The sequence below is a fragment of the Paenibacillus sp. FSL R5-0407 genome, assembly GCF_038009185.1.
Lineage (GTDB): Bacteria > Bacillota > Bacilli > Paenibacillales > Paenibacillaceae > Fontibacillus > Fontibacillus vini.
On the sequence record NZ_JBBPAX010000002.1, the window covers coordinates 1,386,994 to 1,444,664 of the forward strand.

Annotated in this window: 54 protein-coding genes (2 of these 54 only partly in view); 11 read left to right on the plus strand and 43 right to left on the minus strand. The window is 47.5% G+C overall.

The features are described from left to right. Together NYE70_RS25185 and NYE70_RS25190 are read left to right on the plus strand one after the other, a co-directional pair. Positions 1-581, plus strand: the end of a protein-coding gene (locus NYE70_RS25185) for an EndoU domain-containing protein (RefSeq protein WP_341048821.1). 1,462 nt of this gene lie to the left of the window's left edge; only the last 581 of its 2,043 coding nucleotides appear in the window; the start codon falls outside the window, past its left edge; its stop codon occupies positions 579-581. After that, entirely contained in the window at positions 547-1,056 is a 510-nt protein-coding gene (locus NYE70_RS25190) for a hypothetical protein (protein WP_341048823.1), read from the plus strand. The genes NYE70_RS25185 and NYE70_RS25190 overlap by 35 nt, the downstream gene beginning before the upstream one ends. Positions 1,057-1,359: 303 nt before the next feature. Here the strand turns inward: NYE70_RS25190 and NYE70_RS25195 are convergent, their stop codons facing one another. The 12 genes from NYE70_RS25195 to NYE70_RS25250 all read right to left on the minus strand — a co-directional run bounded on the left by NYE70_RS25195 (position 1,360) and on the right by NYE70_RS25250 (position 14,427). Next, positions 1,360-5,067, minus strand: a complete 3,708-nt coding sequence (locus NYE70_RS25195; protein ID WP_341048824.1) for a cellulase family glycosylhydrolase — start codon at positions 5,065-5,067, stop codon at positions 1,360-1,362. Positions 5,068-5,686: 619 nt separating this feature from the next. Continuing rightward, on the minus strand, positions 5,687-6,814 hold the full coding sequence (locus NYE70_RS25200) for a response regulator (protein WP_341048826.1): 1,128 nt from the start codon (positions 6,812-6,814) through the stop codon (positions 5,687-5,689). A gap of 249 nt (positions 6,815-7,063) precedes the next feature. After that, positions 7,064-7,714 (minus strand): hypothetical protein, encoded by a 651-nt coding sequence (locus NYE70_RS25205; RefSeq protein WP_341048828.1) that lies wholly within the window; start codon positions 7,712-7,714, stop codon positions 7,064-7,066. 34 nt (positions 7,715-7,748) lie between these two features. Next, positions 7,749-7,958: a helix-turn-helix domain-containing protein gene (locus NYE70_RS25210; RefSeq protein ID WP_213654347.1), complete on the minus strand. Its 210-nt coding sequence runs from the start codon at positions 7,956-7,958 to the stop codon at positions 7,749-7,751. 10 nt (positions 7,959-7,968) lie between these two features. Continuing rightward, the gene (locus NYE70_RS25215) at positions 7,969-8,463 is read right to left on the minus strand and encodes a DUF2975 domain-containing protein (protein ID WP_341048829.1); all 495 of its coding nucleotides are present in this window, start codon (positions 8,461-8,463) and stop codon (positions 7,969-7,971) included. Between the two features lie 160 nt (positions 8,464-8,623). Then, positions 8,624-9,043 carry a Na+/H+ antiporter subunit G gene (locus NYE70_RS25220; protein ID WP_211022435.1) on the minus strand — a complete coding sequence of 140 codons (420 nt, stop codon included), beginning with the start codon at positions 9,041-9,043 and terminating at the stop codon, positions 8,624-8,626. Beyond that, on the minus strand, positions 9,027-9,308 hold the full coding sequence (locus NYE70_RS25225; protein ID WP_211022436.1) for a Na(+)/H(+) antiporter subunit F1: 282 nt from the start codon (positions 9,306-9,308) through the stop codon (positions 9,027-9,029). The genes NYE70_RS25220 and NYE70_RS25225 overlap by 17 nt, the downstream gene beginning before the upstream one ends. Continuing rightward, positions 9,305-9,784: a Na+/H+ antiporter subunit E gene (locus NYE70_RS25230; RefSeq protein ID WP_341048831.1), complete on the minus strand. Its 480-nt coding sequence runs from the start codon at positions 9,782-9,784 to the stop codon at positions 9,305-9,307. The genes NYE70_RS25225 and NYE70_RS25230 overlap by 4 nt, the downstream gene beginning before the upstream one ends. A 14-nt stretch (positions 9,785-9,798) precedes the next feature. Beyond that, entirely contained in the window at positions 9,799-11,274 is a 1,476-nt protein-coding gene (locus tag NYE70_RS25235) for a Na+/H+ antiporter subunit D (RefSeq protein ID WP_341048832.1), read from the minus strand. Continuing rightward, positions 11,267-11,605 carry a Na(+)/H(+) antiporter subunit C gene (locus NYE70_RS25240; protein WP_211022439.1) on the minus strand — a complete coding sequence of 113 codons (339 nt, stop codon included), beginning with the start codon at positions 11,603-11,605 and terminating at the stop codon, positions 11,267-11,269. The genes NYE70_RS25235 and NYE70_RS25240 overlap by 8 nt, the downstream gene beginning before the upstream one ends. A 1-nt stretch (position 11,606) precedes the next feature. Beyond that, entirely contained in the window at positions 11,607-12,029 is a 423-nt protein-coding gene (locus NYE70_RS25245; RefSeq protein WP_211022440.1) for a Na(+)/H(+) antiporter subunit B, read from the minus strand. Continuing rightward, positions 12,016-14,427 carry a Na+/H+ antiporter subunit A gene (locus NYE70_RS25250; RefSeq protein ID WP_341048834.1) on the minus strand — a complete coding sequence of 804 codons (2,412 nt, stop codon included), beginning with the start codon at positions 14,425-14,427 and terminating at the stop codon, positions 12,016-12,018. The genes NYE70_RS25245 and NYE70_RS25250 overlap by 14 nt, the downstream gene beginning before the upstream one ends. Positions 14,428-14,551: 124 nt before the next feature. Between NYE70_RS25250 and NYE70_RS25255 the strand changes: the two genes are divergently transcribed. Then, positions 14,552-15,235 (plus strand): universal stress protein, encoded by a 684-nt coding sequence (locus tag NYE70_RS25255; protein ID WP_211022442.1) that lies wholly within the window; start codon positions 14,552-14,554, stop codon positions 15,233-15,235. 98 nt (positions 15,236-15,333) lie between these two features. On the opposite strand, the gene NYE70_RS25260 is transcribed toward NYE70_RS25255, so the two are convergent. The 3 genes from NYE70_RS25260 to NYE70_RS25270 all read right to left on the minus strand — a co-directional run bounded on the left by NYE70_RS25260 (position 15,334) and on the right by NYE70_RS25270 (position 20,558). Next, positions 15,334-15,897 (minus strand): tyrosine-type recombinase/integrase, encoded by a 564-nt coding sequence (locus NYE70_RS25260; protein ID WP_211022443.1) that lies wholly within the window; start codon positions 15,895-15,897, stop codon positions 15,334-15,336. Between the two features lie 150 nt (positions 15,898-16,047). Further along, positions 16,048-17,166: a response regulator gene (locus NYE70_RS25265; RefSeq protein ID WP_290407275.1), complete on the minus strand. Its 1,119-nt coding sequence runs from the start codon at positions 17,164-17,166 to the stop codon at positions 16,048-16,050. Positions 17,167-17,441: 275 nt separating this feature from the next. After that, complete coding sequence (locus NYE70_RS25270; RefSeq protein ID WP_290408259.1) at positions 17,442-20,558, minus strand: S-layer homology domain-containing protein; 3,117 nt, start codon at positions 20,556-20,558, stop codon at positions 17,442-17,444. A gap of 292 nt (positions 20,559-20,850) precedes the next feature. Between NYE70_RS25270 and NYE70_RS25275 the strand changes: the two genes are divergently transcribed. Beyond that, the gene (locus NYE70_RS25275; RefSeq protein ID WP_213654340.1) at positions 20,851-21,249 is read left to right on the plus strand and encodes a hypothetical protein; all 399 of its coding nucleotides are present in this window, start codon (positions 20,851-20,853) and stop codon (positions 21,247-21,249) included. A 76-nt stretch (positions 21,250-21,325) separates the two neighbouring features. Here the strand turns inward: NYE70_RS25275 and NYE70_RS25280 are convergent, their stop codons facing one another. The 6 genes from NYE70_RS25280 to NYE70_RS26070 form a co-directional block, all read right to left on the minus strand. Next, positions 21,326-23,134 (minus strand): sugar-binding protein, encoded by a 1,809-nt coding sequence (locus NYE70_RS25280; protein ID WP_290408258.1) that lies wholly within the window; start codon positions 23,132-23,134, stop codon positions 21,326-21,328. Positions 23,135-23,323: 189 nt separating this feature from the next. Next, positions 23,324-23,611 (minus strand): DUF6809 family protein, encoded by a 288-nt coding sequence (locus NYE70_RS25285; RefSeq protein ID WP_290408257.1) that lies wholly within the window; start codon positions 23,609-23,611, stop codon positions 23,324-23,326. 83 nt (positions 23,612-23,694) lie between these two features. Further along, positions 23,695-24,027 (minus strand): type II toxin-antitoxin system HicA family toxin, encoded by a 333-nt coding sequence (locus tag NYE70_RS25290; protein ID WP_341048842.1) that lies wholly within the window; start codon positions 24,025-24,027, stop codon positions 23,695-23,697. After that, positions 23,909-24,325, minus strand: a complete 417-nt coding sequence (locus NYE70_RS25295) for a hypothetical protein (RefSeq protein ID WP_211022450.1) — start codon at positions 24,323-24,325, stop codon at positions 23,909-23,911. The genes NYE70_RS25290 and NYE70_RS25295 overlap by 119 nt, the downstream gene beginning before the upstream one ends. 375 nt (positions 24,326-24,700) lie before the next feature. Beyond that, on the minus strand, positions 24,701-25,258 hold the full coding sequence (locus NYE70_RS25300) for a hypothetical protein (protein ID WP_290408256.1): 558 nt from the start codon (positions 25,256-25,258) through the stop codon (positions 24,701-24,703). Positions 25,259-25,410: 152 nt separating this feature from the next. Beyond that, positions 25,411-25,572, minus strand: coding sequence for a cold-inducible protein YdjO-related protein (locus tag NYE70_RS26070; protein ID WP_354006029.1), 162 nt, complete (start codon positions 25,570-25,572; stop codon positions 25,411-25,413). Positions 25,573-25,711: 139 nt separating this feature from the next. Here NYE70_RS26070 and bglX (NYE70_RS25305) point away from each other — a divergent pair, with 139 nt between their 5' ends. The 6 genes from bglX (NYE70_RS25305) (at position 25,712) to NYE70_RS25330 (ending at position 34,857) form a co-directional block, all read left to right on the plus strand. Further along, positions 25,712-27,907, plus strand: coding sequence for a beta-glucosidase BglX (gene bglX / locus NYE70_RS25305; protein ID WP_290408255.1), 2,196 nt, complete (start codon positions 25,712-25,714; stop codon positions 27,905-27,907). A 114-nt stretch (positions 27,908-28,021) separates the two neighbouring features. Beyond that, positions 28,022-29,515 carry an ABC transporter substrate-binding protein gene (locus NYE70_RS25310; RefSeq protein ID WP_341048845.1) on the plus strand — a complete coding sequence of 498 codons (1,494 nt, stop codon included), beginning with the start codon at positions 28,022-28,024 and terminating at the stop codon, positions 29,513-29,515. Between the two features lie 103 nt (positions 29,516-29,618). Continuing rightward, on the plus strand, positions 29,619-30,497 hold the full coding sequence (locus NYE70_RS25315) for an ABC transporter permease (RefSeq protein WP_445323892.1): 879 nt from the start codon (positions 29,619-29,621) through the stop codon (positions 30,495-30,497). A gap of 16 nt (positions 30,498-30,513) precedes the next feature. Beyond that, positions 30,514-31,413, plus strand: coding sequence for a carbohydrate ABC transporter permease (locus tag NYE70_RS25320; protein ID WP_290408253.1), 900 nt, complete (start codon positions 30,514-30,516; stop codon positions 31,411-31,413). 88 nt (positions 31,414-31,501) lie between these two features. Continuing rightward, positions 31,502-33,262 (plus strand): sensor histidine kinase, encoded by a 1,761-nt coding sequence (locus NYE70_RS25325; protein ID WP_341048851.1) that lies wholly within the window; start codon positions 31,502-31,504, stop codon positions 33,260-33,262. Continuing rightward, positions 33,259-34,857 carry a response regulator transcription factor gene (locus NYE70_RS25330; RefSeq protein WP_290408251.1) on the plus strand — a complete coding sequence of 533 codons (1,599 nt, stop codon included), beginning with the start codon at positions 33,259-33,261 and terminating at the stop codon, positions 34,855-34,857. The genes NYE70_RS25325 and NYE70_RS25330 overlap by 4 nt, the downstream gene beginning before the upstream one ends. A gap of 43 nt (positions 34,858-34,900) precedes the next feature. Here the strand turns inward: NYE70_RS25330 and NYE70_RS25335 are convergent, their stop codons facing one another. The 12 genes from NYE70_RS25335 to NYE70_RS25390 form a co-directional block, all read right to left on the minus strand. Next, positions 34,901-35,692 (minus strand): sensor domain-containing protein, encoded by a 792-nt coding sequence (locus tag NYE70_RS25335; RefSeq protein ID WP_290408250.1) that lies wholly within the window; start codon positions 35,690-35,692, stop codon positions 34,901-34,903. A gap of 143 nt (positions 35,693-35,835) precedes the next feature. After that, positions 35,836-36,735 (minus strand): alpha/beta fold hydrolase, encoded by a 900-nt coding sequence (locus tag NYE70_RS25340; protein ID WP_341048856.1) that lies wholly within the window; start codon positions 36,733-36,735, stop codon positions 35,836-35,838. Then, positions 36,732-37,355: a TetR family transcriptional regulator gene (locus NYE70_RS25345; protein WP_341048858.1), complete on the minus strand. Its 624-nt coding sequence runs from the start codon at positions 37,353-37,355 to the stop codon at positions 36,732-36,734. The genes NYE70_RS25340 and NYE70_RS25345 overlap by 4 nt, the downstream gene beginning before the upstream one ends. Positions 37,356-37,458: 103 nt before the next feature. Beyond that, on the minus strand, positions 37,459-38,529 hold the full coding sequence (locus tag NYE70_RS25350) for an SGNH/GDSL hydrolase family protein (RefSeq protein WP_341048860.1): 1,071 nt from the start codon (positions 38,527-38,529) through the stop codon (positions 37,459-37,461). Positions 38,530-38,653: 124 nt separating this feature from the next. Continuing rightward, the gene (locus NYE70_RS25355; protein WP_341048863.1) at positions 38,654-39,352 is read right to left on the minus strand and encodes an ABC transporter permease; all 699 of its coding nucleotides are present in this window, start codon (positions 39,350-39,352) and stop codon (positions 38,654-38,656) included. Further along, on the minus strand, positions 39,345-40,268 hold the full coding sequence (locus NYE70_RS25360; RefSeq protein WP_341048865.1) for an ATP-binding cassette domain-containing protein: 924 nt from the start codon (positions 40,266-40,268) through the stop codon (positions 39,345-39,347). The genes NYE70_RS25355 and NYE70_RS25360 overlap by 8 nt, the downstream gene beginning before the upstream one ends. A gap of 150 nt (positions 40,269-40,418) precedes the next feature. Beyond that, complete coding sequence (locus NYE70_RS25365) at positions 40,419-41,354, minus strand: sensor histidine kinase (protein WP_341048867.1); 936 nt, start codon at positions 41,352-41,354, stop codon at positions 40,419-40,421. 3 nt (positions 41,355-41,357) lie between these two features. Continuing rightward, the gene (locus NYE70_RS25370) at positions 41,358-42,059 is read right to left on the minus strand and encodes a response regulator transcription factor (protein ID WP_341048868.1); all 702 of its coding nucleotides are present in this window, start codon (positions 42,057-42,059) and stop codon (positions 41,358-41,360) included. 237 nt (positions 42,060-42,296) lie between these two features. Then, positions 42,297-42,560 (minus strand): cold-shock protein, encoded by a 264-nt coding sequence (locus NYE70_RS25375; RefSeq protein ID WP_341048869.1) that lies wholly within the window; start codon positions 42,558-42,560, stop codon positions 42,297-42,299. Positions 42,561-42,590: 30 nt separating this feature from the next. After that, on the minus strand, positions 42,591-42,791 hold the full coding sequence (locus NYE70_RS25380; RefSeq protein WP_114497440.1) for a cold-shock protein: 201 nt from the start codon (positions 42,789-42,791) through the stop codon (positions 42,591-42,593). A gap of 174 nt (positions 42,792-42,965) precedes the next feature. Further along, on the minus strand, positions 42,966-43,694 hold the full coding sequence (locus NYE70_RS25385; RefSeq protein WP_341048870.1) for an alpha/beta hydrolase: 729 nt from the start codon (positions 43,692-43,694) through the stop codon (positions 42,966-42,968). A gap of 206 nt (positions 43,695-43,900) precedes the next feature. Then, entirely contained in the window at positions 43,901-44,263 is a 363-nt protein-coding gene (locus NYE70_RS25390; RefSeq protein WP_341048873.1) for a hypothetical protein, read from the minus strand. Positions 44,264-44,391: 128 nt separating this feature from the next. Here NYE70_RS25390 and NYE70_RS25395 point away from each other — a divergent pair, with 128 nt between their 5' ends. Then, a complete protein-coding gene (locus tag NYE70_RS25395) occupies positions 44,392-44,775 on the plus strand; it encodes a YkvA family protein (protein WP_341048990.1) in 384 nt (127 codons plus the stop codon). A 101-nt stretch (positions 44,776-44,876) separates the two neighbouring features. On the opposite strand, the gene NYE70_RS25400 is transcribed toward NYE70_RS25395, so the two are convergent. The 10 genes from NYE70_RS25400 to NYE70_RS25445 form a co-directional block, all read right to left on the minus strand. After that, positions 44,877-48,260 (minus strand): GH36-type glycosyl hydrolase domain-containing protein, encoded by a 3,384-nt coding sequence (locus NYE70_RS25400; protein WP_341048876.1) that lies wholly within the window; start codon positions 48,258-48,260, stop codon positions 44,877-44,879. Between the two features lie 49 nt (positions 48,261-48,309). Next, entirely contained in the window at positions 48,310-50,475 is a 2,166-nt protein-coding gene (gene bglX / locus NYE70_RS25405; RefSeq protein WP_341048877.1) for a beta-glucosidase BglX, read from the minus strand. Positions 50,476-50,705: 230 nt separating this feature from the next. Continuing rightward, a complete protein-coding gene (locus tag NYE70_RS25410; protein ID WP_341048878.1) occupies positions 50,706-51,473 on the minus strand; it encodes an alpha/beta hydrolase in 768 nt (255 codons plus the stop codon). Between the two features lie 41 nt (positions 51,474-51,514). Next, positions 51,515-52,522 (minus strand): LacI family DNA-binding transcriptional regulator, encoded by a 1,008-nt coding sequence (locus NYE70_RS25415; RefSeq protein WP_211022481.1) that lies wholly within the window; start codon positions 52,520-52,522, stop codon positions 51,515-51,517. Between the two features lie 43 nt (positions 52,523-52,565). Further along, positions 52,566-53,384, minus strand: coding sequence for a carbohydrate ABC transporter permease (locus NYE70_RS25420; RefSeq protein WP_213654314.1), 819 nt, complete (start codon positions 53,382-53,384; stop codon positions 52,566-52,568). Between the two features lie 20 nt (positions 53,385-53,404). Beyond that, entirely contained in the window at positions 53,405-54,304 is a 900-nt protein-coding gene (locus NYE70_RS25425; RefSeq protein ID WP_211022483.1) for a carbohydrate ABC transporter permease, read from the minus strand. Between the two features lie 118 nt (positions 54,305-54,422). After that, positions 54,423-55,667: a sugar ABC transporter substrate-binding protein gene (locus NYE70_RS25430; RefSeq protein WP_341048879.1), complete on the minus strand. Its 1,245-nt coding sequence runs from the start codon at positions 55,665-55,667 to the stop codon at positions 54,423-54,425. Positions 55,668-56,208: 541 nt separating this feature from the next. Then, entirely contained in the window at positions 56,209-57,051 is an 843-nt protein-coding gene (locus NYE70_RS25435; RefSeq protein ID WP_341048880.1) for an aldo/keto reductase, read from the minus strand. A gap of 154 nt (positions 57,052-57,205) precedes the next feature. Further along, positions 57,206-57,469, minus strand: coding sequence for a hypothetical protein (locus NYE70_RS25440; RefSeq protein WP_341048881.1), 264 nt, complete (start codon positions 57,467-57,469; stop codon positions 57,206-57,208). 150 nt (positions 57,470-57,619) lie between these two features. Next, positions 57,620-57,671, minus strand: the end of a protein-coding gene (locus NYE70_RS25445; RefSeq protein ID WP_341048883.1) for a GNAT family N-acetyltransferase. The gene runs 425 nt beyond the window's last position; the window shows 52 of its 477 coding nt (coding positions 426-477); the start codon falls outside the window, past its right edge; its stop codon occupies positions 57,620-57,622.

A 57,671-nucleotide genomic window follows, 5' to 3' on the forward strand; every position in this document is an offset into this window, starting at 1 on the left:
GACCTTCTGTTGACGGTATTCCCAACAATAGCTCTAAGCAGCAGACTTCTAGTCCTTCAGTAAACCAACTCCAGTATCGGCAAGTATTTATGGATGGAGACGGAGATAGCTCCGGGGGGAGCCCGAAGAAGCCTGGGGATTTGTCTGGGAAGGCGGCGGGGGCGGGGAATAATAGTTGGAAACTCGAAAATTTTAAAAATACAGATGACTTTAAAAAAGGAACAACTAGTAATGCAGTAGATCATATTTTCGAGGGTGAAATTATTAAGGGACAAGCAGTTGGATTTCATTATGAAGGTATGCCAAGCAGTAAGGGAAAAGTTATTGGAACTATCGACCCTCCTAATGAGTATGGGGTATATAGGGCAAATATAGAGGTGGACGGAATACCGAAAAGTGCAAAGTCTACTTTTTTTCCAAAGGATTGGACACCTCAACAAGTTATTGACGAAATAAATATCGCCTTCAACAACAAGATGGTTCACAAGAATAATAGATATAGAGGAACTGCAAGTACAGGAATGAAAATTGAATTTGTTATTAAAAATGGAAAAATCACTTCTGCATACCCGTTGTACTAAGGAGAATGGAGTTAAAAACATGATTAAGTACTTTTATATACCTGAATATAATGAGGAGTATAATGAAGTCATTTTGGATTTTAGTGTAGACAAGTCATTGAAGAATGGTTATCTGATCAATAATTCTTTGGGCTCAGATATATTTGGGGACTTCGCTGTTATTAAAGAAGAAGTGAGTAAACTACTCGAATTGCTAAAAGGAAAGATAACTTCCTATGAAGGTGGAGGAAATGTAAATTTAATAAATTCTGACAAGCATTTTACAATTATTGAAGATATTTTTGCAGAAGAGGATGAGGAGGACAGTGTATGCAAAATTGAAACGGTGGAGTTTGTAAAGATAATACTAGTTTGGGCAAGAGAAAACTTTCAGTACAAAAGTCAGCGTGGTGTTGTAATAGAAGACAAGGGTGAAGTAGCAATCAACTGGATAAATGAACAACTTGATAAGATATCCGAATTGGAGAGCCGGTAAAGTAATTTTTATAATTTGGTGAGTCATTGTTAATTGTAAATATATGCCCAATTTCTCATGTATGACTATGCTTAATATCCTATTTAATTCAATTTATTTTTCAAAATAAATGCTCTCCTTGTGTTGACGTACCTTAATAATTCCAAGCAGCAGACATTAATAAAGCCCTTAACAGATGTAGAACAATTTGATGACAGAACCCACCTTTAAAATGTCGCTAATACTAGAACCCCTGGCCTCATAGGCCAAGGGTTCTTCCTGCTCTTCCCCATTCTCCGATGACGCGGTCGCTATTTCATTACTTTAGAAATTTACCTGAAAGTTCGTCATGTTCAATGTACCGGCAGTCACGCTCTCCCCGGTTCCGGGATATACCTTGAATTCGATGGCCCGGATGTCGGTTGGGTCCGAGAGCGGTGCATTATTTACCCAGTTCGTAGTTTTTGATTTCCATATGGAAGCATTGAACGCGTATTCGACGTCGACGGATTCCCCGGCCCCGATGACCCGTTCGACGGAAGGATCGGTTGCAGTTTGGCCCCCCGTCTCTTCCCAAATCCAATCGGTGCCGGTCCGCAATACCAACGAAACATGGATCGGCTTGGTTCCTGAGTTCGTCAGGGTACAGGACACGCTTCCATAGCTGGACCAGTCATCTCCTTTTCCAAGGCCGGGCCTGGTTTCGGTAGCGACTCCAGCTGATATGTTATCGCTTAAGGTAACAGCGTAATTTACATAGATGGTTTCACCATTTAACCCGCTTGAAATGCTCCCCGTAAAAGCCGAATCCACAAAGTTCCAAGGATAGTAGCTTGCCGTCTTGGGGCGGTTCATTTCCGCAATCTCAGCCGCATAGGCACCGGCCGGCAAATCAAAGCTTACGGAATGCAGTTGAAGACTCCCCATCAGATTGCCGCCTCCCCCTTGAACTCTAAAAATAATCCGGTTCACCTCCTTATTCGTCAACCCCGTTAAAGGAACCGTGGCCATCAAGGTCGTTTTTGCAGGGATTTTGATATACTGGCCAAGTTCCACCCACTTCCAGGCCCCGTCTTTCACGATTGGCTGAAGCTGAATTTCAACCGGGTTGGGATTGGTCAGGATGAGGTTCATATTGCTGTACGAACTCCAATTCGCCGCCGGGCTTGGATCCAGTTGAATGCTCGGGTAGTTCTCGGCCTGAAGGTTGAAGCTCATGCTTAACCCGCCGTTCTCAAGCGGAGCAAGCTGTGCTACGGTCGGAGTTGTCGGCTCATCCTCCCCGTTGATTCCTACATACCAGTCTGTATAGTCGTCGATGATTCCCGGATCCATAGGCTGAAGCTGTCCCGGGGCGCCGGTGGTCACCGTCACCGCGTTACTTGCTGACGATACATTCCCTGCGTCGTCAAAAGCTTTTACCGTGAACGTATAAGCTGTGTTCCCTTCCAACCCGGAAGCTGTATAACTAGTTGCGGTAGCCGTACCGATGAGAGAGGTTCCATTGTTGTATACATAATAACCTGCTACGCCAATGTCATCCGTCGATGCCGTCCACGACAGGCGGGCGGTTGTGATGCCGGGAACTACGGATAGGCCGGACGGCGCGGTGGGAGCAGTTTGGTCGTTGCTGTTCATCGTCGTTACACTTGCCTGGTTGCTGGCCGCGGATAAATTACCTGCGGCATCGACCGCTTTTACGGTGAAGGCATAGTTCGTATTGGCTTTCAGCCCTGTAACCGTATAGGTCGTCGAAGTGGTGATGTCCACTAATACTCCGTCCTTGTACACGTTATAGCCGGTGACACCTACATTATCTGTCGATGCCGTCCAGGTGAGCGCTACGGTAGAATAGGTTGGCGATGTGCCCGACAAGTTCTTAGGCTGTGATGGTGCCTGGTTGTCGGAGGTTCCGCCACCAAAAACCGAGCTGATCTCCGACGTGGCCTTTATGCCGTTAGGGCCGTTGATGATGGCATTTCCTTGCTCGGTGTAGCTGGTACCCGCCCAATCATTCGACATGTCGAGATACTCCAGCCCTGAGCCGTTTCCTTTCCATGACCATCCGAGATAACCGACATTCTTCTCCTCGCTGTAGCTCATAATCGTCGCTTCATCCACGTCACCGTTCGTATGCTTGATTCCGAATTCACCGATGACGAGCGCGAGGTTCTTGTTCAAGACATTATCGATATTGTTCTTAACGGTGGTTGCGTTGCCTCCCGCATACTCGTACATATGGATTGAGAACATGGTGTTTTTGAGTGGATCGGAGTTAAATACCTGGGTCCCGTAATCGAATACCGATTGCGGATATTGCCCCCACCCTGCGCTGTCTACCATAATAGTGTTCTTAATGCCGGCATTGCGAAGCTTCGGAATTACGGATGTGTAGCCTTGGGCCCATCCTGCGCCATCCCAGGTGCCAAACCATTCGTTGGCTATATTCAGGATGACCGTCTTTTCTTTTCCGATCAATGCGCTTTTCATTTCAATCCAATAATTCGCGATGTTATCCAGTACCGCCTGGCTGTCCGAGCCCGTTCCGTCATGGACTTCAAGCACCGCGACTAACTTGTTTTGTTCACATAAAGTAATGATGCTCTGGATCGCGGAAAGACTATCCTTGGTCCACTGCTGTCCGTCCGAAAGAACGATTCTTACCGTGTTGGCTCCGGTTGCAGCTATAGCGGGAATAGCTACGGAGAGCTGATCCTTGTACCATGTATGCGCATGATTTACGCCTCTCATCACAAAAGGATTCCCGTTAGCGTCATAAAGCGTCGTGCCTTCAATATAAAATCCTGTGTTGTTTGACGAGGCAGGGTTCGTTGTAATCGTTAGCGGGTTGCTTGCGGATGATGCATTTCCGGCGGCATCCCTGGCTTTTACCGTAAAGCTATATGTCGTGTTCGCCGTCAGTCCTGTTACTGTAAAACTTGTGGTCGTACTCGAGCCTGCCAAAGCCGTTCCACGATAGATATCATAACCAGCCACACCTACATCGTCGGTAGAAGCCGTCCATGACAGGCTCACTGTCGTATCGGTTTTTGCGGGGCTCGAAAGATTAGCAGGCACGGTAGGTGCCGTGGTATCCGGCGTCGTTGTTGTAACCGGCGTAAACTTCCACTTCTGCTGGGGATTCCCGTTGTCGGTCCATTGCTGTACATTTGCCCCATCCTGAGTATAGCCTCCGACTACATCCAAAGCTTTGCCGCTGGACTGAACGATCAGCTTATAATATCCGCCGCCGACGTCCGTAATTTTCCACTTCTGATTTGACTGGCCGCTGGCGCTCCATTGCTGAACATTCGCTCCGTCATTGCTCTGCGATCCCGCTACTTCCAACACCTTGCCGCTGGCTTGGGAGATCAACTGGTAGTATCCGTTTCCGACATCGATGACTTTCCACTGTTGCCGGGGCAGGTTGTTATCGGTCCATTGATGCACATTGGCCCCATCTGCCGCAGCACCCTCGGCTACCTCCAGATTTTTTCCGCTATGCTGGGCTGTAAGTTTATATATCGTACCGGATACAATATCATTCTGCGGTATTTCCGGCTCCCCGCCTCCCGCAAGCACTTGGAAATCCCAAAGGGAATATCCCCATTGCGTTCCTCTTTCTGTCCCATACATTCTTACATATCGAGCGGATTTCGCATCAAAAGAAATGGAGTCGATGCCGCCGTTTCCCGAGGTTGTAGCATACACCGTGTCCCATTGATTATTATCCATGGACGTTTGAATCTGATACGATTTGCCATAGGCCGTCTCCCAGTTCAGTAAAACACCGTTAATCTCCGTAACTGCGCCGAGATCAACGCTGATCCATTGCGGATCGGAATAATTGGACGACCATCTGGTTGAAGTATTTCCGTCAAACGCCCTGTCCGAGGTTTTATCGTTGTCCTCTACCGAACTTGCGGTTGCGGCTTTATTCAGAGCCACATTGGTTGCTGCCTTAACGCTCATGGACGGCAACACGCTAAATATCATTCCAAAGATAAGCATGCAGGCTAAAATCTTTTTCATGAATAGACCTCCTATTCGGATATATAAAAATTCAAATCGAAGCCTCGCTAATTTCCCCCTTGCTATAAGGTTTACAACAGAAAGCGCTTTCTTGTTTAAAAGAAGCAATTGACGATGGTGGAGTGTAGGTTGCATCAGGTCATTGTAAACGTGGTGGAAAATCTGCAATACTTCTGCTGGAATCACAGTTGCAGACGGAAGGTTCACGTGGAGTTCATTCATGCTGAGAATGGGAATGTTGTAGGACGAAGATTAATGCTTTTGAGGATTAACGGCGTGTAACAAGTTTCGTCGTCGGAAACCACCCCCTTCATAACAAATTTTCATAATCATACAAATAAAACGGTTACAAAAAGCGAGGCGTTTTACTAAAATTATTCATTTTAGTATCCTCACTTTATTATTTGTTATCATAATTGTCAATGTGCTGAAATAACAAAGTGATAAAAATTATTGAAAACGAATGTTGCAAAGCACTCAAATAAAAAAGCACCGGCCTTTGGCCGATGCTTTTTTTGCTGCCTGGAGCAGCTTATTTCATTTTTTCGAAACTCTTAGATAAGACCGGATTTCTCTAACAGCCGCTTTAGGATCGAGGCGCAGATCGAGATCGAAATCCTTAATATAGACGCATATTTATATATAGCTGCTTTAATGTTGCCGGAGGCTCCACACCCAGCTCTTCTATGAAATTCGCCTTCATCCTCTCGTAATGTAGCAAAAAGGCAGTTCGATCCTGCAAGCCGATATAGGCTCTCAGGAGAATCTCATGGGCTTCCTCATCAAAGGGTACGTCGTAGAGCACCGACAGCAGAAGTTCAATCGTCTCATGATAATGGCCCTGATCAAAATGCCATCTGGCGACTCTTTTTGCAAGACACGCATAGTGTCGGGACATCCTCTCCCGCTCCGCCTCACACCACGGGTAATCGCGGCTTCCGAAGAGCGGTCCCCTGTACAGTTGAATTACTTTTATTGCCACCTCAACATGGCGAGGATTTAACTCATTCATATCCACAGCGGCTTGCTCAAACATCACGTAATCGCACGGAGCGTCACATTCCATCCGGTAGAACCCGCGCTGGGAAGAGATACGCACTCCAATTCCGCCATCTCTCAACGTCTTCTTCATCCGGTACACGGCCATATGCAGATTTTGATTCAGCTTCTCCGAAGATATAATTCCCGGCCACAGACTGTCGCAAAGAGTCCACTTTGAAATATTCGTGTTTCGATGGACCAGTAAATAGGCAAATAGCTCTTCCGCCTTGGCGGTAGGAAAGCGGATGGGTTCCGTTTGCTCTGCCGGGTACACCTCGAAGCCTCCGAGGCATACGATGCGGGAAGGAGCTTGTCCTGATTCTGACACTGCAGCGACGTTACCCTTCTTTCTTTTTACTACTCTATCTATGGTCCGATACAGCAACTCCGGCTCCACCGGCTTAAGCAAATAGTCCAACGCATGGACGCGAAACGCCTCCAAAGCATACTGATGATAAGCCGTAATAAATACGATCTCCACGTCTTCCAGCAGCTCCAATATGCGCGACGCTATCTCCAATCCGTTCATCCCCGGCATCTCGATATCCAGAAACACGATATCCGGTCCAAGCTCCTTTGCATCCCTAAGCATCTCCGAAGGATCCGTGTAGGCACCGACCACTTGCACATCGTTTCTTTCCCCGACCAGCTTGTTCAGTACATTCAATGAAGGACGCTCATCATCAAGCAATACAGCCCTTAACATCGTACGTCACTAATTTCCTGAGAAAACTGAAACGCCCTGCTTAGAAGACTTGGCGCGAAGTTGGACACTTGTCCACTCCCCTTCCGAATATGAATGTACTCCTCTTTCCATACCGTACCCTGATTTGGGTCAAAACAATCATCCGTTCAGGTTCCTTGATCGGAAAACTATTATATCAAATTTTAAATAAATATCGATAGTCATCAACAAAACTCCTTGACCCATCAGCGTGGCTGACAGACCAAGGAGTTACCGGTGCAAGACTTCCCGATTATTTACGTCAAAGGTGATTTCGCCGCCCGAATGCCTCGCGAAGAAATGCTTCCTTCTCCCCGGAGATTCATGCACGCAATCGCTGATGAGACTTGCTTGATAGTCTTTCACCCTGCCTTCAAAGATTAGTTGAAAATTCCCGGCATACGGCAGCTCGCTTGGTTCAAGCAAGGACGGATCTTTGTCAAAATAAAGGACCCTTCCCCTCTTCAGAACAGAAGCCACAAACTGTGAACAGAAGAAAGCATGCTTTCGCACGACCGGTTTCTGAACCATTACGCCAAATAATCCTATGAAATTATAACGGTAGCGTTCCCTCTGCACGTAGATCTCTTGAACAAACCGACGCATGATTTGATATTCTTCCTTGGTTACGGTTAAAGAATAGACAGCACAATCCGCTTGCATAAACAGAACGGAGCGAAGATCCTCCCGTACGAACCCTCCTATAAAAGGATTTCTCTCCGTCTTTCTCCCAAAACTATATACCTCGGTTAATGCTGCATCAAAAGCGATAGAGGCATGATTATAGCGCTGTCCGGTATAAGACTTAATCATCCGGTTTAATACCGTTCCCGTATCCGTCAAAAGGAGATATATCTTTCGTTCTCCGGTCAATATCCTCACTTCAACTTACATCCTTTCACCCCTATGGGCCTTTCTATTCCTCGCTCTGGTATTCCAAAATATCTCCGGGCTGACAGTCCAAAGCCTGACAAATTGCTTCCAGCGTTGAAAAGCGAATTGCCTTGGCCTTGCCGTTCTTCAAAATAGAAAGGTTCGCCATTGTAATTCCGACTTTCTCCGAAAGCTCCGTTACGCTCATTTTCCGCTTAGCCAGCATCACGTCAACATTGATTATAATCGCCATTATATTCACCTCAGACCGTTAAATCATTTTCCGATTTGATGTCGATCGCATTCTTTAACAGCTTTTGAAGCACCGCCGCGAAGACCGCAATCACGAAGGATGCAAAAATAATGACCAAGCCGATGACAATGATCCCCGGAGCGTCGTCCTTCTCGGCCATCAAATAGAGGAAAGGCTCGCTTGCCGCAAACAGGATACTGATGGCGAAGGCGCAATATTTAATTTTCTTTAAAGTTCCGACGGCCAATTCGGAGAAAGCCTGATTCTTGTCGATATAGCTTAACAGCTTAAATGCCTGAATTAAGGCAAAGAAGAACGGGATCACCGAGACGTAAATCACGATAAATACCGGATACACCCAATAGGGAGAAAAGTAATCTGCCGCTTCTTTAACGATCTGTGGCAGTCCAAAGATGCACAAGGCAAGCACCGGGAGCCCGACCAGAACAACAACGGCCTTTAAAAAGAGTGTTTCTCGCTTCACAAAAAAAGCACCTCGCTTCATTTATCGATAATTTGATTATACACACTATTTATCGTTATTCAATAAATAGTTGTTAATTATCATGATATTATTATCGATAAATCATCAATTCATAATGATTTAAAAAGGGCACCGAATTCATCAATATGGCTGATGAACCCGATGCCCTCATGCCGGTGCTTCAGTTTGTGGGTAGTGGTTTACTTCCTTGCTCCACTTCGTCCGTCAGATCTTCCGAATCTAACTCCATATTCTCATTCTCCATATAATAGTCCTTCAACTCGTCTTGAACCGTACTCTCGGTCATCGGCACGTGGTGCCGGTAGGCCGACCGACAGATCATATGCGCAGCCACCGGAGCCGTCAGGAATACAAAGAAGATTCCCAGAATGAGGCGGATGCTGAAATAACCGTCGGAGATTAAAAAGTACAGCAAGGTTCCAAGCAGCGCGCACAACACGCCGAGCGTAGAACTTTTAGATGCAGCATGAGATCTTGTATATACATCCGGCAACCGGACATTCCCGATCGCGCTGATCAGACTGAAGATCGCCCCGATCAGGATCAGGACAGCTCCGATGACTTCACCGCTTCCGCTCAATGACAACACCCCTCTCCAGGAATTTGGCAAAGGCGGTCGTCCCTATAAAGGATAAAATTCCGATGAGCAGGATTAGATCAAAGAAAGCATGCGTGTGAAAAAGGACGGAGAATACCGCGATACTGGCAATGATATTGATGCCGACCGAATCCAGCGCCTGCACTCGATCCGCACTGGACGGCCCTTTCACGATCCGGTACAGATTAGCCATGATCGCCAGCACCAGCAAGCATAAAGCAATAACCAAGATTGTCTCGAATATCATTTTCTTGTCACATCCTTTATTGCTTTTTCGAATATAGCCTTTGATTTTAGAACAGATTCTTTAGAGTCAGGCATATTCAGGCCATGAATATACAACATCTTCGAATCGGCGGATACTTCCATGACGACCGAGCCGGGAGTTAAGCAAATCAGCAAGGACAGCAGCGTAATCTCCAGGTCCCCTTCTAAATCGGTCTCTACCTTAAAAATCCCCGGCTTTACATCCAGCTTGGGCTGAAGCACATGCTTCATGACCATGATGGAGGAAGTAAACAATTCGTGGATGAATATCACGAACAGCTTGCCGACAGCCGCTAACGTAAATAAATAATACGGCTTCTTAAAAAACCGTCGCATGAAGAATAAAATAATCAAGCCGACAAAATAGCCGCTGATGAAGTTGAGAACACTCGTCTCATCCTGGAGAAACATCCATAAATACGCGATGAATATATTGAGCAAAACCTGAATGGGCATAGCATTCTCCCCCTTTAGTCAAACACGGCTTGAATATAGAGACTCGGATTCAACAACTCCTCGGCAGCTTGGGCCACATAGCCCGCAATGCCTTCCGCTCCGATCCCGAGGGCGAGGCTGACGACGGTGAGCAGAACAATCGGAAGAATCAAGCCTTTCGTCGTCCCCAGCTCCTCCTCTTCGCTCAGCTTCATTTCACCCCAGAAAGCATTCATGAACAGTTTCATCATAGAGTAGAGGATGAACAAGCTGGCAACGAGCCCGATGGCCCCAAGCCAAAAGTAACCTCCCTCAAACGTACCGCGGGTAATGAAGACTTTACCGAGGAATCCGCTAAGCGGCGGAATGCCTACCATTGACAATGCGGCAATGAAGAACATCCAGCCCAGCCCGGGGTGCCGCCGGATCAAGCCGCTGATTTCCTTCAAGTCGCTGGTTCCGGTCAAATGAATCACCGTACCGCCGATCAAGAAGATGAGCGCCTTGATGATCATGTCGTGGATCAAATAATAAATCGACCCGGTGATGCCGGCCGAGGTTAGGGAGACGAGGCCTGCCATAATAAAACCGACGCTAATGACGACATTGTAGGTCAGTATCTTTTTCAAATCCCAGAAGCCTATCGCCCCAAGCCCGCCTAAGATCATCGTGAGCGCAGCCAATATACCGATGAACCAATGGGTAATCTGCGGTTCGTGATAGAAGATCAGCGTAAACATACGGAAGATCGCATAAATCCCTACTTTGGTCAACAATGCGGCAAAGATAGCGGCGATCGCCGTCGGGGGAACACTATAGGAGCCCGGAAGCCAGAAGAATAACAGCAACCCCGCCTTTAGCGCGAAAACGATCAAGAATAAAAAGGCAACGGTAGTGATAAGTCCGTCCTGACCCACCTCGGCAATCTTGAGAGACAAGTCGGCAAGGTTCAAGGTGCCCGTGATCGAGTATAGATAAGCAACCCCCATCAGGAAGAAGGCCGATGAAATAATGTTCGTGAAGATATATTTTAGAGACTCCCGAAGCTGTCTCTTCTCGCCGCCAAAGGTAATCAACACGTAAGAAGACACCAGGAACAGTTCAAAGAAGACGTACAGATTAAATAAATCCCCGGTTAAGAACGAGCCATTGACCCCCGTCACCAGGAACAGGAACAACGGATAGAAGTAAAGCTTCTGCTGCTTCCTGCCCATCGTCGGGAAAGCATAGATCAGACAACATAAAGCAACGATGGACGTGGCGAGCAGCAGCAATGCGCTGAACATATCTCCAACAAAACTGATGCCATACGGGGCCTCCCAGCCGCCCAGCTGCAACGTTTGGATCCCGTGATGATGAATCTGATTGATTAATAGAACAGAGACGGCTGTCGTAGCGAGCAAGGCAATCAAGCTAAGCACCCGCTGAAGCTTGATATTGGTATGAAAAATAATGAGTACCATGCCCATGATTAACGGGAGGACAACCGGTGCGATCAATAAATTATTCATGCTCCTCCCCCCTTAGCTGTTCCAAATCATCGGTCCCGAAGCCCTGATAAGCACGATAGCACAGAACCAGTACCAATGCGGTCACGGCAAAGTTGATGACGATAGCCGTCAGCACCAAGGCTTGGGGAAGAGCATCCGTGAAGTCCGTAATTTTTTCCCCAAGTAGCGGAGCAGCCCCTGTCTTCAACCCGCCGGAAGTAATGATTAACAGATTAACGGCATGACCAATGATGGATGTCCCCAGGACAATCCGCAAGAGATGTCTCGATAAGATCAAATAAGTGCCGATCGTGACTAAGATCCCGACCAGGATGACGATTAAGGTATCCATATTAGCGGTCCTCACTTATGCTCAGAATAATATTGACCGCAGTGCCTATAACCGCCAAGGCAACCCCTGTATCAAAGATCAAGGCGGACGCAAGCTCAGTCTTTCCGAAAATCGGCAAATTGAAATAGTCGAACGCCTGGGTCAAAAAAGGCTTACCGAAGATGACGGACGTCATCCCTGTCCCGATGGCAATCAGCACGCCGATGGCAGCGAGTTTCTTGAAATCCATCCGGATATTCTCCCTGACCTTATCGATGCCAAAAGAAAGATATAGAAGAACAATCGCCGCTGCCGTGCTCAGCCCGCCAATGAAGCCCCCGCCGGGATGATGATGGCCGTTCATGAATAGATAGAACGAGAAGGTCAAAATGATCACAACGGCTACCCGGGTTACACTTTGCAAGATGACATCATTCTGCTTCATGTTCTTTCCCCCTTTTAGAACGTTGACGAATCAATACGTATACGCCCAGTCCGGCAATCGCTAATACCGATATTTCCAGCATCGTATCGAAGCCGCGGAAATCGACCAGGATTGCGTTTACTATATTTTTGGCGCCGGCCAGCTTGTATGAATTTTCAAAAAACGAGGTGATCGGCTCGAATAACTTATGACCATTCGCGGACAATCCCAGAACGGTTACCGTCAGGCCGACCGCGATCGAGATGAATAAATTCGTCCATTTAAACGAAAGGCGTTCCATGCTTTTCTTCAGCTTCGGCAAGTGATAGAAGCACAGCAAGAACAGTACCGTGGTCACCGTCTCTACAACCATCTGGGTCAATGCCAGATCCGGAGCCCGGAAGATCACAAAGAACATGGAAACCATATAGCCTAACGCCCCAAGGGCAACAATGGCTACGATTCGATTACCTGCTAATAGCACCGTTAATGCGGAGATGATCATACAGATCACCAGCCCGGCATCAAACACACTAATCATCGCATTATTGGAGAAATCGAAACGGAGCCCATAGAACCATAAGAGCGAGCCCATCAATAACAGGACGAAGAATACGAAAATATAGAGCAAGTAGTGTCGCAGCGAACCCGTCATATACCGGTTGGTCAACGAAGCCGACCATCGCTCGGCACCCGATAATCCTTCATTGAAAAAGTGATTTAGCGTCAGGTTCTGCGGGAATTTACGGGCCGCAGGGAGCCAACGCTTCTTGGCCATATAGAGCAGGCCCCCGAGGAGAATCACGCCGATCGTCATGAGCAGCTCATAGTTCACGCCATGCCAAGCGCTGATCTTCAGATCGTAAGAAGAGACGGTCATCATAGGCAGAACTGCGCTTAATGCCGGGGTAAGGATATATTTGCCCAGCACATTCGGGAAGAAGAAGATCAGCAAGACAAGCAGGCCAAGCACAATCGGAGCGATCAGCATGCCGATCGGCGCCTCATGCACCTTGCGGTTCAGGCGTTCAGGGTGATATTTTCCCCCGAAGGTTTTAAACACGAAGATCATGCAATACACAAAGGTAAGAATGCTGGCAACCCAGGCAATGATCGGGAAGAGCGTACCTATGCTATTCAGGCCGAATACGCCTGCTTTGGATACATCGAGCACCGCCGCAAAGAACATTTCCTTACTGAGAAAGCCGTTGAACGGCGGTAACCCGGCCATGGACAGGCCTCCGACCAGCGCAATCGTGAACGTGATCGGCATCACATGCATCAATCCGCCTAAATAGCGAATATCCCGCCGGCCTGTCTCATGGTCGATGATGCCGACCACCATAAACAGACTTCCTTTAAAGGTAGAATGATTAAACAAATGGAAGAGAGCCGCAAACGTAGCTACGGTAAACACGGTTCCGCTCTCGCCGGGGCCGAAATAGACGGCCAGGGAACCGATCCCGAGCAGGCTCATGATTAAGCCTAGCTGGCTAATGGTCGAATAGGCCAAGAGCGGCTTCAAATCCGTCTGCCGCAAGGCGGTCAATGAACCATATAGCAGCGTAATGATCCCGACGCCGGATACTAACCAGAACCAGACCGGGCTGCCGCCGAAGACGGGCGTCATTCTTGCTACCAAATAAATGCCGGCTTTAACCATCGTGGCCGAGTGGAGATAACTGCTTACAGGAGTTGGCGCCTCCATCGCGTCCGGCAGCCAAATGCTGAACGGAAATTGCGCCGACTTCGTAAAGGCCCCTAACAGGATGCATAGCATGGCAGGAATAAACAGCGAATGTCCCTGGATAACCTCCATATTCGCAATCAATTCCCGAATGCTATACGTGTCCGCCATCATGATCAGCATAATGAAGCCGGCCAGCAGACCGAAACCGCCAAACACCGTAATCAGCATAGATTTCATAGCGCCTTGCCTGGAGCTTTTCCGCTCGTACCAATAGGAAATTAACAAGAAGGAAGATACGCTCGTCAGCTCCCAGAACCCGTAAAAGGCCAACAAGTGATCCGAGAACACCAATCCCAGCATGGCTCCCATAAACATCAGCAGGTAAATATAGAAGTTATGGAGCGCTTCCCGTACCTTGGACATATAAAAAATAGAATAAAGTATGACCAGAGCTCCGACGCCTGAAATCAGCAGACCGAACAGCAGGCCAAGACCGTCGACATAGGACGTGATATGAATACCGAAAGACGGAATCCAGGAGAACGTATATTCAAAAGTCTCTCCGGATGAAACAGCGGGTATAAATCGCAGCAAATAGATCAGGATAGATAATGGGACGACTAGCACGAACCAGCCCGTATGAACCTGGCGGTTCAAATATTTATACAAAAAGGGAACTATACACGCAAAGATAAACGGCAGAAAAATAAAGAGATATAATGTATTCACCGCACTCCTCCTCGCTAACCAATCAAATCCTCTTAAATACCGTTTGACTCTTGAGGTGACTTCTACTATAGTCTTACATAGTTTAAATAAGCTCCATTATTAACCTTGAGGTGAATGATTTAAAATGGATAATCTGTTCAATGAGAGCATACTTGTCTGCGTTTATTATGGGCCGAACGGAGAAAGATTACTCAAGCGCGGCTGCAAAATCGCCAATATGCTCCAGGCTCCGCTCTATGTTTTGACCATTGATCCGAAGCCGTTTGATGAATTGGATGCCGAGAAAACTTTTTATATCGAGAAATGGAAAGAGTTCGCCCATTCCCACCCTACGGCTCAATTCATAATGAAGGATAACGAACACCGTCCCGTGTCCAAGGTCATTGCCGAAGTAGCCAGAGAACATCAGGTTACGCAAATTATTTTGGGCCAGACGGCGCATAGCCGATGGGAACAAATTACGAAGGGGTCGATTATCAATTCGTTGGTGCGTGACATCCCCTTTGTCGACTTGCACATCGTTTCCGTCGCCCGTCATATCCGGGATGAAGAAGGACTGTATGAAAAGGGCGTTCGCGCCTATTTAGTTCAGGACGGAGACCAGTATCAGATTAGCTTTAACCATGATAAAGATACTCTATATGAAGGTATTTTCTTCAAAGAAGCCGATACGGACTTCGATAATGGTATCTTTCGCTTTATGAAAGACGCGGAAACGCTGCAGGTTCTTGTTATAGATGGGGTTGTTACGGAATTGAAGAATGTAGATATTCAAACAACAATGAACCTGAACGACGCAGATAATTAAAATAAAATTAGAGGTCTATTCCGTACCTGTTATCCAATGCTCTCTACATATTGATGTGGGGAGTTTCTTATTTTTATTGGCGGATTTGACAATTCGATTTATAAGTCCACATCCACTTTGATAGGCAGGCCTTCGCTTTTATTCACGCCTAAGTACTTCAGCGTCTCTGCCGTAGAATGATGATTCAAAATCGATTTGATGATGGAAATGGCAATACCCCGATGGTACGCATGGTAACCGAACGTCTTCCTCAGCGTATGCGTCCCGATATTCTCCGAGATCCCAATCTCCCTTGCGGAATGATTAATAATCCGGTAGGCCTGCTGGCGGGTAATCGGGCCTCCATCCTTCTTGGATTTAAACAAATAATCATCCTCGTTCCAATCCTTACCGGACAAGTACTCATTTAAAACATCCCCGATCTTGCTGTTTAAGTAATAGGCCTTCTCCTCCCCTGTCTTCTCGTCCTTAATAAACAAAAACTGTCTCGGGCTCTGACCATCCCATACTTCCTGTACCGTAAGATTCAGCATATCCACAAGATTTAAACCCGTATTAATACCAAGTACAAACAGCAGCAAATCCCTGATGGAGTGCTTTCTCAGCTCCTCCTTCATCGCTTGAATGGTCTGCATGTCTCGAATCGGATTCACATATTGCACCGATAACCCCTCCGAATTGATGTTACTTAATTGTAGCTTAACATATATTAAGTAACATCACAAATGAGAATTGAATGAAAATGAGCAGGAAATATCCCTAAAAAAAATAAAAACGGCACCCTTTGGGTGCCTTAATTAAGGAAGATACGACTATGAATATATATCGGCGTGCATCTGTTTTAAAAATTCCGGAGGCTCTGCCCCCAGCTCCTCCATAAATGCTTTCTCCATCTTTTCATAATGGAATAGGAACGCTGTTCGATCTTGTAAAATCTTATATGTCCGTAAAAGGAGTTCATGCGCCTCTTCATCCAAAGGGACATGGCTGAGCAAAGTAAGAAGGACTTCGGCCGACTGCCGGTGTTGATCGTTTTCCAAATGCCGTTTGGCTATTTCCTTGGCGAGGCCGGCAAAATATCGGGACATTCTCTCACGTTCCGCCTCGCACCAGGCGTAGTCCCTATTTGCGAAGAGCGGACCTTTATACAAATCAAACGCTGTGGTTAAGGCTTCGGTAGTCTCTTTTTTTACATCCGCCATATTGGTCACTGCTTGCTCAAACAATACGTAATCGCAAATCTCATCGCAATCCATTCGGTAGAATCCCTTCTGGGAGGACATACGCACTTTGATTCCGCTGTCTCGCAGTGTTTTCTTCATCCGATGCATGTTCACATGCAATTTATGCTCGACCTTATCCGTAGATGCAACCTCCGGCCATAGACTGTCGCACAACGTCCATTTGGAAATCATCGTATTCCGGTGGATCAGGAAATAGGCAAACAGCTCTTCCGCCTTAACGGTAGGAAAACGAACGGGCTCCGTCTGTTCCCCTTCGTATATTTCAAACCCTCCAAAGCAAACAATCCGGGGTTCCGTTTCAGTCGCTGCAGGAGGTGTTGATGTTCCTTTTCTCTTCAATACTCTCTCTAGCGTACGATGCAGCATATCCGGCTCCACCGGCTTTACCAAGTAGTCAATCGCGCTTACGCGGAAAGCATCCAAGGCATACTGAGGATAGGCGGTAACAAAAATAATCTCGATATCCTCGCGCAGCTCCCGCAATCGGGCAGCCATTTGCAACCCGTTCATCTCCGGCATCTCAATATCCAGAAAGACGAGATCGGGCATCAGCCTGCTTACCTCGTTAAACATTTCCAATGGGTCTGTGTATGTTCCGACCACCTGTACAGCATGATGTTCCTCGATTAATTTACTCAACACCTTCAACGCGGGTCTTTCATCATCCAGCAATATAACCCTCAGCATGTTGCATCACGTAGCTCCTGATGAAATTGAATCGCTGTGCCTGGAAGCCTTAAATCAAAATAGGACACTCGTTCATTCCTCCCTGCTACTCTCTATGTTCGAACCGTTCCCCATTTTACTCACACAAATCACAATCTATTCAACTAAAATCGACAAAATATTACAATTTCAATTATAGCATGACATGTCTCCGCTAAGGTATAGTGAAACTCGGAAAGAACCTTATACAGCAAGAAAAGCCCGCTCCAGGAGCGGGCTTTTCGTTTAAATCGGTCTCACTTCTTCCAGTCTTCGACCCCAGTCTCAAATTGCTCGAATGCATGCGGAATTGAAGCTTCCATGATATCCGAATAGTTACTGTGATTCACCGAAACATCGGACCATTTCGGATCTACTTTGATAAGCCATGGTTTACGACCCAGCAGCTCGTTAAAGATCCGTACAACTTCCAATCTCGTAATCGGTTGGTTCGGATTAAACTTTTGGCCCGTGAAGTCGAACAGCAGACCTTGTTTCTCGGCCGATGCAATAGCTTGTTCAGCCCAATGTCCCTTGATGTCGGAGTAGGTGCTTTCGCTTGCAGCATCCCATTTGTACAAATTCATAAGAATTTGCGCGAATTCCGCCCGGGTAATCTCTTGCTTCGGCTTGAACGTGTTCTTGCCGGAACCGACCATCCATTTGTTGCTGGTAGCCGTCGTGATCGCATTTACGGCCCAATAATTTGCGCTTACATCCGAATAAGAAACCTTAGTGGATTTCGCTTCAGGAGTATACAACCGGGACAAGATCGCCGCGACCTCTGCCCGGACAATACCACGATCCGCTTTGAAAGTGCCGTCAGGATATCCGACCATATACGCACTATGATCGCCTGCCGCTTTCACTTTCGGTTGTGCGGAGAAGCTGAATTTCACGATCGTATCGCCGACATGGATGATTCCGTCTTTAACATAACTGTCGTCCCCAAAGCTCTCTTCACGCTTATCGTTACGGCTGTCGAATACAATGTATCCGTTCTTCTCACCTAAGAAGTAATAATCGCCGTCCGCGTAAACCATCCAGCCGTATTGGCCTTCGTCTGTGCTAGCTTGCGGATTGTGGTTCTTGTTCGGCGAGAAATCAGGGAGCTCCGGCAAATTAACAACAGTTCCAGGCTTTCTGCCCTTGGCCCGGTTCAGTTCCGTATCGGCCCAATACAAATGCATATTCACTCCCGATACCGGCTGATTCGTTACCGAATCGAGAATCGTTCCATAAGGGTCAACCAAATCGACCTTCAAGCTGGCATTACCTTTGCTATCCACCACCAGCGTGCCCGCAGGCCCTGCCAGCTTCTCCCCGTTAGGCGCGATCACGTTCAGCGACAATTTATATTCGCCAGGCGCCACTTTCGGAAGCGTAAAGCTTCCATCTTGATTCATTACAATATTCGGCAGATTCAGTTCTTTACCGTTTGCCGATTTAATTTTCCCCGTTACCTTAAGACTGTCCCCAATTAACTTCGTAATTTTGTCTTGAACGACTTTGCCCCCATTGGCTTGGTCTGAAACAACGACATCCGTCTTCATCGTCGGCTGCGCTGCCGGAGGCGTCGAAGGTGCAGGAGCCGAAGGAGTTGTTACAGGAGGCGTAGTTACCGGTGGTGCAGTTGGCGTAGCGGTAGCCACGTTGGATTCCCCAAGATAAAATCCGGATTTAACATTTAAACGGAAATGATAGGTCTTCCCATTCGTCAAGCCTGTTACTGTAGCGCTTGTGGAGCTTGCATTTAATGTCTCCTTCGGAGTGACCGGAGCGAATTCTTTTCCGTCCGTAGACATCTCAACCACAATATCTCCGTCCGCAGCACCCTTCAATGGAGGGAATTTCAGAGTAACTTCTCCATTTCCTGGCGTAGCCGAGAGGCTGGTTAATTTGCCGGGATCAGCCGCAAGAACGTACACCGTAAAGGTCTTCTCGCTGTTAAGCCCGCCTTTTGTGATCTTGGCTGTCAAGTTCACGTATTTCCCCTTTTGATCGATAACAGGTCTCGTCACGGTTCCGTCAGGAGCAATGGTCGATGTATCATCGGAATACCACACGACGTCTTCATCGTCTGGCAACAGAGTAAGATTATCTTTAACCCCATTTTTCGAATCGTTAGGACCGTACTCGATAACCGTCTCTTCCTCTGTTCGCTCAATCTCCTCAATGGCATCTTTCTTTGAGATGATTTCATCAGCTACGCGCTTAGCAATTTCTTCAATAATTTCATCCTCGGATTTATCGGAATCGAGGTGCAGTCCGCCATGCGGAAGGCCTTGGATAAACTCATCCTCAATGTCCTTATAAGTCACATCCGTTACCCCAACATATTGAACGTTGTCTCTAATGAGTACGTCCCGCAGACCGGGGCCATTCGTATCTTCGCCCAAATCCTCACGAGGGTCGTCATTGATATTCACGACATAGCGATAAGGGGAATAGGGATCCCATACGATGTCCTCTACCGCAACATTTACATCTTTAGGCGAAGTTGAGAACAACTTCATATTGTCATAAGCAAAGATGGAAATGATCTGGCAACCATGTCCAATATGGCTGACGATCGGGCCGAATTCATTACCGCCAAATCCGCTGGTAAGAGCTAAATCCTTGATGATTTGATCGCCATTATCCCACATATTTAATTGCGTATCTGTGGCTACAATTTTAATACTGTGCTGAGACGACTCTCCCTTTGAAAAATTTTGGACCAGGGTAATGTCGTTCATCCCGCTTAATTCATTATAAGCCTCATTGTGCAGGGCATTTGCGTCGATGCCATTAATCTTATAGACATTGACGTTACCCGCAACATATAGAATTGCGTAACCGCTCAGTTTCCCATCACTATCAATCTTTGAATTGAAAAGAAAGCCGCCGCCTTCCATGCTGTGATAGTTCACCTTGGATTCGTCCATATCAAACGTAATGATCTTCTTGCCTTCAGGACTTCCTTCTGTCAACATGAAATCCTTATATCCAGGTTCGGTATAACCATAGAAAGTTAATGCTTTACCGTTATTGGAAATTTGAACATGATTGTAATCGACAGTCTCAACCTCTGGAGTAATGTTATACATTCCCCCATACCAGCTGTCATAACCGGCATGGACATAAGTCGTATCCGTTACCGTTGCCGGATTTGCACTGGCATCCATGATCGTTGCATATTTAGGATTAATCCCTGCCGCTTGCAATTTAGCTTTAATAGCATCATTCAATTTGCTTTCAAAATCGCTATTCGCGTGAACGCTCGTTCCGACATTATAATAAACCTCTGCTACCGACGATAAAGCATTCGCCATCGGCAAATTCGTGACTGTTAACATAAGAGCCACAGCCAATGATAAGATTTTTTTCTTCATCTGACTCTCCCATCTTGTTCAGTAAATTACTAGTTACTAACTAACGACCCATTCCTTTATCTCTTAAGAAGTAACGATCTATGCGGACAACACCCTCCAATTAACTGTATTTTAAAAGTCTCAATTTTAATGCTATCAAAGAAATCTCTCAAAAAACTCTCAAACGCAGCTTGTTAGCGATCGATGAAGAATCCGGCCGATCTTACACTCTCGTTGTTAAATAATAGAAGAGGATTTATAGTATAATCTGATGTGATTTTTTATACCGTTCAATGAATGAGGGGAAGAATACATGAAGCGCATACTATCAAAAGTGGTAAACACCAAACCGGATATAAGCACGATAAAAGAACATAAGTGGGTTCTGAATACGGTGATGATTATTGGGGGAATTCTCATCGGGGCCGGGGTTGCCGATTGCCTGATGTCACTCAACCAGTTGAATGTAGATCAGCTAGCCAGAGGCCTTACGATTTTCAGTGCCGGCGTTACCATTTGCGTACTGGTGGACAACACCAAAGCCCAAAAAGCAACGAATAAAACCCACCAGGAAACGCAGATTCAATTAAAGAACGTAGAGAAACAGCTTGAAGCGATCCTGCATTCTCAGCAGCTAACGGAGCAGCAAATTCAGGAGATAAAAGAAAGAGCATTGAAAGATAACGAAAAAACGTCTGCGCTTAAATTATGATTACGTGCAAACAGGCCCCTTGTCCCTGTTAGAGACAAGAGGCCTTTGGTTTGCTATCACAACTTGTCGGTTAAGCCTATTGGAACAGGTCCGGCAAGATGTCGTAAATATACTGGTTCACCCAGTTCCAAGCATGCGTCCCGCCTTCGCCCACGATGAAGTAGAAGTTCCCTTTCTTCGTATCCGACGAATAAATGAAGGAATCCGTCAGCTGCTTCATGGCCTCGATCTGCGGCTTCAGGTTTGGATACGCAATATCTAGGTTACCAGTAGCGCTGAAAATGTAGTAATCCTGCGGCTTATAACCCGCATCTTTAGCGACTTTCGCAAGATATTCCGCCGTTTCCTTAGCCTTGCTTGCTCCGCCGCCCTGACCTAATACCCAGCTGTCACCGCTTAATGGCATGTAGTACTTGAAATAGTCGAGGTTATGGATGAAAGTATACCAGGTCGTGACAGAACCCATGGAGAATCCGCCGAACGCCCGATGCGCCCGGGAAGCCTTTAAATCATCCAAGCTAGCGGATTTCGCATAGGTGTGATATTTGGTTTCTACCAACGGAACAATATTATTGATCAATTCCTCATGGAACAAGGCGGGATCATTTTTCCCTCCATAGGTGGTTGGTGTGACCACGATGAGCGGCTCAATGTCACCTTTGGCAATCATATTGTCCAGGATTTTCTTCAGTTCTTTGCTCTGGCCGGGTCCCCCGAAGATAAGATCTTCATTTTCCCCGCCGCCATGCATTAAGTAAAGCACGTTATATTTCTTATTCGTATCGGATGGATCATATCCATTCGGGAGATAAACATGCAGCTTCTTATCGTCCATCCCGTTCGTTAAATTAGGTGCTTTGTAGGTTAAAGTCTCGATGGTCCCCGGCCGGTTGCTCTCCATCCGATATTCGTCAGGAACCGCCTTGAAATACTTCTCATTGGCCGCTTCTTCCGTCATTTCCAATTTGCCTATCGCATTCTTAATCACCGCAACTTGTTCATCAATTTGTTGTTGGGTGGCTTGTTTGTCGTTAAGCACATTGGAAGCAATCACGTTCATCAGGGCGTCCGTAACTACGCCTGGATTCTTATAGAGCGTGAAATCCATCTTGAGCGTGCTCTTGATCAAAATCAGGAGGTCATAGGGACTTACTCCGTTGACGGATCCCTTGCTTTTACCCGAAAGCACGATTTCTCCGAATTTCCTCGTATCGTTCCACGCGCTGCCCGTCGAATCAAACAGATTCAGGGTACCGATCCGTTCCGATTCCTTTGCATCATTGATCTGTAATTCGATGCCGAGCACCTTTCCGTCTTCCGGCTTTGTCTTGAAGGCAATTCTGGACTCGATGACATAACCTCCATCCACCTTCTTGGCGGCCGTGTAAAACCGTTCGCTATTTCCGTTATCCACGGATTGGGCATTCTCGTAGTTTACGCGAAAGTGCAAATCGTCCAGGCCATATTCCTGTGTCTTGTCATTGTTCTCGTCAAGAAACAGCTCCACAGAGTCTTGCATGTAAGGAGTCCCGGATTTGACGGATAAGTGCTTATCCTTAACCTCTGCCAAAATGTACAGGGCACGATCATCCCATAAAGCTTTAAAAGTAGCTGTGGCCTCAGCCTTCTCCGAACCATGTGGAGGTGAAACCGCTTGGGCTTTGCTCCATACCTTATCCACATTGCCGTCAATCACGGGCGATCCGAAATTCGCCACCATTCTGCCTTGGGAATCCAGACCATTCTTACCCGGCGGCACAGGCTTCCCTGGACCTCCAGCTGCAGAAGCTTCGGCCCCCGCGCCGGAAACATTCGTAAAAACCATGGATACAAAAACCAACAACATCAACATCGATTGCAGGAACATTCTTTTTCTTTGCTTCATCAAAATATCTCCTCCCAATGCCAGTTTTGTTTACCCCTGTTTCTTACGACTCTTCCGCCAGCGCCCCTATAGAAGCGCTTTCATAATTAACCTCCTTAAAGTAAATTGTTGATTCATCCCATATTTTAGGCGGGCGCAATTATTTTTTACATTCAAAATACATGCATTTCCTTTTAAAATTCGAACATTTTAACGGGAAACTTGATTGGAACCTTCTGAGTATACTTCAAAGACCAGCCCCGCTCCTAACCGGAACCCTTGTGCAAAAGAAGCCGCCAGTTCCATTCCTTGAAGCTGCTGATATAAATCGAACAAAGACTCCAACTCTTCGAAATCCTTTTCGGAGATCTTACTTTTCCATATGTCCATGGATTCAGAGATCTGTCTGCTTAGTTGGCGATATTCCGGGTCTTGGGGGGCTGTCGTTTCACTGGGGATTAGCTTTCCGTAGTATAGGGATTCTAGAAGGGTGGGCATGGGAGCACCTCCGTTTTAATTTTATGGTAGCAGAGGTGGGATTAAGGTGTGGTACGCGGATGCGTATATTGCGATAACTATATTTATTTCTTCGAATTAAAATATTCTTTATCTACTCGTAACTGCTGCTTTAAAATCCGGTTGAATAACCCTTTTCCGATCTCACCTGTTCCTTTCGAGACTGCTGATCGTAAGATTTCTCCATTAGGCAGAGTCTTTTGGTACAATTTATCTCTGCCTGTTTGCCGGACCATCACCCAACCGTCGCGCCGTAAGAAATTCTCAAGATCGCTCCAACTAGGCATGGAACATCCTTGCAACTGCATCCGTATCGTCCTCAAGCAAGACACGCAACACATAAGGTGCATGTTTACGACGGTTGGGGGTATTGTAGTATTGGGCATAATTATTTTCATAATCGATCGAATACTCGACCAAATGACGTGCCAATTCGTTTCTAAGCTCCTCTAGAGTCTCACCATCTGCTACAATATCCTCGATTTGCTCTATAGATCCAGCATATCTTCCATCTTCATCTTGTTCATACTCAAACGTCAGTTCATATATCGAAAGCAATTCTCTAAGCTGTTGTTTCGAAAAGGCCATGATCACATCTCGATTTCTTTTGATCGCCTGAGGCTTCTCCCGAACAATCGTATCTATGAACCCGCCAAAATTAGCTCGAACATCTGTTGCATTCAGCATCGTTTGCATGTTCATCCCTCCCACCTCCATTCTATATAATTATGTACATAATGTACACTATGTACTTGTTATTCTATTCATTAACCCGAAAAAGTAATCCCCATAATAAATAAGACACCAATAAAGTGTCTTATTCATTAAATCCTCTAGAACTAAACGGAAGTCATTGTCGTCCTCATGGATAAAATTTAGAACATTAACCTAAAAGACTCCGTGCCTTGTTATGATTTCTTGAAGGGATAAATCGAGCAAACATTAAGAGATTATGCAGATTATGTGACAAAGAAATGCACATCCCTTTACATTGTAATAACGGTACTGTCTACTTGACGGGGAGAAGTTCATTATTGCAATTGCCTTCTGTCATTCAATAAGTACGAACTTTTATTGTAAATCAACATCCACAAATTTTTCGTTAAAAATACTGAATCTTTCAATCCTGTTATCCCCGTCCATAACGAAATTCAAAATGTATAGCGATGATTCAGCCGTAGCCTGACCCATATATTCAGCTATGGATTTGAAATAATAAAACTCGCCCTCATTCAAAATCATGTAGCTGTAGCTATTGCTAAAGTGACTATACGTAGTTTCGTTCCCGTAAACCTCCCTCATCTCGTCCACGCTGCTTCCGAGTTCTAACCCTCTCATCTTGAACCGGCCCTTGGGAGACGTATCCTTCACTTGCATGAAGATTAACTTATCGTTGTAAAACAACATATTAACGCCTTCATAGAGATAAGTATCAAAAAATTCGGACCTGTCAGAGAATTCATCCGACTTGACCAGCTTCTTGGAGTGGATCTGACTCTTCTCCATCCCTAAGTAAAAGACTTGGCCCGTATCCGTATCCAACAGCTGGATCTCTTCTGGGACCCCCGACAGATCATGCGGCTTAGTAGAAGTACATGAAGTTAGCGCCGTCAGTATCAATATTGCCACAAACCCTGCAACTAGGAATCTGTAGCGTTTTACAGCACCCTTGTAAAAATTAATGAACTGAATCACTCCCTTTCTTCGTCTTATGAGCCTTTCTTAATCATAAGAGCAGAAAAGAGATTGTCAATATATCCCAACGATTCCCCTTATCTTCCCTATGCGCCGCCTGTAATCGGTTGAATCAAAAAACGAAGTTGCTCTTCCATCCACGCGTTGCACTCTTTATTCGTGCGTGACCATATCGCTGTCATTTCCTTCGGAAGGTCAACCTGCTGTCTTTTCCGTGAATCATTTAAGCAGGATAACTCGCAAATCATTTAGGCTTTGTGATCCCACTGCAAAATCAGTCTTTTCTGTTCGCTTTTCTTATATCAACAAGTCGGTTTGCTTATAGATTGCAGCTCTTCTCCGTTCTATAGTGAGACCAAATAGAAAAATAGACGGGGGGAAATAATAATGGAAGATCAATATAGAGCAGGTGCTTCCACTTTCCATATTGCTGAAGATGACATACCTGCTGCTGTAGAACGTTTGTTAAGCCTCATGACCCTAGAGGAAAAGATCGGGCAGATGACTCAATCCGGGGGATTGAATACGGACGCCATCGGCGGTCATGTGGAGGCGGACCCGTTATCGAAACAAATTCGTCAAGGAAAGATTGGCTCGGTGATCAACCTGGGGATGTCGGCCGAAGAGGCTCGGAAGCTCCAGCGGATCGCCGTAGATGAATCCCGACTCGGTATTCCGCTATTGTTCTGTCAAGATGTCATTCATGGTTTCCAAACCATCTTCCCCATTCCGCTGGCTTGGTCGTGTTCCTTCGATCCAGATCTTATCCGGAAATCGGTACAAGCGTCCGCCAGAGAAGCATCGGCGGTTGGAACGATGCTGGCTTACTCCCCGATGCTGGATATCGGCCGCGATCCCCGCTGGGGCCGGGTAGCGGAAGGCGCCGGTGAAGATCCCTACCTGGCCTCCTTGATTGCCACAGCTCAAGTGGAAGGTTATCAAGGAAGTGCATTGGATGAAGAAGGGAGCATGGCGGCTTGTCTCAAGCATTTTATCGGATATGGCGCTGCGGAAGGCGGCAGGGATTACAATACCGTCTGCATGGATGAAGCGACGCTACGAAATGTGTATTTGCCGCCCTTTAAGGCAGGCATAGAGGCTGGCGCCGCCTCGGTAATGACGGCATTCAACGTCGTCAATGGAGTTCCAGCCGCGGGTAACCGGGCGCTGCTGGAGGACATGCTCCGCAAAGAGCTTGGCTTTGAGGGCATTGTCATCTCCGATTATGCCGCGGTTGAGGAGATGATTGCTCACGGGGCTGCGGAGAACAATCGCGAAGCGGCCATTCGCACCGCTAATGCCACACTGGATGTGGAGATGGCAACCTCTCATTTTAATCAATGTCTGCCCGAAGCCGTTCGCTCGGGAGATGTTGCGGAAGCCGTGATTGATGCAGCGGTACGTCGCATTTTAACCTTGAAATTCCAGTTGGGTCTTATGAAGGATCCCTACCGGCATTTTCGCCAAGAGGACGCAGAGAAGCTTATTTATTGCGAGGATCATCTGGCATTATCCCGCGAACTTGCCCGAAAGTCCATTGTCTTGCTGAAGAATAAGGGAGTCCTGCCGCTGGAAAAAGATAAAAAAGTTGCGCTCATCGGCCCTTTGGGCGACAGCAAGGATCTGCTCGGAACTTGGCAGTTCAGCCAATATGGGGAGAATACGGTATCGGTCCGGGAAGGGTTGGAGCAAGCCGGCTATAACGTATTGGTTGAACCGGGCACCCTTATTCATGACGAACTGCCGGGCGGAATGAAACGGGCATTAGCGGTTGCAAGGGAAGCTGACGTGGTACTTCTGGCTCTGGGCGAAGACAGCACGATGAGCGGAGAAGCCTCCTCCCGGCAGAACATCGTTATTCCCGAAGTTCAGTCGAGACTTGCCGAAGTCATTCGACAAACCCGTAAGCCGGTTGTTCTCCTGCTTACCAATGGCCGTCCTCTGTTGTTAGACTGGTTCGACCAGCACATGGATGCTATTCTGGAAACCTGGTTCCTGGGCTCCCAGGCAGGACATGCGATTGCGGACGTTCTGGCGGGAGTTTATAACCCGAGCGGCAAGCTGACTATGTCATTCCCTCGGCACACGGGGCAAATTCCGATTTACTATAATAGCTTAAATACGGGCAGACCATTCGTACAAGGAGTAGATAATCCTTTTACGAGCAGTTATCTGGACGGGCCCAACACTCCGTTGTACCCTTTCGGTTACGGATTGTCTTATACGAATTTTAACGTATCTGGTCTTCAGCTCGATCGGAATCGGATCACTGCCCAGGATTCGCTTAAAGTATCTGTGACGGTTGCCAATACGGGGGGCCGTGCCGGGGAGGAGACGATTCAGTTATACATCCGGGATGTGGCTGCCAGTATCGTGCGACCGGTCAAAGAATTAAAGGACTTCCGAAAGGTCTTCTTACAACCGGGAGAATCCGTTCAGGTGACGTTTGAGATCATGGAGGAGAAGCTGCGATTTTACGATCTGGAAGGCTGTTTCAAATCGGAGAAAGGTCGCTTTCTCGTCTATGTGGGAACAGATTCGGACGACCGGAACCTGCTCGAAGCGGAATTTCATCTTATTTAAAGACAGGTAGCTTTCATGATAGAAACAGGTCAGTTTAGTTATAGAATCGCTAACCCATGAATCGATATACTGATGCTATCCAAACAACATAATCTTACTTAACGGGGTGATCGTATGAAAAAGAGAGTAGGCGCATTGGTCCTTTCTACCATGTTGACTCTCACGGCATTAACGGGTTGCGGCGGGAATAAGGAGGCTTCCAGCAACAATACAGGCGCAAAAGATACTGCTCACAAGGTCGTTATGGCCATCTCCGGGGAACAACAGCCCGGACAAGAAAGAGTAATGGCCGAGGTCAATAAAATTCTCAAAAAGGATCTGAATATGGAGCTTGAATTGATGATCCTCCCTTGGGGTTCTACGGATCAGCAAATTCAACTGATGTTGACGGGCACGGAACCTCTTGATCTTTTCCGGCTCGGATCGGGTGAGGCGGCTGGTTACATCTCCAGCGGTAAAATCGAGGATTTAGGACCGTTGATTGATAAGTATGGCAAGAACATCAAGGAAGCATTGGGAGAAGAAATAGCCAAGTCTGCCAATATCAACGGGTTCGTCTATGGGGTTCCGACTAACATCGAGCGGGACAGCACGCCATCAATTGAAATGCGCAAAGATTTGGTGGAAAAGTACGATATCGATATCACTCAGATCAAATCTCTCGAAGACCTGGAACCGATCTTTAAAAAGGTTAAGGCGGGAGAACCGAATATGACGATGCTGTTCGGCGCAGGCGGTGTAAATCAGCCGGCCACCCGGTATGGCGGCTTTGACTCCTTGGGCGGCTTCGGAGGCGTATTGGCCAATGACGGCTTGGAGAGCACTAAGGTAGAAATCCGTCCTGCGACGGAACAGTATAAAGCGTCTCTGGATATTTTCCATGACTGGTACAAGAAGGGCTATATCAATAAAGATGCCCCGACTTCCCAGGACGAGCCTTCCGTCGTCATGAAAGCGGGCAACACATTCTCGACGATTGTCGGCTGGCATCCGGCTTATCAGAACAAGGAAGGCAATTATGACGTCGTCTTTGCTCCCTTGCGTGAGCACGTGCTGCATTCCGGTTCTTCCGGTTATGTAACCTTGGGCATTGCCCGAAATTCCAAAGATCCGGACAAAGCCATGCAGCTTCTTGATTACATTTATGGAAGTCCGGAAGTCATGAACCTCCTCAACTGGGGGATGGAAGGCACCGACTATGTCTACATCGATAAAGAGAACAATACGATCGGTTATCCCGATGGTGTCAATGATTCCAATGCTGAGTATCATCTTAACCTGGGCTGGCAGTTGCCCAACCAGTTTATTGCAAGCGTATGGGAAGGCAGTCAGCCTGCAGATGTATGGGACCGCATGAAGGAATTCAATGATAAGGCCCCTAAATCCAAAGCCTTCGGCTTTATGTTTGATCCGAAAGGATACGAAGCTGAAATTACAGCGATATCCAATGTGATTGAGCAATACTCACGTTCCCTTGAATCGGGTTCCGTAGATCCTAACGAATATTTGCCTAAATATGTCGAAGCTCTGAAAAAAGCGGGAATCGAAAAAGTTACGGCGGCTCAACAAAAACAACTAGATGAATTCCTTGCTACAAAGCAGCCGTAATCGCAATCGTCAGAACATAGTCGCCTCAGAACCGTTGAAACCGGTCATGAGGCGACTGTCTGAATAAGGAGGAGTTCCCGTGAAAGTACGAAAATGGGCGCCTATGTTTATTATGATGGCTCCAGGACTGATCTATCTTTTCATTAATAACTATATCCCGATGGCGGGTTTAGTCATTGCCTTTAAAAAAATGGATTTTCGCAAAGGGATCTGGGGCAGCGACTGGGTCGGATTCGATAATTTTAAATATCTTTTCACTACCCCGGATGCTTTTGTGATCACTCGAAACACTATTCTGTACAATATCGCTTTTATTATCGTGAATATTGTGGTCGGTATTATTTTCGCCATCTTCATCAGCGAGATGATGAACAAGCATATGAAAAAGCTGTACCAAAGCGCAGTCTTGCTTCCTTTTCTGATATCTATGGTTATCGTTAGTTATATTGTATATGCGATCCTCAGCCCGGAAACCGGATTAATGAACAAGACGGTTCTGCCGATGGTAGGTAAGGATCCGATTTCGTGGTATTCGGAAACGAAGTATTGGCCATACATTCTAATTATTGTAAACACATGGAAAGGTGTCGGTTACGGCTGCCTCATTTACCTTGCCAGCATTATCGGCATCGACCGCTCTCTATATGAAGCTGCGGATATCGACGGCGCGGGAAAGTGGGTCCAAATCCGAACTATTACCCTGCCGATGCTGCTTCCGAGCGTGATCACGCTGACACTGCTGAATGTCGGCCGCATTTTCTTTTCGGACTTTAGCTTGTTCTATCAGGTGCCGCAGAACTCGGGCATTCTGTACAGTGTCACCAACACAATCGATACGTATGTATATCGCGCACTCTTGCAGTTGGGGGATACGGGGATGGCTTCCGCCGCAGGCTTCTATCAGTCTGTCATCGGATTTCTCCTGATTATAGGATGCAACTGGGTAGTCCGAAAACTTGACAGAGATAGTGCTCTGTTCTGATGGGGTGGTATAAATTATGCTAAATACGAGAGAGAATCGTGTATTTCAAACGATTGCCCATATTGTGATGATGCTGGTCGTTCTGATCTCCGTGCTGCCTTTCCTTCTGGTGTTCATGTCCTCGATCACGGAAGAGAATTCTCTGATTGTTCACGGGTATTCCTTATTTCCGCAAAAGTTCAGTTTGTATGCTTATGAATATATTGCACAGAAGGGCGATAAGATTCTGCGTGCTTACGGCATCACGCTATTCATCACCGTTGTGGGGACCCTTGTCAACCTATTGCTTACGGCTTTATTGGCTTATCCCCTGTCGCGTCGGGATCTTCCCGGCAAGAAATTCTTTTCTTTCTATGTCATTTTCACCATGCTGTTCAACGGTGGTCTTGTTCCGACTTACCTGATGTATGCAAATACGTTCCACATTAAAAATACGATATTTGCTTTGCTGATTCCTACGCTGCTGCTCAGTGCCATGAATGTGCTGCTTATGCGGACCTATTTCCGAACAAGCATTCCCGAAGCCTTGATTGAAGCGGCTGAAATCGACGGGGCTGGCCAGTTTAGTATCTTTTTCTCCATCATTATTCCCCTCGGGAAGCCGATCCTCGTGACATTGGGTCTCTTCGCCGCACTGGGGTACTGGAATGACTGGACAAATGGATTATACTATTTAACAGGAACCAAAGGGGAGAACCTCTATTCCATTCAAAACTTCCTGAACAAATTGATTACGGATATTCAATATCTCGCTAATGCCCAATTCAGCGGCGGAGGCGCGCAGGCGGCCAAGATGCCGTCGGTATCCATACGTATGGCTATTGCATTCGTAGCGATGATTCCTATCCTGGTGCTGTTTCCGTTCTTGCAAAAGTACTTTGAAAAAGGGATCACCCTTGGTGCGGTTAAGGAGTAGATAATGTTCACTCCCAGTTAAGTTTATGCTTAAACCAAATGCCTATCCAGGCATTTGGTTTAAGCTGTTTTGGGGAAGGGTGAAAGCAATGACGGATCGTAAACCACGAAAAGGAAAATCTATTGCTCAGTTGACAAAGCTAGTCGTTCTGCTGCTGTTTCCAGTTCTGCTGTTGAACATAGCGGTCAGCTTTGTAACCATTACATTTATAAGGTCGGATACAAAGCAATATCTGGACAACATGACCGGCTTGTACGCTTCCCGGATCAACGACAATTTTACAAATATCAATCGCCGCATGCTGAACATTCTCCTTGGGAGTCAGGGTACGGACAAGGATACCAATCTTTTCATCGAAACGATTGAAAACAGCGCCGACCAGATCGAGGTTAACTCTGCGATTCATGATCTCCAGCTAAAGTTTAACGATTATTTATTGGAATATGGCGATTACTACAATTTTTTTCTCTACTTTGAGGATAAAGAAACTTATGTTCCCTGCACCAGCACCCTTTCCTATGAGGAGAGAAAACAGGTACAAGAGAAGATCGTCTCCCTGATCATCTCTGATCGAATTCAAGCAAGCTCCGCCAGCCAAAGCTGGAACAGGATTGCTGTCAACGGAAAGAATTATCTGGTCAAGCTGTATCGGTATAATAATAAATATATCGGGAGCTGGATTAGCGCGGAAGACCTGTTACGGCCTTTAAAACAGCTGGACTTAGGAAAAGAAGGATACGCGATGCTTGTGGGCGAAGACAATGAACCTCTTACGGGAATCCCCGCCTCAGCAAAAATGTCCGGTTCTGGATGGCTGGAGAATCTGTGGGGGCTTGATAGAGGATTGCTCTCCAATAATCTGATTCTGGACCGCCCCTTTAGTTCCGCGCCTTTCCGTATTCGTCTCCATATATCCAACTTCGGCCTGTTTGAGAAGGCGGTTATCATACAACTGCTCTTATTTCTGCTTACCTTTATTACGCTGCTCACACTGCGAATCGTAGCCGTCTATCTAAAAAAGAATGTGCTAAATCCCATTCGTCACTTCACTCAATTGCTAGAAAATGATAAATGGGAAGAAGATGAGTTTGGACCGGAAACCAGCAGAATCACTGAACTGGAACTCGCTAACGCCCGTTTCGCATTTCTGGCTGAACGGGTCAGAGCCTTGAAAATCGAAGTTTATGAGAAAGAACTGGAGAAACAGCGGGTCCAAATGGATTATATGCAACTTCAGATCAAGCCGCATTTCTTTCTTAACTGCCTGAATTTCATATACCACATGGCCGATCTGAAGCTGTATCCCGATATCCAGACGATGGCCAAGACGACATCAGAGTATTTGAGGTATCTCTTCAAGAGCAAGCTGGATTATGTATATGTTCAGGATGAGATGAATCATGTTAAGAACTATCTCGACATTCAGAAGATGCGTTATCGTTCTGCGTTCTCATACTATTTGGAACAGGACCCGGACACGTTGGATTGTCAGATTCCCCCGCTGGTTATTCAGTCCTTCGTGGAGAATGCGGTCAAACATACGGTATCCCTGGATGATCCGGTTGAAATCTCCGTCACGGTGTTTCCGGAAGAACGGGATGGCAGAGACTACGCGACGATTTTTATCGCAGATACCGGACGGGGCTTCGATGCCGATACATTGGCTCAACTGGAGAGCGGAGAACTCTCCCCGAACGAGAACGGCATACGGATCGGCATAACCAATTGTCTGAAGAGACTGGATTATTTTTACGGAGAAGATGTGCAGATTACCTTTTATAACGGCCCCATCCGGGGAGCGGTAGTTGAAATTCATATTCCGCAGAGAAAGGAGCACCCGAGAGCATGAATATCTTAATTGTGGATGATGACGATTATATGGTAAGAAGCATTCAGAATTCGCTGGATTGGCCGAGACTGGGCTTCGAAAACGTTTATACAGCTCATAATATCCGCCAGGCTAAGGTTGTGCTGGAGAGCGTCCCTATTGAAGTCATGATTTGCGATATTGAAATGCCCCAAGGAAGCGGGTTGGACTTGCTGGAATGGGCCCGGGAGCATCAAGTAGAGATAGATACCATCTTCTTGACCAGCTTTGCCGACTTTTCTTATGCCCAGCGGGCCATTCAATTACAGAGCCTGGAATATTTACTCAAACCCGTCGATTACGCATTGCTGGAAGAAGCCCTTCACAGGGCTATTCGTAACGTTATCACCAGAATTAAGGAGCAGGAACACGAACAAAACAGCCGTTATTGGCTCAACAACCGGAAGCATATCGTAGAACATTTTTGGTGGAGCCTTCTGCTCGATAAAATAGCTGCCAACCCTCTCTCTCTACAAGAGAGAATCGAGAAGGAACATTTGAATTACAGGGAAGAAGACACGTTTATTCCCGTATTGATTGATGTATTTTACAGGGACGATATTTACGAGCATTGGGGAGGTTCACTGTTTGAATTCACTTTAAAGAACGCAGTGTCCGAGATCTTTGCGTCCCCGTTATTTACCGTTGAGAGTGTCATCCGTCTGCAGGAAAAGGTATGGGTCACCATTCTAAAATGTTCAGGGCCACTGAATAACCCGCTGGAAGTCCGGCCGCTCTGCGAAAATTATATCCAGAAGATGAATAGATATTTGAAGATGGACGTTCGTTGTAATATTGGAGACGTCAGCGATATAACCGGGGTCAATCCAAATATCAAGAGTCTCCAAACGATGAGCGCAGATAATGTAAGCAGCAAGAACTGTACCTTTCTGATGTGCGAATACCGGCACCGGGATATTCCCTACAACAGTCCATCCATGAACGTTTGGGAATGTCTCTTGGCCAATGGGGACAAAGAAGCTCTGGAGCAGAACGCCGAGCTGTATCTGGACAACCTGGCAGCTCATAATGAGATTAATGCAGACACTTTAAAGCTGTTCCGTCTGGATGTGACGCAGCTTGTCTACTCCGAATTGAAACGGAAGGAGATTCTCGCCCACAAGTTATTCGCAAATCGGGGGAATCACGATGAATTGTACGAGCGATCCATCCGATCAGTCGAAAATATGAAAGTCTACGTCCGACATTTGATCAAATATGCATTACAATATACTGCTTTTGCAGAATCTCGCTCTGTTATTGATAAGCTGCTCGATTATTTGGATCAACACTTTAATCAGGAGGTCTCCCGTAACGATCTGGCGGAAATAGTATTCTTAAATCCCGATTATATCTCGAGACTATTCAAGCGCGAGGTAGGCCTTTCCATCGGAAGCTATCTGCTGAATAAGCGGCTGGAGACAGCAAAGGAACTGCTGCGTAATGGCTCTCTTCCGATTAATGCGATTTCCATGCATGTGGGCTACAGCAATTTCTCCTACTTTACGAAAACCTTTCGCGAAGCTACCGGGGTCACCCCGAATGAATATCGCAAGCAATTCAGAACTTCATCCTAATCTTCTTCATCTCCGCCGTCTTCAATCCCCCTCGAGATAGCTTCTAAAGCTCTCTTGGGGCGGGATGCATCATCCCTTGAATGGACTGATCCTCTTCATACTCATAATATTGCGACGGAACGGACGCATATATTTGTGCTTCCTGTGCTACGCTCGGCTGCTGATAAGCCTCGTCCACATACATGATTCTACGCTGAACTTGCATAAGGCCATTCACGACGCGAAGCGCGATCCAGAAAAGTACAAGGCCTATGCCGACGTACAGCAGATATTGCTGGTTATAAGTCCAGTCGATATGGAAATAACTGAACAAGCTGTTTTCTAAAATATCGAGCTTCATTTCATTCATCAAAATGATATGCACGGCAGGAAGAGCAATGAATCCTAATCCAAGTGCAAGCACGGTTACCATAATAGCAAAGAATACAATGCCTGTTACGAATCTCGAGAATACGAGCAGCAGATTTCGTATGAATAGCCCGCCATCGAAACCTTTAACCATCCGCATAAACCAGTTCTGCCCGGCTTCCGTCTGTTGTTTGGAGATGTGTGAAACAGATGGAGCAGGTAAACCTAAAACATGCCGAATCATGCTTTGTTCAAAAGTCACAATCCCATTCAACAGCTTAGCTACTCCAAAGAACAGTGGGATTCCGATAAATATCGGAGTTAAACCGATGGATAAGGCAAGTCCCGTGATCGCTATCGTAAAATAAATAATCCCTAACGGGAGAGAGATCAATAAATAGAGAATCGTGGCATAGGTTTTTGGATTAAAAAGCACCCAATTTACCTTTCCTGCCCGCGACGCCGCCGTCGCTTCTGTTGCCTTCATTTTCAAACACCCCTTCTGGCTTCATAAGTCACGCTCTGAGTTATAAACCCATTATATCTGCCTTATTTGCCTGACATAACCGTCTTAAGGGGTGTCTGAACCTAGACTTTAGGCTAGGGAATTCACCCGCCGCCCGATATGTTTTACTTATAAGTACTCGGTTTAATCATAAATCTGCGAATAGCTTCGTTCACCGATGATTTTTGCTCCAGAATAAGGCAGTGTCCTGCTTCTTTAATCAACACGACCTCTGAATCAGGCAACGTTTCTTTGACGCATTTCATCACGCTCTCTGCATCGTAAATTTTCTCTTCATCTCCGACCAGAAGAAGTACCTGTGCCGAAATCCTGCTCCAAGCTTCTTTCTCAATGACACGAGGGACAACCGGAAGCTGCGAGCGACCATGCGTATAGGCTGCAATGACCATGTCCATAACCTGCGAAGGAAGAGAATATCCCTTCTTACAAAACCAATCCCACGCTTTCCGAATTCGATCAGGCTTGGGCCACAGCATGGCTGGGTAGACTTTTAAGAGAAATTTCAGAAAAGGGACTGGCAAAAATGTCGCCACTGGAGCAATCAGAATTAACCGCTCGATTCGTTCCGGTCTGCTTGTAGCATAATTCGAACAAAACCAACCTCCCATCGAGTGGCCGATGAATGTTATCTTAGCAAGCCCAAGCGCATCTAGAACTTGATCTATCCATAGAACAGCATCCTCTGGGGTGCTAATACGTTTAACAACCCTGCTTTTGCCAAAGTCCCCCGGCGTATCGATACAATAGACTCGAAAATCCCTCAGTGCTTCAATAGTTGGGTACCACATCGCTGAATTACTCGTCATACCATGAAACATCAGGACGGTCTCCCCGTCTTCGGGTCCACTAACGATCACATGGCAAACCCCAAATTCGGTTTGGATCTCCATTGTTTCATACTGACTTGGCCAATACTCCATCAGTTTATCGTATGTATGCATAAACAGCCCGGCCCCTGCCTCGCTTTTAAATACGGACAAATCATTCCGTCCCGTACCCGTCATACATTACCCTCCAGCCCGGATGGCATAAGTATGGAGCGGCAAACCGTTAATAACAACCCAAATTGCTGGGACAATTTTATATTTTCAGAACCATTAATTATACTCTCAATATAAAGTCCTTCAAGTAACGAAATGAGCCAGTGAACGAAAATATCCAAAGGCTGAGCAGGATGAAACTCCCCTCTCTGAACTCCATGATGTAATAAATCAAAAAGAGCACCGTATACAGACTGGGACCGTTCTTCAATTAGCTTACGACGATGATCTTCTCTGCGACCCACGATAAAATATTCATACAGACAAGGGGCTAACCCGGTATTCGCCTCTCTAACCCGTCTTTCTTGCCCCCTAATGAATTGCACAAATGTGTTCCACGCACTGCTCTGTTCTTCCAATACAAAATCCAGCGCCATGTTTTCATACTCCCGGCGAAGCAGATCAAGAAAAACATCCTCCTTGCCGGAATAATATAAATACACACCTCCGAAGCTTCTACTAGAGCTAGTCACAATATCGCTCATAGAAGTGGCTTCATATCCTTTTTCTATGAAAACATGTCGTGCTGAATTCAAGATGTCCATTCGGATAGCTTCTTTTTGTTGTTGTGTAATTTTAGGCATGAAGATGTCCTTCCCTCCACAAAAAAATAAACGAGAGCATTCTCTTTTATTATAAAGAGAGCACTCTCGTTTTACAATGATTTATAACTGAGTGATTAGGGAGTTACCATCCCATAACTCTCTTAACCTCCGCCACCAGCTTCTCCGCCGCTTTCCGATGAGTCACTTCCGACGGGTGGAAATTAACAACGTAACCGTCCGCTTCCGACTGCATATCAAACCTCATGGCCGAGATCTTCGTATCGCCCGTTTCTTTCATATAGTCTTTAGCCGCTTGTTCAACAAAAGGATACAGCCTGTCTCTCATAATCCCGAGCGTACAGAGGATGGTGGCTTCCGGGTTATTGGATCGGATCATTTTCAGGAATTCTACGTACTGCTTCACGTAATCCGCCTGTTTCTCGGGGTCATCCTCAGTGTAGGAATCATCATTTGTCCCCAGATTCACGACGATCAGATCAGGTACAAATTTATTGAAATCCCAGCTTAGAGATTGAGGTACCAGGGTGCCGTCAAATTTCCCTTCGGATTTGCCTACCTTTTCGTAGTAATCCGGAACGAGATGGGTGAGCAGCTTTTCGCCGTTCTCCGTATAGCCTGAAATAATGCCGTAACCGCTGAACGAAACCATACTGTAATCGGCCTGAAGCTGCTCGGCCGCCAGATAAGCGTAGGTTTTCGTGACGTCCTCCGTTGCTGTGCTGAATGTACCCGACACATTATCATCGTCCACCCCATATCCGCATGTAATGGAATCGCCGATAAATTCAATTTTGTGTACGTTTGCCGGGGCAGGCTTAATCCCCTCTTGGGCATCGACCGCGATCTCCTGAATCCCCACCGTCGACATAGCCGCTTCCGATAGTTTAATAACTCTAATAGTCACGTTTTGATCTCTATCGCTTTCGAATGCGGTATATTTCTTCACAGGCTGCTTCACCATGTCGTCAATAACCCGGTTTCCGTTCACATAGATGCCGATTCGTGCCTCATTATTGCCGCTGGTCGCAATAGGGTCGCCATTTATGGTGATTTCCGCTTTTTTACCGTAAAAAGAAAACTCCACCCCGCCGCCCGACAAGGCCAGCCAAAGGACATCGTTGTGCTCGTAGGTTCTTCCAATGATTTTTACATGCTTCTCGGTTGCTCTGAAAACTTGCGCTGCTTCTGACATATTCGGACCTTCCTCCCGGCTCTTAACCAGTAACTTCTGCCAATATTAATTTGTTATAATCATAACACTACCTGAACTTATTATAATATGAAGGATTGTTGTTAGGGATTATAAAAAAACCGTGCTACTGATCCCCTAATCGATTCACCAATTTAACGGACAGGTATACGCTGGCCATACCCAGAAGACTAATGATGACATAAACAATGTCCAGATTCAGCGTAAGCCTAAGAATACTGAGAATCGTAGGGAGCTGCATAAGAACAATTGCACAGATGACTGTGGGGATGACCAGCCTTTTCCACAGCCCGAACCAGAATAGCGGGATCAAGCTGGCTAGTGCGATAACAGCGGAATGAGTGACTGCCCGAATCGCATAGGTCGCAAAATCCGCCAACGTTGGCTCACCGTGAATGACACCCAGCATCTGATCGAGCACATAGGTAGTGATACCCGACAGGACAAAAGACACTAGCGTGCAGATGAAGACCGCCACGGCAATGAACATCGCCTTCGCCTGAACCAACCTTTTTCGGCTGATCGGGTACCCGAAGGAAAGGGCTATCGTCTTATTCTTATACTCTTCTATAAATACATGATTGATCAGAGAGGCCCCGAACAATAGGAACCCCATTTGAATCGGCAGCATGAGATGAATTGCATCGGAGTAGCTCCGCCCGAACGCAATCATGGGATCGTCGGCAAATACAACGGTAAGAAAAAAGGTCGGCATAAACATGATAATTACCCAATAAATAAGCACTTCCCCGATCACTTTATTTCGTTCTAATTTCCTCCACTCCAGCTCCATCAGCTTAACCAACTTTATCTCCTCCTTGGATTTGATTATAGAAATAATCCTCCAGCGTGCTTGAATGCTTCTGGATCCCCTGGATTTCAATCTCATTAGAGATCAACACTTTAGAAATCTCTCCGATAGATGCTCCTGCATCATAGATCCGTATTTTCTCTTCCTGAACTATTTTTATATTGGTCATATGAAGCTCATGCTCCAGCAGGTAGGCTGTTTTCTGCACATGGGACGTCGCAAGTTCAATATAATCGCTCCGCTGCTGACGGATATCCGAAATCGCTACCTCATCGACCAGCTTGCCGGATTGAACGACACCGATTCTGCCCGACACCTGCTCAATTTCGCCTAATATGTGGCTGGAGAGGAGGAAGGTAATGCCGTACTCCTTGTTCAGTGACCGAATTAAATCTCTCATGTCTTTAATACCGATCGGATCCAGGCCATTCGTCGGTTCATCGAGCACAATCAGTTCCGGCTTGGTGATCGCAGCCCGCACAATCCCTAGCCGCTGCTTCATACCGAGTGAAAATTCCTTCACCTTCTTATTTTCGTTTCCTTGCAATTGGACCATCTCCAAGGTTTGGAGAATCGCCTTTTTATCGTAAAAGCCCAGATATTCACAATGAATCTGAAGGTTCTCCATTGCCGTTAGATGCTCGAAGAAGATGGGGTATTCAATAATGCTGCCCATGCGTTTCAAACCTTCCTTGGTATCTTCCGTAAGCTTCTTGCCAAACAGCATGATCTCTCCGGAAGTCGGGATGATGAGCCCGGTGAGCATTTTCATAATCGTCGTCTTCCCGGCGCCGTTGGAGCCGAGTAACCCGTAGATATCGCCTTGTTTCACATGAAGATTAACACCGGATATGATTGTCTTTCCGTTTATTCTCTTAGTGAGATCATACGTTTGAAGGATGTTATTCATCTGGCCGAACCTCCCGTATTTTTCAGATCGTCTTTATTTGTTACTCTTATAATAATTTAAAAATTGCGTTTTTTTCTTTCTCATTCCTTACATGTTTCTTTCGGCGATAAAAAAAGAGACGTTCAGCAGAACATCTCTTCGCAGTAAGGTTCATAATTTCATTTGTTTAAACTTGGAGGTGAAGGTCGTTTTCTCAAAAGGGGAACTATTGAGGGTAATCGTCCCCTTCATCCCTTCCGTTAAGCGTTTGGAAATGCTTAGCCCCAGACCGCTGCCTTGAAATTGCGGATTCCGCGCATCGTCCAAAGTGTAGAGCCTTTCGAATACGCGGTCCTGGTTCACCTCGGCAATCCCTTTACCGCGATCCCACACATCTACCGCAACGAATTCTCCTTCTTCCCGAAGGGTCAAACCAAACACGCCGCCGTCGCTTCCATACCGGATCGAATTGGAGATTAAATTACTGAGTATTCGATGCAGCGCCTGCTCATTACCGAAAATATAGATGGGCTGTTCCGGAATTTCTATCTCTACCCGAAGCCCCTTAGAAGAAAGCAGGTCATAAAATTCAAGCACGATTTGCCGGCAAATCTCGTTGAGCGATATTTTGCTTAAAGGGATTTCATAGTCTTCCGACTCGATCTTTACCAGATCAAAAAATTGATTCAGCAAACCGACCAGACTATTCACTTTATGGTTCAGCCGCATAACGACATACTTCTGTTCCTCTTGGGTCATCGGCTGCTCTTGATTCAGTTTTTCCGCATATCCCAGAATGACCGTCAGAGGGGTCTTTAGATCATGAGACATGTTGGATATCATCTTCTTCATGCTTTCTTGGGTTTTCGCATAATCCGCAATCACCTTCTGCTTATGGAACAACAGACGGTTGATTTGAACGAGCAGCTGTTGGGTCTTGTGCTGATCGGTTTGGATGAGCACCTTCTCGTCCGTTTCATCCTGGATGATCTCGGCTATTTTGCCCGCAATTTCATCTATATTCTGATTTAATCTTCTTCTGGAGTAAGATAACCAAACTATCGTCACGGCCATAACGCCAATGATCAGGCACAAAAGAACAATCATGACCTAATCCCCCAGTTTATATCCGATACCCCAAATGGTCCGAATATAGTGAGGGCTTGAAGGATCCTCTTCTATTTTTTCTCGAAGTCTCCGAATATGTACGTTGATGGCATTCTCATTGCCTAAATAATCATCTTCCCAAATCAATTGATAGATTTGCTCTTTGGTGAACACCCTCGACGGATGGGACAGAAACAGTTTCAAGATTTGAAATTCCTTGGAGGTGAGCTGTATGACCTGCCCCCTGACCTGTACGGAGAACAAATGCAAATCAAGAATCAGATCTTTAAACTGAATGGTTCGGGGGTCTTCTTGATAGCTATTATCTGTTTGGATATATTGAGTGGCTCTGCGAATCGCAGCCTGCACTCTAGCGGTTAATACCGCTATGGAGAAAGGTTTGTTCAAATAATCGTCCGCGCCAAAGCCAAGACCCATCACCTTGTCGAGGTCACTGTCTTTTGCAGATATGATCAAGACCGGAACCACGCTAGTTTCGCGTATCCGTTTTAGCAGCTCCATTCCATTCAACTTAGGGAGCATTAAATCAAGCAATATAAGATCAAACTTCTCTCTTTGAAAAAGAGCGCTGGCTTCATCACCGTCGAATGCCGTACATACGATGTAGTTCTCCTGTGTCAGATGGCTTTCGATTAACTGGCTAATTTCCCGGTCATCCTCTACTATCAGAATGCGGTTCGGCATGCGTTATGTTCCCCCTTTCAGATCTTACCGTTTTCTCTTCATTACTTTCCGGTTCGACTGATTTCATTGTATCGGAATAAGGGGTGTACTGTCTAAGTTCAAATAGCGAAAAAGGGGTCTCCTATCGTCATCTATTCATGACTTTTGAGACACCCTTATCTGTGTTATGGAGTCGAGGGGGGTTGCACCCCTGTCCGAAGGCAACACTACCCACGTTTCTACGTAAGTTAATAGTATTTAAGACTTTGTCTGATTAGGACTTGTATTAGCCAGAATCGGCAGTATTTTCTCACCCTTCTCCATGAGGGAATTGCATTGGCCACAGATCGGCTGAATCGAAAAAACGAAGTTGTTCCTCATCCATCCGTTGCACTCTTTATTGGTGCAAGACCATATCATTGTCATTTCCTCTGGAAGATCAATCATCTGTCTTTTCCGTGAATAATACAAACAGCATCCCTCTTTCTCTTCTGGAATAATGAATGAAAAAAAAAGGCCCAAAACGATGTTTGGGACCTTCTAACAGCAATCTTAAAGTTTTACAACATTCTCGGCCTGTGGGCCACGATTGCCTTGTACTACATTAAATTCAACGCGTTGACCTTCGTCCAACGATTTGAAGCCTTCGCTAACAATGGCGCTGAAGTGCACGAATACGTCGCCTCCGCCTTCAACCTCGATAAAACCAAAGCCTTTGTCTGCATTAAACCACTTTACTGTTCCTTGTTCCATGATCCATTACCTCCATATTTTCATTATTACATGATCTTCAAATCCCAAAAAAAAATCACATATTGTACAAGGTTACATAATCAAAATCATAACCCTCTACAATATGTGATCTCAGGTCGAAATTCCAATAAACTAAATATAACACAACTGGAGCTGATTTACAACTTCTTTTTTTTACTTTGTCGTATCCACGATGAACTTCGTAATTTCCTCCACCGCTACCCGTTGCTGCTCTTCCCGGGTTATAGTTGCTTCGCCATCACCCTTCTGAGCGCCGTAATTACCGAATTGGGCGTGATTGCCGCCTTCGATGACATATGGATTTAACGAAGCGGATAGTTTCGATTTATTCAATACCTTATCTTCGCTTCCATAGATGGCGAGTGTCGGTATATCGCTATCCTTAACCGGGTAGGCGCCTAGCAGCACAAGTCCCTCAATTCGGTCTTGATTCTTCACCGCATAGCTGCTCGCCATCGCGCCGCCCAATGAATGACCGCCCATTACCCAATGTTTGATCTCAGGGAATTGAGCATAGATCTTGTCAGCAGCGTTGATATCAAATACGGCCAGGTTAAACGGCATATGAATCAGGACGCCGGTAATTCCTTGCTGGGAAAGTTGTTGCAGCAAAACCGAGTAGGCCTTATCCTCTACTTTTCCACCCGGATAGAAGATAAACCCGACGCCCTTGTCCTGTTCGGCACTTGGATGGAAGATCCACATATCGTCCTTCTTTTCAATCTGAGGCCCCGCCTCCGTACTCGACAGCACAGCAACCGCATTGTCATCAGCCCGATAGTAATCCAGCGTATAGATGTAGAAACCTGCACACAGCAATACCAAGACGGTTACTATACTTATTAAGGTGATTTTTATTCTTTTTTTCGCTTTTGGCTTCAATGTTGTGTCCTCCAGTTTCTTCTCAATAGGTACATGTTCAAAAAGTAGGTTTTCAGGACCAAGAAGGTTGGATGAAGTTAGGGACTGAGTAGCGGAGCGTACATTAGGTACGTGAGCAACGGAAGGCCCGGCTGAATTCAAGATTCGACGTCGAATCTGCACCCTGATCTGCTTCGTCATGGAAAGATGACTTTTTGAACAACCTCTTATAGCGAAAAGTCGGTAACGCCCTTTTTGGCTGCATATTTCAGCGTGTATGCTGCATCCGTACCATAAGGCATGGTAGCAATTTTGATGCGGGTATGGTCCAGCCGGCTCTCTTTTAGAACTCTTTTTACCAAGCTTATGCTCCGCTCTTCATCCTTAACGACGCAAAAAATATTAAGATGATATTTCTTCGGGTCGGACAAGGACTTCCCCAGATCAAAGCCGTCAACATGGCCTAAGTCGGCATTCGCCAGAGAGATTTCCAGGTATTCCATGACTTTATCCTTTAACCAGCCGTCGCGTTGGGTGCCTTTAGCGCTTTTCAAAGGATACTGTACCACTAACCAGAATTGTTCGCTCATGTGATCACCAGCCCATTTTATTTTATGCCCCGGATTATCCAAATCGCCCGCATTTAAATGGCTTCAAAACTCCCTAATATTGCTATATTATTATATATGGAGGAGATTCCGTGGGACAACCAAGCACAATGACTAAGCTAAAAAGTTACGCCAAGAAAACAAAGCAAAATTTATTCGTACTTTACTTATCCTACAAAGATAACCGGGTCCCCTGGTATGCAAAAGCGGTTGCTATTTGTGTAGTAGCTTATGCTTTTAGTCCAATTGATTTAATTCCCGATTTCATTCCGATTTTGGGTTATCTGGATGACGTCATTCTCGTCCCGCTCGGGATCACCTTAGCTTTGAAGCTAATACCACCTTATATTATTGAGGAAAATAGAGCAAAGGCCGAAGAGATGAAGCGAAACGGGAAGCCGAAAAATTGGGTATTTGCCATCATAATTGTGCTGGTTTGGATATTGTTGGCCTTATGGGTCGGCAAGTTGGTATATGGATTATTGAATGGATAAGCTGATAGGATCACTGATAGTTTCAGTCCATTGTAAGCTAAAAAAGAGCCCTTTCCAAGCGGTTGCCGACCGCGCAGAAAGGGCTCAATCTATTTATAATTCTACATCTCAATCTCCACAATCGCTTTGCCGTTCTCCCGCAGCTTATCGAATTCGGCCCGGGAAATACGCAGTCCGCCCGTACGATACGGGTTGGAGATCCGCTCGGCTTCCACTTTGTGTCCGTTTATGGTTACGGACTCTACGACGCTGCCCTTAACCCGGTAAATGAAGGTGACCGGGCCGCCGTAATCAAACTCGAAGCGGGTACCGTCCAGCTCATCCGGCAGCACGGGATCGATCAGCAAGTCTCCGCCGTCCACCCGGATGCCGAGCACATTGGAAATCAACTGGTTCATGTAGATTCCGGGACCGCTGGAGTAAATGCGCCAGCCGCCTTTTACCTGAGCCGAGCCGTCACGCAGGTCTTCAAAACGCTGCTGCGCCTCATACCGTGTATTGAATTTGCCGTCGGAGCTGCTGAAATACGTATTGCTTTGACGCAGCTCCGCATTCGGCACGACATCCCGGATGCCGATCGGGTTGATCGCGGCCAGATCATGCCAGATCTGCTCCCGCCGTCCGGTCTTCGCCATCGCTTCAATGTAGCGGATGTGCGCATGCACGTATTGCAGCCCGATTTCGCGGCCGAAGTTCGCCGCCTGCTCTGCGCGCTTAAAGTGCACGTTGACCCCCCCGACATATTGCGCCGGACGGTCCATCAGGCGTACACCGTCAGGGAACAGCAGCTTGTCCTGGATCAGCCGGTAATGGCTCTCCGCCTGTTCCGGGGACAACAATTCGCTGATCATGCTCTGAATCATCGGCAGCAGCCGGTACTTGATGCCGGTCTCCCGGTCTTCCGGGTGCAGCATCAGCTTCACGTCGTTCGGATCCTCGAAATAGAGGAAGCCCGGAATGACGCCCTTTTCCAGCATGTAATGGTTATAGTCGCGTTTGATGCCTTCGACAATCTGCTTCAGATCTTCCGACCAGGCAGGATCCACCTGGCTTAACGCCTTCGACAACACATCTGCGGCTTGATACGTCAGGGCCACGGTCCAACTGCTGACCATAAACTGCTTTAATTGGGCATTGGCCGGTTGAAGCGTATCGTCCCAGTCGCCGTCGCCGTAAGAAGAAAGATAAGTGTCATGAAGGAAATGCTCTTTGATGTAACTCAGTTCTTTAAGCACATGCTCGCGTACCGAGGCGGTCTCCTTCGTAAAGTTAAAGCCATGTTTGCTCGTATAAGGGATCTGTTCATCGAGAATTGAAAAGTCGCGGGTCGCCGTCAAGTAATCGCCGAGCACTTTAAGCGGCCAGACGATAATGTCCCCATGGCTTTCCTCTTGCTGGATTTGCGTATATTTATCGAACATGAACCACTGCGGCCAGTTGCCGTCCTCGGCATACTGATGGGCATAGACCGTCAGCAAAATATCCCGCACCTGCTCGTACTGATGAGTCGCCGAGAAATATTCCACCGGCCCCTGGCAAACGTCCCGCGTCCCCCAGGCCGCGCCGCCGTATTGCTCCAAACCGTGCGGCACGGAGTAGTGAACGAGCATATTGTGGGTATACCACCAGGCGAGCGCGTTCACCTTAAAGAACTCTCCCTCGTCCCCGCTGTCTTTGGTCAATTTAAAGCCGCTCATGACTTTGGCGTAAAACTCTCTATAGCGCTCGATCTCCGCTTCGGCGGAGCGGTGATTGGCCGTCAGCTCGCCGCCGTTCAGCAGCCCTTGGTGCGTCAGCGTCCATTCCGCGCTCGAATCCAGCTCCATCACCACTAGCGAAGCGCAGCCCGGAGCGGCGCCTTCGGCCAAGACCGTCTCGTCGCGCAAGGAGTATGTCGCCCCGTCCAGAACCATCCGGTAAGTGAGCTGTGGATACACCTGCGCACTGATGCAGGAAGCGTCGGCCCGGAACGTAAGGGCTCCGCCCTCGCCATCCTGTTCCATCACATACGGAATTTCATACTCGGCCACGTTCATCGTGATTTGATTCGTCACCAGGAAGCGGTACTTAACCCCGTTTGCGGAACGTACCTGCAACCGAACCTCCGGCGTGTCGACCGTAGTGAAGTTGGTGACGATCAGCGTATCGGCAGGCATTTTATAATACCAGCGAACGTAGTTGAACCCGATCTCGAATAAGGAAGGCAACGTGAGCAAGCGGTATTTGCCATCCAGCTCTACGTAGATCCGCTGCCCGGAAGTTTTCGGCACATTGAGAGCATTGCGGGCGTTGGACATCATCTTGTTGAGGTTCGTATTGCCCACGACCAGCTGCGAATTGAAAATACCGTACATATAAGAGGTGGTCGTAATGACCTCGGCACCGAACCGCACATTATCTCCGCTCATTAAGATATGGCCGTGCGGGCGTTCAACCAGCAGTTCTTTTTCCTTCAGAACGATATGTTCATAGCTATCCGTGAAAAAAGACAGCAGCTGCTCGCCGGCATATTCCACCTGCTGACGCCGCGGGAACCATTGGTCCAGCTCTTCCATAGTCACCGGCAAAGTTTGCAACGGTTCTCCGAGTTTCGGCGAAAGAGTTACCGCCGCACCGTTCTCGTCGCGATCACTTTCCTGCTCCAGATCGGCCGAAGCCAACTCCGCCTCTTCCCATGCCTGACGGATCACGTCATCGTATTCCAGCTCCGTAATCGCGGAAGGATGATCCCCGCGGAACAAACCGTAAAATACAAAGCGCGCTTTGCCACTTAACTCCGTCTTGCGGGATTGCAGCGCCGTATAGGCGAACTCGTACTGGTAAACCTCGTTTGCCAGCTTGTCCTTGGACAGCGCTTCTGGCTGGTTGCTTTCCTTATAGGTTAAGCCGAAAAACTGGAACCCGTCCGTAGAGTAACTCTCGGTCTTGGTCAGCGAGCCTTGCTGCAAGTACGGGAACTTGCCTCCCTGCGGCTGGTTTTGCCGGGAACATACGACGAAGCCTTTGTCCGCATCCTCGAACACGGTATGGTCAATGTACTGCGACAAATAAGCTTCATTGCTGCGTACGGCGCCCGGATCGGCAAGGCCGACGTCCTGTCCGTACACGATATCGGCGGTTACGCCGCTTCCTTCCAGCTGTACATCCCAGAACCATACGCCTTGCGCGGTCAGTGTAAACACAACCCGATACCCGATCGGTTCCTTCCACTCGCCCGGGGCAATTTCGCCTTCCCACACCAGCCGGTCACCGGCTTGACGGAATCGGCTGCCCGAATGAATGCCCAGCAGCGGATAAGCCTGGATCCCTTCCTCCGTGTGCAGCCGGGCGTAAAGATTGCCCAGCGAACCGTCAACCGGATTGCTTAAGAGCTGGTTAATCATCGTGGAGCCGCCGGTTGCTTCATACAGATCGCCGTTCTTATGAAAAGTGAATTCTAGCTCGCCTTGTTGAATCGACAGTTTGGGTTCTGTTGACATCGCCATTCTCTTCACTCCCTGTCTCTCTATTATGTCAATTTTTACATACTCTCATTTATTGCTCCAAACGGAACTCTGCCTGCAGCGTATCGCGGCTGTTCCCGCCAACGTACAGCTCGAATTTCCCTGCATCGCTGGCAAAAGACAAGTCACTGTGATGATACCGCAACTGCGCTTCGGTGATCTCGAACGCCACTTCCATACTTTCACCCGGAGCTAGCGTCACTTGGCGGAAGTCCTTCAACTCTTTCATCGGACGAACGACCTCGCCGGAAACGTCGCGAATATAGAGCTGAACCGTTTCCGTTCCTGTCATGCCCCCATCGTTGCCGACCCGGACCTTGGCCTTCAAGGTCTGCCCCGGTTTCAGCGTCTCCGACGACAATGTCAGCTCTCCATAGGAATAACTCGTATAGCTTAAGCCATACCCGAAAGGGAATAACGGCGCATTCGGACTATCCAGATAATGCGAGACGTATTTCTCCTGCGAGTCCTCCGCTGGCTTCGGACGTCCCGTATTGAAATGGTTGTAATACACCGGAATTTGCCCCACCGTGTAGGGAAAAGACATGGTAAGCCGGCCCGAAGGATTGGCAACGCCGTATAGCAAATCCGCGATCGCCGCCCCGCCCGCACTGCCCGGGAACCAGGCTTCGAGCACCGCATCGACCTCTTCGTAGATGCCGTGCAGATCCAGCGGGCGGCCGTTGAACAGCACGGCAACCATCGGTTTGCCGAGCCGCTTCATGGCTTGCACCAGCTTAAGCTGCGCGTCCGGCAGCTTGATGTTGGTGCGGCTCGCCGCCTCGCCGCTCATCTCCGACGCTTCGCCGAGCGCCAGCACAATGACGTCAGCTTCCCCGGCGGCCTTGACGGCCTCTTCAAGCTGGCGCTCCGTGATGTCATGGATGCCGCAGCCCTCGGCCACTACAAGACCGGAACCGCCGAGCTCCGCCATCGCCGTCCCGAGCTGAATTGCCGTCTCCCGCGATCCGGTCCACGACCAGTTGCCGAGAATGTCGCCGCTTTGCGCAAACGGACCGATCAGTGCGATTCTTTGTCCTTGCTTCAGCGGAAGAATGCCTTCATTTTTCAGCAAGACGCTGGATTTCACCGCGAGCTCCTTCGCGGCTTCTAGATGCTCCTTGCAGTACACGACTTTACTTTCCGCCTCAGGATCGGCGCCGCGCAGCGGGTTATCGAACAAGCCGAGCTTTTCTTTTAACTGCAAAATGCGCATGACCGCTTCGTCGATCAACGACTCGGGTACAAGCCCGTCTTCGACCAGCCGGGCCAGTTCCAGAACATATGCCGAAGTCATCATATCGATATCGACGCCAGCCTGAATCGCCTTTAATGCCGCTTCGCGGTCATCTTCGGCGACGCCGTGCGCGATAAGCTCCCTGATGGCGGCCCAATCGGAAATGACGACGCCGTCAAATCCCCATTCGCCGCGCAGCAGATCCCGCATCAGCTTGACGTTGCCGCTGGCCGGGATGCCTTCCACCGTGTTGAACGAAGTCATCACCATCTCGGCGCCCTCGTCAATAGCGGCTTTATAGGCCGGCAAATAATATTCGCGAAGCTGACGCTCCGAAAGATCGACTGTATTGTATTCCCGCCCGCCTTCCGACAGCCCATAGGCTGCGAAGTGCTTCACGCAGGAAACGAGGCGATCCGTATCGTTCTTTAAATCCTTACCCTGAAAACCCCGGACCATCGCCCGCGCGAACAAAGCGTTCAGGTAAGGGTCTTCTCCCGTCGACTCCATCACCCGGCCCCAGCGGGGGTCCCGCACCAGGTCCGCCATCGGAGCGAAGGTGACGTGCAGCCCGGAAACGGCCGCTTCCTTCGCCGCGATCTCCGCACTGCGCTCGGCCAGTTCCAGATCCCAGGAACAGCCCATAGCCAGCGGAATCGGAAAAATCGTCTTGAACCCGTGCACGATATCCGCCATAAATAGTAGCGGAATGCCATGCCGGTTGTTCGCCATATGTGCCCGCTGTACGGAGATGACCTTCTCCGCGCCGGCTACGCCAAGTACCGAGCCGGCGTTCTGCACGGTATCCGCCGTAATGCCGAGCGATTCCATCGGCCCGGTAATTAGCCCCTCGTCTTCGGCATCCTCATAGAAGGGCGCAGCCAATTGCTGCAGCTGGGCGATTTTTTCGTCGAGCGTCATTTTCTGCAAAAGTTCTTCCAGTCGTCGTTGCTCGGACATGATTTCTCCCTCTCCCATACAAGTTGAATTTTCGAATGATCGTTAAAATCGAATCGTTTCTCAACTTAAATCTCTTTATATTCAAGCAATCTTTATCTAATTTATGTTTTAAAATAATAACGTTTCGACGCGGGTTTACAGGTTTACCAGGACAATGCCTGCACAAAGCCTGCGCAATGCCCCCGTTTTGCCTGCACAGCTCCCTACGCCCCGGCTACTCCATCCATTCACTATCTGTTCTTATCCACCGGCAGCCAGTCAAACACTTTTTGAATGTTGCGGTCCCAGTAGCTCCATTCATGGCCTCCGGGTTCTTCATCATAAGTCACCCGCAGCCCGACCTTCTCGGCATGCTTCAGGAAATTCCGGTTGCCCTCGTACAAGAAGTCCTCCGTCCCGCAGCATTGATACAACTGCGGCTGATTCCCCGCCGCGGCGACCTTTCCCGCCAGCGCCAGCAAATCGTCATCACTGCCTTGAACCTCGGCCACGCTGCCAAACATCCGCTCTTCCTCGCGGTTTCGGAATACTTCAATCTCGCTTAAGCGGTGAACGATGTCCAGACTCCCCGACAAGCTCGCCGCAGCCGCAAAACGTTCCGGCTGGCGAAGCGCCAGTTTGAATGCCCCATATCCGCCCATCGACAAGCCCGCGATGAACGTGTCTTCCCGGCGGTCCGAGATCGGGAACAAGGATTTGGCGATGGCGGGCAGCTCCTCCGACAAATACGTGTAATACGCCGCCCCTTGCTTCATATCCATATAGTAGCTGCGGTCCGCCCGCGGCAGAATGAGCGCGATGCCTTTGTCCTCCGCATAGCGCTCCACCGAGGCCTGCCGGGTCCATTCCGTATGGTCACCGCCCAGTCCGTGAAGCAAGTACAGGACGGGCAGCTTGCCGTCCCGGCTGGACCGGAGCGCAGCCATCGGGATCACCGCATCGATATCCGTTGACATTTCTAGCGTTTCAGCAAATAGAGCCGTTCGTATAAAAGCCAAACCGATCACTCCGCTTTCATTTCACCTTGATGTGTGCTTGTTCAGCTCTTGATCTCTGACACGACCGTTTGAACCGATTGGCGTTCCGTCAACTCCACCTTTAATTTATACGAGTCGTTGACCTGTTCGTCATTCAACAATTGAAACAGCAGGTGGCCCGCCAGCGAGCCGGAATCATACATCGGCTGATGAATCGTCGTCAGCGGAGGTTGAACATACTCGGCCAGCTGAATATCGTCAAATCCGATGACAGAGATATCACCCGGCACGGAGTAGCCGCCTTCTTCCATCGCTTTGATGCCGCCGATCGCCATTTCGTCGTTGCCATAGAAGACAGCCGAAGGTATTTCGCCTTGCATCAGCATCATTTTCGTCGCCTTATAGCCGCCTTCCCGCACAAAATTGCCGCTCAGCCGCCATTTGGCCTTCTCCTCAAGCCCTGCCTCATGCATCGCCCGCAAATATCCCTGGTACCGGACGCTGTTATCGTAGGAATTGGCCGGTCCGCTAATAAAGGCAATGGAGCGATGCCCTTTGTCGATGAGATAACGGGTCGCTTTATACCCGCCGAGTTCCCCGTCTACAACGACGCTGATGAGGCCTTCGCCCGTCGTAAGCCGGTCCATCACGATGATCGGAAAGCTCGAACTGGCCGCATTCAACAAGATTTCATCGGTAATGTTCTGCGCCAGCACGATCGCGCCATCCACTCTTTTTTCGCGTAAATATTTAACCGCCGTAGACCCTTTGCCCCCCATGGAGCTGCAAGCTACCAGGTCGTAACCGTTGGAGAGCGCCACATCCTGGACGCTGCGAATCAATTCCGAATAATAAGGCCCGGATAAATCCGTTAAAATGAGGGCAATCGTATTTGTGCGGCTCCGTTTTAAATCCATGGCGAACCCGTTCTTGTAATAATTCAGCTGCCTAGCCGCTTCCAGCACCTTTTCCTTCGTCTTGGCACTGACTTTGCTGTCTCCGCTAAGTGCGTATGATGCCGTGGAAAGCGCCACGCCGGCCAATTTCGCCACATCCTTAATCGTAGCCATTGCTTATGTCATCCTTTCTAACCGTACAAAAAATCCTACTTACTTATTTCATCCCCGAAATCGTATATCCTTCAATAATATGCTTTTGGAAGAAAGAAAAAACGATAATGATCGGAACTACCATGAAGGCGGCGCCGGCCATTTGCAGGCCGAACTTCGAAGCATATTGTCCCTTCAAGAGCGAGAGCCCGACGGACAGAGTATACAGTCTTTCATCGTTGGCAATAATCAACGGCCACAGGAAGCTGTTCCACGCGCCGATAAATGTCAGGATGCCTTGAACGGCGAAGACCGGTTTTACGATCGGCATAATCAACTGGAAGAAAATCCGCAGTTCGCCCGCACCGTCGAGTCTGGCCGCTTCCATCAAATCCGTCGGAATGGTCGACATGAACTGACGAAATAGGAAGATACCGAACGCGCCGACCAACCCCGGCAGTACAATGCCTGCCATCGTATTTACCAACCCAAGCTTGTTGATGATCAGATAAGTAGGAATCATGGTTACTTGACCCGGAATCATCATCGTGGCCAGGATAAGATAGAAAAATTTGTTCTTGCCCGGAAATTCAAACTTCGCAAAGGCATATCCGGCAAGTGCGTTCAGGAAAAGCCCGACGAATGAACACAACACGATGATCAGCGTATTTTTGAGATACACCATAAAATCCATTTTCGCAAACAGATCCACATAGTTTTTGAAGGTCGGATGGTTCGGAATGATCGTCGGCGGAACAATGGTAAATTCATTTTCCGGCTTAAAGGACGAGCCCAGCATCCAGATAAACGGAATCATCATCAGAAGGCCGCCGGCAACCAGAAGAAATATCATAAAGCCCTTTTCAAATCTTTTCAACGCCATTTGCGTCCCCTCCTTTACCCTTAATATTCAACTTCCTTCCGCTTGACGAGGAACTGCACAATCGTTGCGATGATAATGATAATGAACAGAACAAAGGAACCGGATGCCGCGTAACCGAAGTCGCTTAGCTTAAATCCGTTGTTATAAATAAAGAGTGCCATGGACATCGTTGCGTTGAGCGGTCCGCCCTTCGTCATGACCAGCGGTTCTTCGAAGAACTGAATCCAGCCGATCAGCGTCGTAATCGTCACGAAGAAGGTAGCAAAGCTAAGCAAAGGAATGGTGATATAGCGGAGCTTCTTCCACCCGGTGGCGCCGTCAATTTCAGCCGCTTCATAATAGGAGCGGGGAATTCCTTGGAGCGCTGCCAGGAAAATGATCATATTCAGGCCGATCGCCTTCCATACCGCCATCATAATGAGCGACAGTTTGGCCAGCGTCGGATCCTGCAACCAGGCTTGCCCAGGGACTCCGAACCAGGAAAGGATATAGTTAAACAGCCCGTACCTGCTGTTATAGAGATAACCCCATACAACAGCCACGGCTACAATATTCGTAATGGATGGCAAGTAGTAAACAACCCGGAAGGTATTAAACAGCCAGCTCGTTCCATAATTCAGCAGCAGTGCGGCTGCCATAGAAAATAAAATAACCAGCGGCACCCCGATAATGACATAAATGCCGGTGTTCACAATGGATTTTATAAATACGGGATCCTTAAATAATCCCAGATAATTTGTAAAGCCGGCGCCATTAATGTTAGAAAAGTCGGCCAGCCCCAACAGGTCCATATCGGTAAAGCTGATGACTAATGCGATAATAATCGGCAAAATCGAAAATACCGTGAGTAACAGTATGGCCGGAGCAATGAACAAATACGGATATTTATATTTGTGCCAGCTATTTGCATGCTGCTTCATTTATCCTCACCCCTTAAATTTGTCCACTCCCTTCCAGACGAAGAATCCTAAAGAGATAACCGGGACCCTCGCTTCTGTAGAGTCCCGGCGTCATCTTCGCAGGCGGAAGACAAAAAGATTAATTTCCTAGAATTCCGTTGGCTTCCTCATTCAATGCGTCCATCTCGGCTTGCACATCCGCTCCGCCAACCGTAATTCGTTCAAAGGCTGCGACCGAAGCTTGCGAAACTTCTTCCCATTCCTTGACCATCGGCGTCGGAATCGCACTTTCCAGTTGCTTACCGAATGCGGCGATCATCGGATCGGAGAATTGCTCGTTCTCCCAAGCCGTTTTCAAAGCAGGCAAAGAATTTGATGTTTCGTAAAATTTAAGCTGCGCTTCCTCGCTGCTCAGATAGGCGATAAATTTCGCCGCCCCTTCAGGGTTTTTGCTGTATTTAAAGATCGAAAGGTCGGAACCGCCCATCAGCGATTTATTGTTTTTGTTGGCAGGCAAGGTCTTAACCGTCCATTTGCCGTCAATTTCCGGATTTTGATCCTTCACGGCTTGGATCATCCAAGGACCGCTGATAAACATTGGCACTGTGCCGTCCTTAAAGCCTGTAACGGTATCAAGGTCGGTCGGCGGAACGAGGTTTTCCTTATACAAGCTGTTCAGGAAGTTCATCGCTTCAACGTATTCCGGCTGATTAAACTGCGGTTTGCGGTCGGAGCCAATGACATCGCTGCCTGCTTGCCAAGCGAACATGGACAAATAGTTTTGGTCCTTCGCATCGACTGGCATCATATAGTTACCTTCGCCTCTCGCGGCCAGCTTCTTACCCGCATCTTTCAGTTCATCCCAAGTTTTTGGACCTTCAGGATATCCGACTTCGGAAAGCAAATCGGTACGATAGAACAATCCGCGTGTTTCCACATACCAAGGGATACCTACAGTAACACCGTCATATTGCGTAGTTTGAATGGCACCGTCAAAGAAGTTTTCCGTTTTAAGCTCAGGATACTTCTCGATGTATGGAGCCATATCCAACAAGGCACCTGCCGAAGCAAACTCCGGGATCCAGGTTGTACCCATTTGGATGACGTCCGGACCGTTCTTGGAAGCGACGGCCGTAAGGAGTTTGTCATGCGCGGAATCCCAAGGGATCGCCTGCACGTCTACTTTCACGCCGGGATTTTTCTCTTCATACATTTTCGCAATCGGCTCTACGCTCTCCGAGGTGCCCATGAACCAAACTTTTACTGTCTTGTTTTCGCCTGAAGCCGAATTGGAACCCGAGTTGTTATTTTTCGAGCCGCAGCCGGCCACGATAACAGAAACAGCAAGCAGTGTAATCAAAGCAACTAACCAATTTTTCTTCACTTTTCCTCACCTCTTCATTAGATTAAAAGTCTTGAATAAAAGTCGAAAAACTATGCGTTTGCCCTCTAACTCGAAACGTTTCGATTCATTTCGAAAAAAATATCGAACTTCTTCGAGCTGAATCTTCTCTAATTCGTGTGCAAACCCCCTGTAAAATGCTGTTTTGCTTGAAAGTTACCGCTTACATTTCCCTTTGATAGAATTGGAAGCCTTATAGCTTCCAGTTAGGATATTACAGTAAGTATTTAATTCGAAACGTTTCGTATTCACATTATAAACCCATCATTCCTGAAATTCAAGCTGTTTAATTTCAGTTTTTTTGATGGGTGGTATTTCCACGCACGCGCCTGTTTAACGCGCATACTTAAGACTTAATACCCGGAGAAAGGAGGTTTGTAACAGGAAGGGTAGATTGGACCTAACGCAAAAAGCACCACACAAGCAGAAATAAATACCGCTGAATGGTGCTCCGTATCCAATATAAGGTTAGACTAAGTTTCGAGACCCTGCCGATTCTATGACTTCGGGATGTTCCCGGCCATCAGTACTCCTCGACCTCTCCCGGATCCTGCCCCCACAACCGTCCGTCTTTGCGGTTGAAGGATGAGACGATATCCATCTCCTCCGGGGTCAGTTCGAAATCGAAAATGTCGAGATTATCCTTCTGATGCGGAAGGGAGCCTGATTTAGGGATCGGAATCGCTCCGAGCTGGGTATGCCATCGCAAAATGACCTGTGCTCCCGTTTTTCCGTGAGCCTCCGCAATCCGTACGATTTTCTCATGCTGAACGATATCGTTCCCGCGTCCGAGCGGACTCCAAGACTCCGTAACGATACCGTACTCCGTATGTTTCCGCCGCTGCTCCGTCTGGTCGAAGAACGGGTGCAGCTCCACCTGATTTATGCTAGGGGCTACGCCGGTTTCCTGAATCAAGCGATCGAGATGCTCGTGAAGAAAGTTACTAACCCCGATAGAACGGATATAGCCGCGCTTTTTTGCCTCGATCATCGCCTGCCAAGCCTCCACATATAAGTCCTTCTTGGGGTTGGGCCAATGAATCAAATAAAGATCGTAATAATCCAAATCCGCTCTATACAGCGATTCCTCGATGGTGGCGAGCGCCTCTTGGTAGGGATGACGCCGCCCTGGCAATTTGGAGCAAATCAACAAATCTTCCCTTGGAACGGAACTTCGCTTGATCGCCTTCCCGACGGCCCCCTCATTCTCATAGCTGACAGCCGAATCGATCAATCGATATCCTGCATCGATCGCGGCAACCATCGCCTTAACGCCTTCCTCCCCCTTCAGGCTATACGTGCCCAGCCCGATCGCGGGGACCTTCAACCCGTCATTCAGCGTATATTCCGGAATATTCTGATTCATCTAAACAACCTCCTAGCTGTAGTTGGTAGGATAATGAATGCTTCCATTATAAACGAAGTTGAAGGATTAGTGTCCAGTATGGAAGCCATCCGGCCCCTGGATCCAGCGTAACGTTCCTTTGGCAGGCTTTCATCGTCAAGAAATCGGAGACATGCTACAACGTGATTGCCCGGTGGGGCTTACTGTAATGACTGACACCCCCGCCTCCAACGATGACCTTTCCTCCTTTGTTGAAGACGAGCAGCTTCCTGGAATTGTCGGCAAGAAGCACTTCCGCCTTCGCCCGGTTGGCGGTAGCGATATAAATGACATACCCGCTCTTCGAAATGACCGTACGCCAGTTTCTATCAAATTCGGATCTTAACACTCGGCTCGAATATACCTGATTTTCCACTCTGCCCGCTTGAGAGTTTCTCATATTGAACGCCCCATTTCTTATTTATTTTAATTCCCCTATTAATCTATTCCTTTTAAAAAAAACAGGTGTGGGAATCTGGTACAAAATAAAAAGACACCCTAAAGGTGTCTAAGCAGGGCGTCCGCCAAGTCCGTCCGGCTAGTTCCGCAATTAATTTAATTTTCGGATATACCAGGCATCACATGCAAAGTGATCGGAACCG

Excerpts from the sequence above, each read along its gene's own strand:
- NYE70_RS25315 (WP_445323892.1), top strand. The coding sequence starts at position 29,619 with ATGTTTATTATGATGGCTCCAGGACTGATCTATCTTTTCATTAATAAC.
- NYE70_RS25215 (WP_341048829.1), bottom strand. The coding sequence starts at position 8,463 with ATGAAGCGAGGTGCTTTTTTTGTGAAGCGAGAAACACTCTTTTTAAAG.
- NYE70_RS25345 (WP_341048858.1), bottom strand. The coding sequence starts at position 37,355 with ATGCCTAAAATTACACAACAACAAAAAGAAGCTATCCGAATGGACATC.
- NYE70_RS25265 (WP_290407275.1), bottom strand. The coding sequence starts at position 17,166 with ATGCTGAGGGTTATATTGCTGGATGATGAAAGACCCGCGTTGAAGGTG.
- NYE70_RS25395 (WP_341048990.1), top strand. The coding sequence starts at position 44,392 with ATGACTAAGCTAAAAAGTTACGCCAAGAAAACAAAGCAAAATTTATTC.
- NYE70_RS25245 (WP_211022440.1), bottom strand. The coding sequence starts at position 12,029 with ATGAAGCAGAATGATGTCATCTTGCAAAGTGTAACCCGGGTAGCCGTT.
- NYE70_RS25350 (WP_341048860.1), bottom strand. The coding sequence starts at position 38,529 with ATGTCAGAAGCAGCGCAAGTTTTCAGAGCAACCGAGAAGCATGTAAAA.
- NYE70_RS25275 (WP_213654340.1), top strand. The coding sequence starts at position 20,851 with ATGAAGCGCATACTATCAAAAGTGGTAAACACCAAACCGGATATAAGC.
- NYE70_RS25365 (WP_341048867.1), bottom strand. The coding sequence starts at position 41,354 with ATGATTGTTCTTTTGTGCCTGATCATTGGCGTTATGGCCGTGACGATA.
- NYE70_RS25320 (WP_290408253.1), top strand. The coding sequence starts at position 30,514 with ATGCTAAATACGAGAGAGAATCGTGTATTTCAAACGATTGCCCATATT.
- NYE70_RS25285 (WP_290408257.1), bottom strand. The coding sequence starts at position 23,611 with ATGCCCACCCTTCTAGAATCCCTATACTACGGAAAGCTAATCCCCAGT.
- NYE70_RS25390 (WP_341048873.1), bottom strand. The coding sequence starts at position 44,263 with ATGAGCGAACAATTCTGGTTAGTGGTACAGTATCCTTTGAAAAGCGCT.
- NYE70_RS25420 (WP_213654314.1), bottom strand. The coding sequence starts at position 53,384 with ATGGCGTTGAAAAGATTTGAAAAGGGCTTTATGATATTTCTTCTGGTT.
- NYE70_RS25310 (WP_341048845.1), top strand. The coding sequence starts at position 28,022 with ATGAAAAAGAGAGTAGGCGCATTGGTCCTTTCTACCATGTTGACTCTC.
- NYE70_RS25340 (WP_341048856.1), bottom strand. The coding sequence starts at position 36,735 with ATGACGGGTACGGGACGGAATGATTTGTCCGTATTTAAAAGCGAGGCA.
- bglX (WP_290408255.1), top strand. The coding sequence starts at position 25,712 with ATGGAAGATCAATATAGAGCAGGTGCTTCCACTTTCCATATTGCTGAA.
- NYE70_RS25370 (WP_341048868.1), bottom strand. The coding sequence starts at position 42,059 with ATGCCGAACCGCATTCTGATAGTAGAGGATGACCGGGAAATTAGCCAG.
- NYE70_RS25235 (WP_341048832.1), bottom strand. The coding sequence starts at position 11,274 with ATGAATAATTTATTGATCGCACCGGTTGTCCTCCCGTTAATCATGGGC.
- NYE70_RS25360 (WP_341048865.1), bottom strand. The coding sequence starts at position 40,268 with ATGAATAACATCCTTCAAACGTATGATCTCACTAAGAGAATAAACGGA.
- NYE70_RS25210 (WP_213654347.1), bottom strand. The coding sequence starts at position 7,958 with ATGGCGATTATAATCAATGTTGACGTGATGCTGGCTAAGCGGAAAATG.
- NYE70_RS25190 (WP_341048823.1), top strand. The coding sequence starts at position 547 with ATGGAAAAATCACTTCTGCATACCCGTTGTACTAAGGAGAATGGAGTT.
- NYE70_RS25255 (WP_211022442.1), top strand. The coding sequence starts at position 14,552 with ATGGATAATCTGTTCAATGAGAGCATACTTGTCTGCGTTTATTATGGG.
- NYE70_RS25225 (WP_211022436.1), bottom strand. The coding sequence starts at position 9,308 with ATGATATTCGAGACAATCTTGGTTATTGCTTTATGCTTGCTGGTGCTG.
- NYE70_RS25195 (WP_341048824.1), bottom strand. The coding sequence starts at position 5,067 with ATGAAAAAGATTTTAGCCTGCATGCTTATCTTTGGAATGATATTTAGC.
- NYE70_RS25415 (WP_211022481.1), bottom strand. The coding sequence starts at position 52,522 with ATGGCTACGATTAAGGATGTGGCGAAATTGGCCGGCGTGGCGCTTTCC.
- NYE70_RS25440 (WP_341048881.1), bottom strand. The coding sequence starts at position 57,469 with ATGAGAAACTCTCAAGCGGGCAGAGTGGAAAATCAGGTATATTCGAGC.
- NYE70_RS25330 (WP_290408251.1), top strand. The coding sequence starts at position 33,259 with ATGAATATCTTAATTGTGGATGATGACGATTATATGGTAAGAAGCATT.
- NYE70_RS25295 (WP_211022450.1), bottom strand. The coding sequence starts at position 24,325 with ATGCAAACGATGCTGAATGCAACAGATGTTCGAGCTAATTTTGGCGGG.
- NYE70_RS25240 (WP_211022439.1), bottom strand. The coding sequence starts at position 11,605 with ATGGATACCTTAATCGTCATCCTGGTCGGGATCTTAGTCACGATCGGC.
- NYE70_RS25325 (WP_341048851.1), top strand. The coding sequence starts at position 31,502 with ATGACGGATCGTAAACCACGAAAAGGAAAATCTATTGCTCAGTTGACA.
- bglX (WP_341048877.1), bottom strand. The coding sequence starts at position 50,475 with ATGTCCGAGCAACGACGACTGGAAGAACTTTTGCAGAAAATGACGCTC.
- NYE70_RS25425 (WP_211022483.1), bottom strand. The coding sequence starts at position 54,304 with ATGAAGCAGCATGCAAATAGCTGGCACAAATATAAATATCCGTATTTG.
- NYE70_RS25230 (WP_341048831.1), bottom strand. The coding sequence starts at position 9,784 with ATGCCCATTCAGGTTTTGCTCAATATATTCATCGCGTATTTATGGATG.
- NYE70_RS25435 (WP_341048880.1), bottom strand. The coding sequence starts at position 57,051 with ATGAATCAGAATATTCCGGAATATACGCTGAATGACGGGTTGAAGGTC.
- NYE70_RS25280 (WP_290408258.1), bottom strand. The coding sequence starts at position 23,134 with ATGAAGCAAAGAAAAAGAATGTTCCTGCAATCGATGTTGATGTTGTTG.
- NYE70_RS25290 (WP_341048842.1), bottom strand. The coding sequence starts at position 24,027 with ATGAAAATAATTATGCCCAATACTACAATACCCCCAACCGTCGTAAAC.
- NYE70_RS25270 (WP_290408259.1), bottom strand. The coding sequence starts at position 20,558 with ATGAAGAAAAAAATCTTATCATTGGCTGTGGCTCTTATGTTAACAGTC.
- NYE70_RS25200 (WP_341048826.1), bottom strand. The coding sequence starts at position 6,814 with ATGTTAAGGGCTGTATTGCTTGATGATGAGCGTCCTTCATTGAATGTA.
- NYE70_RS25400 (WP_341048876.1), bottom strand. The coding sequence starts at position 48,260 with ATGGCGATGTCAACAGAACCCAAACTGTCGATTCAACAAGGCGAGCTA.
- NYE70_RS25335 (WP_290408250.1), bottom strand. The coding sequence starts at position 35,692 with ATGAAGGCAACAGAAGCGACGGCGGCGTCGCGGGCAGGAAAGGTAAAT.
- NYE70_RS26070 (WP_354006029.1), bottom strand. The coding sequence starts at position 25,572 with ATGATTTGCGAGTTATCCTGCTTAAATGATTCACGGAAAAGACAGCAG.
- NYE70_RS25380 (WP_114497440.1), bottom strand. The coding sequence starts at position 42,791 with ATGGAACAAGGAACAGTAAAGTGGTTTAATGCAGACAAAGGCTTTGGT.